This is a genomic window from Pedobacter gandavensis, from assembly GCF_014172405.1.
Lineage (GTDB): Bacteria > Bacteroidota > Bacteroidia > Sphingobacteriales > Sphingobacteriaceae > Pedobacter > Pedobacter gandavensis.
In genome coordinates this window covers 57,672-115,342 of the sequence record NZ_WNXC01000010.1, presented here as the reverse complement: position 1 = coordinate 115,342, position 57,671 = coordinate 57,672, and the positions used below count along the sequence as shown (strand labels likewise).

General features: G+C 40.6%; 54 protein-coding genes (2 of these 54 cut by a window edge). 37 read left to right on the top strand and 17 right to left on the bottom strand.

Going from position 1 to position 57,671, the window contains the following annotated elements; all coding sequences use genetic code 11:
- The 6 genes from GM920_RS21715 to adiC form a co-directional block, all read right to left on the bottom strand.
- Window positions 1–1,536 carry the 5' portion of an LTA synthase family protein gene (locus GM920_RS21715; protein ID WP_182961463.1) on the bottom strand. The gene continues 396 nt to the left of window position 1, outside the view, so the window shows 1,536 of its 1,932 coding nt (coding positions 1–1,536); the start codon lies at window positions 1,534–1,536; the stop codon falls past the left edge of the window.
- Window positions 1,537–1,667: 131 nt separating this feature from the next.
- A complete protein-coding gene (locus tag GM920_RS21710) occupies window positions 1,668–3,191 on the bottom strand; it encodes an FMN-binding glutamate synthase family protein (RefSeq protein ID WP_202986163.1) in 1,524 nt (507 codons plus the stop codon).
- 321 nt (window positions 3,192–3,512) lie between these two features.
- Window positions 3,513–4,205 (bottom strand): CAP domain-containing protein, encoded by a 693-nt coding sequence (locus tag GM920_RS21705; RefSeq protein ID WP_182961461.1) that lies wholly within the window; start codon window positions 4,203–4,205, stop codon window positions 3,513–3,515.
- 244 nt (window positions 4,206–4,449) lie between these two features.
- Complete coding sequence (locus GM920_RS21700; RefSeq protein ID WP_182961459.1) at window positions 4,450–6,846, bottom strand: TonB-dependent receptor; 2,397 nt, start codon at window positions 6,844–6,846, stop codon at window positions 4,450–4,452.
- 296 nt (window positions 6,847–7,142) lie between these two features.
- Complete coding sequence (locus tag GM920_RS21695) at window positions 7,143–9,449, bottom strand: Orn/Lys/Arg family decarboxylase (protein ID WP_182961457.1); 2,307 nt, start codon at window positions 9,447–9,449, stop codon at window positions 7,143–7,145.
- 12 nt (window positions 9,450–9,461) lie between these two features.
- Window positions 9,462–10,781, bottom strand: coding sequence for an arginine/agmatine antiporter (gene adiC / locus GM920_RS21690; protein WP_182961455.1), 1,320 nt, complete (start codon window positions 10,779–10,781; stop codon window positions 9,462–9,464).
- Window positions 10,782–10,939: 158 nt separating this feature from the next.
- On the opposite strand from adiC, the gene GM920_RS21685 reads away from it, so the two are divergent.
- From GM920_RS21685 to GM920_RS21630, 12 genes are all read left to right on the top strand, one after another.
- Entirely contained in the window at window positions 10,940–11,845 is a 906-nt protein-coding gene (locus tag GM920_RS21685; protein ID WP_182961453.1) for a cation diffusion facilitator family transporter, read from the top strand.
- Between the two features lie 31 nt (window positions 11,846–11,876).
- Entirely contained in the window at window positions 11,877–13,145 is a 1,269-nt protein-coding gene (locus GM920_RS21680; protein WP_182961451.1) for a DcaP family trimeric outer membrane transporter, read from the top strand.
- A 378-nt stretch (window positions 13,146–13,523) separates the two neighbouring features.
- Window positions 13,524–14,099, top strand: a complete 576-nt coding sequence (locus tag GM920_RS21675; RefSeq protein WP_182961449.1) for a helix-turn-helix domain-containing protein — start codon at window positions 13,524–13,526, stop codon at window positions 14,097–14,099.
- 4 nt (window positions 14,100–14,103) lie between these two features.
- On the top strand, window positions 14,104–15,219 hold the full coding sequence (locus tag GM920_RS21670) for a porin (protein WP_182961447.1): 1,116 nt from the start codon (window positions 14,104–14,106) through the stop codon (window positions 15,217–15,219).
- A gap of 38 nt (window positions 15,220–15,257) precedes the next feature.
- A complete protein-coding gene (locus GM920_RS21665) occupies window positions 15,258–16,688 on the top strand; it encodes an anion permease (RefSeq protein ID WP_182961445.1) in 1,431 nt (476 codons plus the stop codon).
- Between the two features lie 9 nt (window positions 16,689–16,697).
- Window positions 16,698–17,381: a succinate dehydrogenase cytochrome b subunit gene (locus GM920_RS21660; RefSeq protein WP_182961443.1), complete on the top strand. Its 684-nt coding sequence runs from the start codon at window positions 16,698–16,700 to the stop codon at window positions 17,379–17,381.
- Window positions 17,372–19,288 (top strand): fumarate reductase/succinate dehydrogenase flavoprotein subunit, encoded by a 1,917-nt coding sequence (locus tag GM920_RS21655; protein ID WP_182961441.1) that lies wholly within the window; start codon window positions 17,372–17,374, stop codon window positions 19,286–19,288. Before GM920_RS21660 ends, GM920_RS21655 begins: the two co-directional genes overlap by 10 nt.
- Before the next feature lie 10 nt (window positions 19,289–19,298).
- Window positions 19,299–20,045, top strand: a complete 747-nt coding sequence (locus GM920_RS21650) for a succinate dehydrogenase/fumarate reductase iron-sulfur subunit (protein ID WP_182961440.1) — start codon at window positions 19,299–19,301, stop codon at window positions 20,043–20,045.
- A 1-nt stretch (window position 20,046) separates the two neighbouring features.
- Window positions 20,047–21,504: a TolC family protein gene (locus tag GM920_RS21645; RefSeq protein ID WP_182961438.1), complete on the top strand. Its 1,458-nt coding sequence runs from the start codon at window positions 20,047–20,049 to the stop codon at window positions 21,502–21,504.
- Between the two features lie 40 nt (window positions 21,505–21,544).
- Window positions 21,545–22,534, top strand: a complete 990-nt coding sequence (locus tag GM920_RS21640; protein ID WP_182961436.1) for an HlyD family secretion protein — start codon at window positions 21,545–21,547, stop codon at window positions 22,532–22,534.
- Window positions 22,534–23,718 (top strand): ABC transporter permease, encoded by a 1,185-nt coding sequence (locus GM920_RS21635; RefSeq protein WP_182961434.1) that lies wholly within the window; start codon window positions 22,534–22,536, stop codon window positions 23,716–23,718. Before GM920_RS21640 ends, GM920_RS21635 begins: the two co-directional genes overlap by 1 nt.
- Window positions 23,687–24,850: an ABC transporter permease gene (locus GM920_RS21630; RefSeq protein ID WP_182961432.1), complete on the top strand. Its 1,164-nt coding sequence runs from the start codon at window positions 23,687–23,689 to the stop codon at window positions 24,848–24,850. The genes GM920_RS21635 and GM920_RS21630 overlap by 32 nt, the downstream gene beginning before the upstream one ends.
- A gap of 64 nt (window positions 24,851–24,914) precedes the next feature.
- On the opposite strand, the gene GM920_RS21625 is transcribed toward GM920_RS21630, so the two are convergent.
- Window positions 24,915–26,396 carry a glycine--tRNA ligase gene (locus GM920_RS21625; RefSeq protein WP_182961430.1) on the bottom strand — a complete coding sequence of 494 codons (1,482 nt, stop codon included), beginning with the start codon at window positions 26,394–26,396 and terminating at the stop codon, window positions 24,915–24,917.
- Between the two features lie 60 nt (window positions 26,397–26,456).
- Between GM920_RS21625 and GM920_RS21620 the strand changes: the two genes are divergently transcribed.
- From GM920_RS21620 to GM920_RS21590, 7 genes are all read left to right on the top strand, one after another.
- A complete protein-coding gene (locus GM920_RS21620; protein ID WP_182961428.1) occupies window positions 26,457–27,377 on the top strand; it encodes a glycerophosphodiester phosphodiesterase family protein in 921 nt (306 codons plus the stop codon).
- A gap of 1 nt (window position 27,378) precedes the next feature.
- The gene (locus GM920_RS21615) at window positions 27,379–28,086 is read left to right on the top strand and encodes an ATP-binding cassette domain-containing protein (protein WP_182961426.1); all 708 of its coding nucleotides are present in this window, start codon (window positions 27,379–27,381) and stop codon (window positions 28,084–28,086) included.
- A gap of 91 nt (window positions 28,087–28,177) precedes the next feature.
- Entirely contained in the window at window positions 28,178–28,708 is a 531-nt protein-coding gene (locus tag GM920_RS21610) for an outer membrane protein (protein WP_182961424.1), read from the top strand.
- 376 nt (window positions 28,709–29,084) lie between these two features.
- The gene (gene gldF, locus GM920_RS21605; protein WP_182961422.1) at window positions 29,085–29,813 is read left to right on the top strand and encodes a gliding motility-associated ABC transporter permease subunit GldF; all 729 of its coding nucleotides are present in this window, start codon (window positions 29,085–29,087) and stop codon (window positions 29,811–29,813) included.
- Window positions 29,807–31,483, top strand: a complete 1,677-nt coding sequence (gldG, locus tag GM920_RS21600; protein WP_182961420.1) for a gliding motility-associated ABC transporter substrate-binding protein GldG — start codon at window positions 29,807–29,809, stop codon at window positions 31,481–31,483. The genes gldF and gldG overlap by 7 nt, the downstream gene beginning before the upstream one ends.
- A 34-nt stretch (window positions 31,484–31,517) precedes the next feature.
- Window positions 31,518–32,642 (top strand): DNA polymerase III subunit beta, encoded by a 1,125-nt coding sequence (gene dnaN / locus GM920_RS21595; protein WP_182961418.1) that lies wholly within the window; start codon window positions 31,518–31,520, stop codon window positions 32,640–32,642.
- 175 nt (window positions 32,643–32,817) lie between these two features.
- Window positions 32,818–33,477, top strand: a complete 660-nt coding sequence (locus GM920_RS21590; protein WP_182961416.1) for a VTT domain-containing protein — start codon at window positions 32,818–32,820, stop codon at window positions 33,475–33,477.
- Here the strand turns inward: GM920_RS21590 and GM920_RS21585 are convergent.
- Genes GM920_RS21585 through GM920_RS21565 form a run of 5 tightly spaced genes read right to left on the bottom strand, consistent with a single transcriptional unit; the run spans window position 33,474 to window position 40,733 of the window.
- A complete protein-coding gene (locus GM920_RS21585) occupies window positions 33,474–34,433 on the bottom strand; it encodes a zinc dependent phospholipase C family protein (RefSeq protein ID WP_182961414.1) in 960 nt (319 codons plus the stop codon). The two genes, GM920_RS21590 and GM920_RS21585, sit on opposite strands and share 4 nt — an antisense overlap.
- 35 nt (window positions 34,434–34,468) lie before the next feature.
- Window positions 34,469–36,328 carry a Fe-S protein assembly chaperone HscA gene (gene hscA, locus GM920_RS21580; RefSeq protein ID WP_182961412.1) on the bottom strand — a complete coding sequence of 620 codons (1,860 nt, stop codon included), beginning with the start codon at window positions 36,326–36,328 and terminating at the stop codon, window positions 34,469–34,471.
- A gap of 39 nt (window positions 36,329–36,367) precedes the next feature.
- Window positions 36,368–37,459, bottom strand: coding sequence for a DUF3810 domain-containing protein (locus tag GM920_RS21575; protein WP_235964606.1), 1,092 nt, complete (start codon window positions 37,457–37,459; stop codon window positions 36,368–36,370).
- A gap of 8 nt (window positions 37,460–37,467) precedes the next feature.
- Window positions 37,468–38,802, bottom strand: coding sequence for a dihydroorotase (locus GM920_RS21570; protein WP_182961408.1), 1,335 nt, complete (start codon window positions 38,800–38,802; stop codon window positions 37,468–37,470).
- A gap of 26 nt (window positions 38,803–38,828) precedes the next feature.
- Window positions 38,829–40,733 (bottom strand): M1 family metallopeptidase, encoded by a 1,905-nt coding sequence (locus GM920_RS21565; RefSeq protein WP_182961406.1) that lies wholly within the window; start codon window positions 40,731–40,733, stop codon window positions 38,829–38,831.
- Between the two features lie 111 nt (window positions 40,734–40,844).
- Here GM920_RS21565 and GM920_RS21560 point away from each other — a divergent pair, with 111 nt between their 5' ends.
- Genes GM920_RS21560 through GM920_RS21545 form a run of 4 tightly spaced genes read left to right on the top strand, consistent with a single transcriptional unit; the run spans window position 40,845 to window position 43,228 of the window.
- On the top strand, window positions 40,845–42,176 hold the full coding sequence (locus tag GM920_RS21560) for a DEAD/DEAH box helicase (RefSeq protein WP_182961404.1): 1,332 nt from the start codon (window positions 40,845–40,847) through the stop codon (window positions 42,174–42,176).
- Between the two features lie 10 nt (window positions 42,177–42,186).
- Complete coding sequence (locus tag GM920_RS21555) at window positions 42,187–42,465, top strand: hypothetical protein (RefSeq protein ID WP_235964605.1); 279 nt, start codon at window positions 42,187–42,189, stop codon at window positions 42,463–42,465.
- Window positions 42,466–42,801 (top strand): gliding motility protein GldC, encoded by a 336-nt coding sequence (gene gldC, locus GM920_RS21550; RefSeq protein ID WP_182961402.1) that lies wholly within the window; start codon window positions 42,466–42,468, stop codon window positions 42,799–42,801.
- Window positions 42,802–42,808: 7 nt separating this feature from the next.
- Window positions 42,809–43,228, top strand: coding sequence for a hypothetical protein (locus GM920_RS21545; protein WP_182961400.1), 420 nt, complete (start codon window positions 42,809–42,811; stop codon window positions 43,226–43,228).
- Between the two features lie 72 nt (window positions 43,229–43,300).
- Here GM920_RS21545 and GM920_RS21540 read toward each other — a convergent pair whose 3' ends face one another.
- Window positions 43,301–43,816 (bottom strand): DUF421 domain-containing protein, encoded by a 516-nt coding sequence (locus GM920_RS21540; RefSeq protein ID WP_182961398.1) that lies wholly within the window; start codon window positions 43,814–43,816, stop codon window positions 43,301–43,303.
- 4 nt (window positions 43,817–43,820) lie between these two features.
- A complete protein-coding gene (locus GM920_RS21535; protein ID WP_182961396.1) occupies window positions 43,821–44,312 on the bottom strand; it encodes a methylated-DNA--[protein]-cysteine S-methyltransferase in 492 nt (163 codons plus the stop codon).
- Window positions 44,313–44,398: 86 nt separating this feature from the next.
- On the opposite strand from GM920_RS21535, the gene GM920_RS21530 reads away from it, so the two are divergent.
- From GM920_RS21530 to GM920_RS21465, 14 genes are all read left to right on the top strand, one after another.
- Window positions 44,399–44,743: a hypothetical protein gene (locus GM920_RS21530; protein WP_182961394.1), complete on the top strand. Its 345-nt coding sequence runs from the start codon at window positions 44,399–44,401 to the stop codon at window positions 44,741–44,743.
- Between the two features lie 101 nt (window positions 44,744–44,844).
- Window positions 44,845–45,504: a heme exporter protein CcmB gene (locus GM920_RS21525; protein WP_182961392.1), complete on the top strand. Its 660-nt coding sequence runs from the start codon at window positions 44,845–44,847 to the stop codon at window positions 45,502–45,504.
- 139 nt (window positions 45,505–45,643) lie between these two features.
- Window positions 45,644–46,306: a cytochrome c biogenesis protein CcsA gene (ccsA, locus tag GM920_RS21520; RefSeq protein WP_182961390.1), complete on the top strand. Its 663-nt coding sequence runs from the start codon at window positions 45,644–45,646 to the stop codon at window positions 46,304–46,306.
- A 48-nt stretch (window positions 46,307–46,354) separates the two neighbouring features.
- Window positions 46,355–46,558 (top strand): CcmD family protein, encoded by a 204-nt coding sequence (locus GM920_RS21515; RefSeq protein ID WP_182961382.1) that lies wholly within the window; start codon window positions 46,355–46,357, stop codon window positions 46,556–46,558.
- A 167-nt stretch (window positions 46,559–46,725) separates the two neighbouring features.
- Complete coding sequence (locus GM920_RS21510; protein ID WP_182961380.1) at window positions 46,726–48,147, top strand: Glu/Leu/Phe/Val family dehydrogenase; 1,422 nt, start codon at window positions 46,726–46,728, stop codon at window positions 48,145–48,147.
- 155 nt (window positions 48,148–48,302) lie between these two features.
- Window positions 48,303–48,971 (top strand): peptide-methionine (S)-S-oxide reductase MsrA, encoded by a 669-nt coding sequence (msrA, locus tag GM920_RS21505; protein WP_182961378.1) that lies wholly within the window; start codon window positions 48,303–48,305, stop codon window positions 48,969–48,971.
- 157 nt (window positions 48,972–49,128) lie between these two features.
- Window positions 49,129–49,539, top strand: coding sequence for a cytochrome c maturation protein CcmE domain-containing protein (locus tag GM920_RS21500; RefSeq protein ID WP_182961376.1), 411 nt, complete (start codon window positions 49,129–49,131; stop codon window positions 49,537–49,539).
- A gap of 5 nt (window positions 49,540–49,544) precedes the next feature.
- Entirely contained in the window at window positions 49,545–52,010 is a 2,466-nt protein-coding gene (locus GM920_RS21495) for a heme lyase CcmF/NrfE family subunit (protein WP_182961374.1), read from the top strand.
- 71 nt (window positions 52,011–52,081) lie between these two features.
- Complete coding sequence (locus GM920_RS21490; RefSeq protein WP_182961365.1) at window positions 52,082–52,843, top strand: Rossmann-like and DUF2520 domain-containing protein; 762 nt, start codon at window positions 52,082–52,084, stop codon at window positions 52,841–52,843.
- Window positions 52,844–52,887: 44 nt separating this feature from the next.
- A complete protein-coding gene (locus GM920_RS21485) occupies window positions 52,888–53,220 on the top strand; it encodes a 2Fe-2S iron-sulfur cluster-binding protein (protein WP_182961363.1) in 333 nt (110 codons plus the stop codon).
- 19 nt (window positions 53,221–53,239) lie between these two features.
- Window positions 53,240–53,482 (top strand): Fe-S cluster assembly protein IscX, encoded by a 243-nt coding sequence (gene iscX / locus GM920_RS21480; protein ID WP_182961361.1) that lies wholly within the window; start codon window positions 53,240–53,242, stop codon window positions 53,480–53,482.
- A 5-nt stretch (window positions 53,483–53,487) separates the two neighbouring features.
- Window positions 53,488–54,015 (top strand): KdsC family phosphatase, encoded by a 528-nt coding sequence (locus GM920_RS21475; protein ID WP_182961359.1) that lies wholly within the window; start codon window positions 53,488–53,490, stop codon window positions 54,013–54,015.
- A 177-nt stretch (window positions 54,016–54,192) separates the two neighbouring features.
- Complete coding sequence (locus GM920_RS21470; RefSeq protein ID WP_182961357.1) at window positions 54,193–54,579, top strand: hypothetical protein; 387 nt, start codon at window positions 54,193–54,195, stop codon at window positions 54,577–54,579.
- 81 nt (window positions 54,580–54,660) lie between these two features.
- The gene (locus GM920_RS21465) at window positions 54,661–55,242 is read left to right on the top strand and encodes a Maf family nucleotide pyrophosphatase (protein WP_182961355.1); all 582 of its coding nucleotides are present in this window, start codon (window positions 54,661–54,663) and stop codon (window positions 55,240–55,242) included.
- Here the strand turns inward: GM920_RS21465 and GM920_RS21460 are convergent.
- The 3 genes in view from GM920_RS21460 to GM920_RS21450 are tightly spaced (at most 5 nt apart) and all read right to left on the bottom strand, a layout consistent with a single transcriptional unit that may run on beyond the window.
- Entirely contained in the window at window positions 55,206–56,144 is a 939-nt protein-coding gene (locus GM920_RS21460; RefSeq protein WP_182961353.1) for a Ppx/GppA phosphatase family protein, read from the bottom strand. The genes GM920_RS21465 and GM920_RS21460 overlap by 37 nt on opposite strands.
- A gap of 5 nt (window positions 56,145–56,149) precedes the next feature.
- Window positions 56,150–57,487 carry an ABC transporter permease gene (locus GM920_RS21455; RefSeq protein ID WP_182961351.1) on the bottom strand — a complete coding sequence of 446 codons (1,338 nt, stop codon included), beginning with the start codon at window positions 57,485–57,487 and terminating at the stop codon, window positions 56,150–56,152.
- Window positions 57,488–57,491: 4 nt separating this feature from the next.
- A protein-coding gene (locus GM920_RS21450) for an ABC transporter ATP-binding protein (protein ID WP_182961349.1) crosses the window boundary here: on the bottom strand, window positions 57,492–57,671 show its 3' end. It continues 726 nt past the right edge of the window; only the last 180 of its 906 coding nucleotides appear in the window; its start codon lies off the right edge, out of view; it ends in the stop codon at window positions 57,492–57,494.

Genomic DNA, 57,671 nt, shown 5'->3' with positions numbered 1-57,671 from the left:
AAAATATCCTGGTGTATTTTGGTATTCCGGATGATAAGATACGGTAGCATGATCAGCACAAAGTACAAACAAGGTGTTTTTGAACCATGGCATGCTGGATGCTGTTTTAAAGAAATTGCGCAAGGCCATGTCTGTATAGCCCAATGGCTCTTGTACTGGCAGCGGTCCTTTAGGGAATTTACCAACATACTCCTCAGGAATCCGGAAAGGGTGGTGAGAAGATAAAGTGAACACACTGGCAAAGAAAGGCTGCTTTAAAGTATTGATCGTTTGTGCCGTGTATTGTAAAAATGGATCGTCCCAGATACCCCAGGTGCCGTCTGAATCACCTGTCTTTTGGTATTCATTTTGGCCAAAATATTTTTTTACGCCTGCAAGGTTTGTATAAGAAGAGAAGCCCATAGAGCCATTTGGCGCACCATGGAAAAAGGCAGTTTCGTAACCTTCATCGCCTAGAATTTTAGCAATACTGGTGGTTTTATTGCTCGAATAAATCGACAATACAAAAGGTTCATTGATAGAAGGGATTCCGGTAATGACCGAAGGTAAGGCATCGATAGATTTTCTGCCATTGGCAAAGCTCCTTTTAAAAGTATAGCTTTCGCCTACTAAAGAGTCTAGAAAAGGCGTGTAGCCCTTATATTTACCACCATCAAGGTCTTTGTTCAAGCTGCCAATATGTTCTTTCCCTAAACTTTCTACGATGATCACCATCACATTTAACTTGTTAAATTTTCCGGTGTCTTTAGGAAGGTGGATCGGATTGTAAATGGAGTTTAACGTCTGCTCATCATAGTAATTAAGCGGCTTTAATTTGGAGGCTTTTAAGGTTCTGATGATGGCGAAAGGTGTATTTAAGACCAAACTCATTTGATCGGGCGTATCTACAAATTCACCAGCATTACTTAAAGTGATTGGCCTGGTACCAAATCCCCATCCGCCACGCACACCAGTGATGCACATTAAAGCGATTACTAGCATCAATACGGTATGTAAAAGATATATCGGCCAGGTAAAGCGGACTGTCTTTTTAACCTGGATCAGTTGATACAATTTGATGAACAGCCAAATGAATACCGCTAGCAATACCAATAAATACCAATAGTCTTTCAAGAAGTCGCCAAAGAGTTTTAGCTTGTTTTGTTCATTACTAAATTGGCTGAAAACCGTTGCTGTTGTTCGTTTAAGCGTAAATTTATAGTAAACAAAATCAATCAGGTTGGCTACAATTCCTAAGCTGTTGCTAATGATGAACCACCATTTGAAAAACCTTTGATACCCTTCATTATAACGGAAAGGGAAAGGAATGACATGGGCAAGGATGTAAATGGAATTGATGTAGATTAAAGCGGAAACATCAAATTTTAGTCCACCCCAAAGGATATACAAGTACTTGGGAAATGTAATGTTTTGGAATAGATCCTGATTGAAAAGGTAGAATCCGATTCTACATAAGGTATATAGTAATAATAATATCAGAAGGCGATAGGCCAGAACCAGATAAAGGTTAAGACCTGTAGTGTCTTTTATTTTCAATTCTTGAATATTTGCTCCAAAGCTAAGTATTGATAATGATTTATTAATGGTAAATTAATCAAAAGGGCTATCTCCTTATCGAAGACAGCCCTTTTTGATCATTGTTAGCTATTTCTCTATAATATCATGCTCTAGGAAAAATAGATGTCTTTAAAGTTCAACGTTTTCGTAGTGTCAATTCTTCTATTGAAACGTTCTGGTTTAATCTCATTTAAGGTGTCAAAACCACAAGCTTCCATCAGCTCTATTGTGGCATGAACGGTGTTTTTATGGAAGTTGGCTACGCGATGTTTTTTATCGGTCACGTCAATTCCCTTGAATAAACTTTTGTCTTGTGTAGCGATACCTACAGGGCATTTACCACTGTCGCATTTTAGCGCTTGAATACAACCTAAAGCCATCATCATACCCCTGGCACTATAGCAGGCATCTGCACCTAAAGCAACCACACGCATAATGTCAAAACCAGTAATGATTTTTCCTGAAGCCAGGATTTTAATGTCTTTTCTTAGTCCGTACTTTTTCAACGTGATGTTTACAAAAGCAAGGGCGTCTAATAAAGGCATCCCTACATAATCTGTATATTCTAGTGGCGCCGCACCCGTTCCACCTTCCGCACCATCAATGGTAATGAAATCCGGAGATATTTTAGTGGATACCATGGCTTCACAGATGTCAATAAACTCCTCTTTACTTCCGATACAAAGTTTAAAGCCGATTGGTTTACCACCGGAAAGCTCACGTAATTGTTTGATAAAGTGCATTAATCCTGTTGCATCAGAGAACGTGCTGTGTGCAGGTGGCGAAAGGATGGTTGTTCCAGCCACTACATTTCTGATTTCGGCAATCTCTGGTGTATTTTTGGCTGCTGGTAGAATACCGCCATGACCAGGTTTAGCACCTTGAGATAACTTCAGCTCAATCATTTTCACGTATTCTCTTTTTGAGTTCTTTTGGAATAAGGCACCATCGAATTTACCTTCTGCATCTCTACAACCAAAATAACCGGTACCTACTTGCCAGATCAGGTCGCCACCACCTTTAACGTGGTAAGGACTGATTCCACCTTCGCCGGTGTTGTGTGCAAATTTATTCAGATTGGCACCGTTACTCAGCGACTGAATCGCCGTTTTACTCAATGCTCCAAAACTCATCGCACCAATATTCAGAATACTCAAGTCGTAGGGTTGTAAGCAGACTGAACCACCAACTTTAACCCTTAAGTCCATATTGGCAATACGTTTCGGGTAAATACTGTGTGATACCCATTCATAACCTTCCTGGTAAGGGTCTACCTGCATCCCGAAGGCTACAGTTTCTCTTTCATTTTTTGCTCTTTGGTAAACAATAGAGCGCTGGCGACGGTTGAAAGGCTTACCATCTAATTCTGATTCAAAGAAGTACTGGCGCATTTCCGGTCTGATGGATTCAAAGAAATAACGTAAGCGGCCAATTACTGGATAATTTCGGAGCACGGCGTGCTTAGACTGAAAACGGTCGTAAGCCAATGCCGTAACCAGGATAATGGGTAATGCAATTAATAAATGGAAAGCGGATTTTTGATAAAACGCGTTCACGATTAAAGCGATAATGCCAAGTAAGGCGATCCAAAGAAATACTGTTCCAAGTATGGAACGAAATCCTTTTTGTTTCATAAGGTGGTAAATAAATTAGAATGAACATCCTGAAAGGGATATGATTTTTGAATCTAATCCTTCAAAATGAATTTTAAATAATGATTTTTCGAATAGAATAGGCCCCTGAATCGAGAATCTTAAGGTGAAGGACTCGGGGCTAAGAGAATAAAATCTCTGCAGGTACTCTGGAAAGCGAAGCCGAAAGCGTAGTTCTCCCGCTCATATCGCGCGAAGCGCCTATATGCGGTGTTGTACTTATCCTCAGTCGTTTTCATTGGCGCAAAGCTCGGCACCTTTTTCCTCAATTCAAAGTAATTCGACGTTATTTAATTGTAAATATTAATCTGGGAGGGATACAAAGTCGATAACGGCACAATAACGGTACCTTGGATGAGGTTGTATACTCAAGCCCACGGTGTTGAGTTCTGCGGATTTGTTTAAGATCAATTTGCGGTGCCCAAGGTCTGGAACACCTCTGTCCAACAGTAACATACAGACGTTTTCTAATCCTGTATTGAAACCGAAAGCAATACATTCTCCATTGGATTTCTTCGGGTATGCAGTGCTAATCCGTTGGTTTAGTGTACGTCCGTCTTTGGAGGTATGACCTGCATAATTATTTCTGTTTAAGTCTTTTGCATGGCCTTTTGCAATGTTTGTGAGCGCCTGGTCTGGCCAAAATACCGGAAAATTCGCCACTTGTTCCAGATCTCGTCTTAAACTGCGGTAATAACTGTCATTTCTGCTCAGCTTTAATTCATTGTAATTTCCATATTGTTTCACCTTCATATTGTAGGCGTCTAAAAAATCCTGGAAATAGGTGTCAAAAAATCTGGCACCATCCATTCTGGCCAGATTCATATAAATGACCATATCTTTTTCTTCGGCGGTCAGGTAGTTGGCATTACCCGCTGTATTGGCCATTCTCAGCTCTTCTTTTGTCCAGCTGTCATCTGGAGAAGCAATAGTTAACTTGGGAGCAGGAGTAGTAAAAGGGAGTGCTAGTAAGAGCGCAAGGGCAATGATCTTCATCTTATCTTTCTTTTATTCAAGGATCTTTTGTAATTCTGTTGATCTCTTTTGCTGGCTTTAACGCAAAATACAGGCCATTTGATATGAGATTTCTGTTATTTCTTTTTAGATACCATGGAAAAGATGGTTCATACTAATGCGCTGGAATAGGACTCTAAAGGTAGTCTGCTGGTAATCAGTTCCAAAACAAAAAAAGAGTTGCCTGAAAAGACAACTCTTTTTTTTAAGTATATATGATAGCGACTTAGAATCTGTAGCTAACTGTAGTCATAAATTGTCTTGGTGGAATTGGGTTGATGCTATAGTTCTCATGAACATAGTAGTTTAACGTATTTCCAATATTTGAAACTTTACCTAGGATAGATAGCTTTTTAAAGCTATAACCTGCTGTGAAATCAAATGTAGTGAAACCTTTAACCGGAATCAATCGTGAACCAGTAGCACTAGCTAAGTCTGCTGGTGTATTGTTCCATCCTGCATAACGTTTTCCAGTGTAAAATCCTGAAGCACCTAATTTAAGTCCTTTTATTGCGCCTTCGCTGAAGGTATAGAATAATGTTCCATTTGCAGTGTGTGCGGTATTACCAACTAAACGTTCGCCTACGATATTACCGGTAGGAAGTCCGGATGTTTTGGTATAGCGCATAAAGTTATAACTATAACCGGCAAGGAAATTTAATCCTTCTACAATTGTTCCTGATAAATCTACCTCCACACCATCACTCGTCGTTTGTCCTGCAAATTCTTTAAATACCGTTGATCCTGCTACACTTTGTACAAAGTCATGGTTAATGATTTTATATACGGAAACGTTTGCTGTCATCTTTCCATTAAACAAGTCATTTTTTACACCCACTTCATATTGATCAATGATGGATGCCTTAAGATTTGCTCCATTGATATCTATGCCATTGTTTGGTGCAAAGTTGTTGGAGTAACTTGCAAATAGGGAAGTCGTTTTGTAAGGTTGGTAAACAAGACCAACTCTTGGAGAGAAAGCCTGATCATATCTGGATTTAACTGTAGGAGACTTAACCGTTTCACCTGTAGCTACAGTATATACATCTGGAGCAGCAATAGCTTGGTAAGAATAACGTAAACCGGCAAGTACTTTCACTTTTTCAGACACCGCAATTAAATCCTGGAAATAAGCACCTACGCGATCTGTTGGTGTTTTTGTAGAACCAGTGATGTTGGTTGCCGGCATATCTGTACGTGGCGTAAACTTGCTCGGGTCAAGTGTATTGATTCTATCATAAACCGCTGAGGTATTTAAGTCAAATTGGTTCACTAAGTTCAGGTATCTATCACCGTCAACACCAACTAATAAAGTATGTTTAATGGTACCTGTTTTGAAGAAACCATTTAAGTTAACTTGGCCAGTGTAATAGTCTTCCGCAGTTTTTGAACGGGTTAACTTACGATCCAGATCGCCATTGTCAGCTGCCTGAATTCTTTCTGAAGAAAAGTAGTTTCTGTTAAAAGACTGGTAAGATCCTACTGCGTTTAACTTCCAGTTGTCATTGAACTGGTGATTTAATTCCGCAGAAGCAGTTCCTTGTTTACCTTTATTATAAGCCCATGCAGTATTAAAGAATGCAGAACGAGGAATGTTAGTAGGGATTTTTCCGCCTACAGAGCCAATTCCAAAGTCAGGAGTCAGGTCATAGTCTAAATAATCACCCTGTACTAAAAGGCTTGTTTTTTTGCTGATGTTGTATAGTAAAGATGGGTTTACGTAAACACGGTCAGATTTTACAGAGTTTCTGTAACTTCTCGCATTCTCATAAGTGCCAATTACACGGAAAGCAAGATCTTTTGTGATCGGACCGTAGATGTCACCAGTAGGTTTATATAGGTCATAGCTACCGGCACGCATAGATACTTCACCGCCATATTCAAATTTTGGTTTTTTAGTTACCATATTGACAATTGCACCACTGCTCACATTTCCGTAAAGCAATGCGGCACTACCTTTCAATACTTCTACACTTTCTAATGTACTGGCTTCTGGTAGGGCACCTGAATTTGATCTTGCACCATTCTTAAAGTAATTGTTCGCACCAAGGCTGTAACCACGGGCAAAGAAATTATCTCCTGTAGTTCCTCTGGTAGAACCTAATGCAATACCGTTTACATTTTTTAATACATCACTTAGACGGTTCGCCTGCTGATCTCTGATGACTTCTTTACCAATTACCGTAACACTTTGTGGAAGATCCATCGGTTTAATGGCAATTTTACCTGCACTTACTGGTTTAAGGTTTTCAGATTTATAAGAGGAGATCACCACTTCATCTAAATCAGCAGCGCTTTCTGGAAGCGTAAAGTCTACTGTAGCGGTTTGGCCCTCTATCACCGTAACCTTTTGAGATTGTATTTTTAAACCTACATAAGAACACTTAACTGTATATGTTCCGCCTTTTAGGTTGTTGAATCTGAAAGTACCATCTTCATTTGATAATGATTTTTTACCATTTTCTACGATTTGTAAGTTCACAAAAGCCGCAGGTTTGCCATCACTAGTAGTTACCTTTCCAGTAATTGCGCCTCTTACAGGTGCTGATGCCAGTTGGGCAAATGTAGTATTGGTGAATAAGGTAAGTAGTGTAATACTTAATAAAATGTAAAGTCTCTTCATAGTCTTTATTTAGATTAATTCTAACGAGCCGCAAATGTAAGTGCTGATCCTGACAAGTGCAAGAATTATTTAGATTAATTGTAAATAGCCTGATTTGGAAGAGAAAACAGGCTTGGCGTCATTAAGAATAAGGCTTTCAGCGCAAGTAAATAAGGCCTAAATGGGTTTTAGAGCTGAAATATAAAAATATTTTCAGTCGGATATAATAATCCGGATAGATGAGCGTCTATATATATGAGAGCGTTAATTTAAACGGGGAGGTTTCGGAGGAAACTTCCCCGTTTTACTTTATAAGCTTATTTTAAACACCAAACATGGTAAGTGTTGTCTTTCATTTCGGACCCTTCCACCACCTTTTCAAATCCAGGGAATTTTATTCCCCATTCTTGTAGGCTGCGGATGTAGCTTAACCAAGGCCCATCAGCCGGACCGAAGTTTTCGCCTGGCATAATGATTGGAATCCCAGGAGGATAAGGAATAACCCCAACTGCAGAAGTTCTGCCTGCCAATTTATCCAGTGGCAATAACTCCACCTCACCCGACATTAGTTTTTGGAAACCAACTCTTGGAGTTGTTATCGGTTTTGGCAACTGACTAAATGCTGCAGTTTGCCATTTATCAATGTTACTTTCTCTCATGTTATGGAACATCTCATCAGCAAGGTCTTTTAATCCCATTTTTCCATAACGATCAGGATAGTTCGCAGGAAGGTCAGGAATAGTAGCCGTTAATGGCGCATTCTCATCATAAAATCTTTTGAATTCTAAAAGCGCATTGATCAATGTACCCCATTTTCCCTTGGTATTTCCTACAGAGAACAGGCAAAGTACCATAAAATCAGTGGTTCTGGAAGGGATAATACCTTTAGCATACAAGAAGGATGACAATACCGCTGCAGGAATTCCCCAAGTACTCAATTTACCATCGTCTTCCATTCCAGGGCATAATATCCCTGCTTTTATCGGATCAAGCATACACCAGTTTTCTGTCATATGATCGAAACCGTGCCAGGCATCTCCAGGTTTTAATACCCAACAATTCGGATCATGACTCAGCAATTCTTTTGGCGCATCCGCAAAATCTATTTGCTTTCCAGTGGCCGGATCGGTTACTGTTGGTGCATTCCAGGAACCAAAGAACCAGTCCTTTTTCTTGTGGAAAGCACGTTGGGTACGTGCCAATGCCTGGCGGAAATCTACGGCCTCATCAATTACATCCTGAATCAGGATTTCTCCCTGTGGCCCATCCATCATCGCTGCACCAATTTCATTAGAAGCGATAATTGCATACAAGGGAGAAGTGGTGCACTGTAAAAGGTAAGATTCGTTAAATCGACTATGTTCAATTGGCTTTCTGCCATTCCGCACATGAATGTAAGAAGATTGAGACAGCGCGGCCAGTAATTTATGCGTAGAATGCGTTACAAATATCGTAGGAGCATCTTTTGGATGATCTTCCGCTTTACCACGTAAGCCAAACCGATCTTTGTATAATGGGTTGAAACGTGCATAAGCATACCAGGCCTCATCTAAGTGGATCTGGTCTACAGTAGGGGAGAGTATATGCTCAAGTTCTTTAGAATTGTAACACATCCCGTCGTAAGTGCTGTTCGTAATCACGGCATAAACGGGTCTATCCTGAACCGCTAAATCTTTAAGCGCATGGTTTTCTATTTTTGATTTGATCACTTCCGGAGAAAACTCTTTCGCCGGAATCGGACCAATGATTCCAAATCGGTTACGGGTAGGGATAAAGAAGACTGGAATCGCGCTCGTCATCGTCAGCGATTGTTCTATGGATTTATGACAATTTCGATCACATAACGCATACTGTCCATCTCCAACTGCGGCCACAAATACCGCTCTGTTAGAACCTGATGTTCCATTCAGCATGTTATAACTCAAATGTGAGCCAAATACCTTCGCCACATAAGCTTCTGATTCTTTTACCGGCCCTTCATGGTCTAGTAAGGAGCCAAGTGGTGTTCTTTCAATGCCCGTATCCGTGCGGAAAAGATTCTCTCCAAAATAATCAAAAAACACCCTTCCTACCGGAGATTTTGTAAAGGCAATCCCACCTTGGTGCCCTGGAGCAGCCCAGGAATATTCTGCAGAATTTTCCGTGTAATTGATTAAGGCTTTAGTAAATGGAGGGAGTAAGTTTTCAAAATAATGATGAATCGCAATCTCAATCCTTCCACCAAGGAAAGAAGCGGTGTCTTCCAGCATCCAGATAAATTCACTGGCAAGGCTCATGGATTCTATGGTGAAGGAGTGCTGATCGCCTTTCTCTGCCAATAAAAATACGGGTACACTGGCATTTCTCTTTCTAATTTCGCTCAATAATGCGGTGCCTTGCTGATGCGTAGCTTCGTCATTATCACCTAAAGTCCAGTCTAGCAATACACAGCTGATTGCTGCGTCAGAGATAATCACCGATAAAGCATCGTCATAAGAAATTGCCTCAATGACCTCAAAATTTCGGTCATTCAGTTCATTTACCAATGCGCGTACGGCTCTTCCATTGGCTGTATTTAGAATCAGAAGTTCATCATCGATGATCAGAACTTTTCTTTTGTTGAGTTTATTGATACGTTGAATCATAGGTTTATTTATTTAATTAGAATCAAGTGGATAGGCGCCTTTGTGGGTACGGTTATAATTGAAAGCGTAAAGCGCAGTTGTGATCAGTACAGAAACGAAAGCACCCAATACCGTGGTAGAATCTGAACTTACCACAGACCAGATACAGTATAAGAAGGCAATACCAATTACACCAATGTAAGTGGTCCGCTTATCTCCCAGGTTTCCATGACCGATCAGCATCAATGCCGCACAAGTATATATATAGGGGATTACGGTAAAGATCACCGTGATCGAAGAAACTACACCGAATTGTTTTGCCGCATTTGGTGAAATGGTGGTCAATTGTAAGATGGTCATCAGTACGCCCACAATGATTAAACCGGTAACAGGAATCCCATCCTTATTTACTTTAGCAAATATTTTTGGAAACAATCCGTCATCTGCTGCGGCCTTCGCTGTTTGTCCGGCAACCAATGTCCAGCCGCCAACAGAACCTAAACAGCCCAACATTGCGCAGAATGCCACAACAGCTCCTGCAGTTTTCCCTAAAGCCATCGCTACAGCATCGCCGAAAGGAGAGGAGGAAACTTGCAATTCTGCATTGGGAATCATGCCCATAATGGCTGTGCTCGATAATATATAAGATACCGCCGCAATTAATACTCCGCCAACAGTGGCTATGGGTACATTTTTTTTAGGGTTTTCGACTACGCCCGCAACTACTGAAGCGGTTTCCACCCCAATAAACGCCCATAACGTAATGTTCAGCACACTTTGTACGGCACTTAGCGAGTCTTTTCCACTTACATTCCAGGCTTCCATATAGGTACTGCTTTTAAACCAGAACCAACCAAATACAGCTACACCTATAATGGGAATCAAGGCTAAAACCGTGGTAAATGCTTGTACTTTGGTCATTAACCGAGGTCCAGAGATGTTGATGAGCACAAATGCCCATAAAATAGCAATAGAGCAAATTGTCGCAGGAATCGGTTCTTTTAAGAAAGGAAAGAAGAAGCTGAGATAGCCTACACCAACCACCACAATCGCAATATTACCTACCCATGCAGCTACCCAGTACAACATATTGGTCTGGTAACCTAGAAAAGGACCAAAAGCCCTTCTTGCATAGGCATAAGAACCACCCGGACTACGGTCTATCGAAGAGATCTTCGCATATACTATAGATAGTGCAATCGCACCAACAATGGTGACCAGCCAACCGTAAATGGCAATACCACCGGTAGCGGCCAGATTTGCAGGCAACAGGAATACTCCAGAGCCCATGATGTTTCCCGCAACCATCAGCATTACAGGGATTAAACCAACTTTCTTATTGTTTTCTGCCATAATATTTAAGGATTTAGATAGACCTCAATAACAAAGCTATAGTTCCCCTTCAACAAATAGGAGTAAGCTGAACTGCAATGCGTTCCACTTTAGAATGTGGAACAGAGTAGCGCAGGTAGGGCTGGCGTTTTTGTGTAATTTGAGGAATTAAATCTATTATGGCCCTGACTGAGAATCGACTGATTAAGCTATCTATTTATCTAACAGCTGTTTTTGCTTTTTTTAGCATTTGTTTTGGCTTGTTCACGGATGCCAAGGCCATTATCTTTGATGGCCTTTTCAGCCTGATTGGGATGGTCTTATCCATTGCCTCCATATTTGCGCTGCGCTTTATCAGAAAACCCGAAGATCAGGTACTTCCCTATGGTAGGGCACATTTTGAACCTTTTATCATTCTAATCCAGTGCCTCGTCATCATTTTTCTCTGTCTCTATTCCTTAATTACAGCAACGCTGGATTTTATGCATGGCGGTAGAATCGTGGATTTGAATGTGGCCATTGTCTTTTTAATCTTTTCTACACTCGGATCTCTAGTCATCTGGTTGTATTTCAGGAAACAAGCTGTTCGGGTGTCTTCTGAATTTGTGCGTATAGAAGCGTTGGAATGGCAAATGGGCACTTTTTTAAGCATCGCTATTTTAGTAGGCATGCTGATTGCTTTTGTCCTTGATTGGCTGGGTTTCCATGCTGTTGTTCCTTTTGTGGATCCTACACTGGTGATTCTGGCCTCTTTAATTTTTCTGGTAGAGCCAATTAAAACAGGAATCAGGAACCTGAAAGAGCTGCTCTTGTTTGCCCCTGAAGATGATGTAGAAATCACCACCAAAGCACTGGTTCAGGAGATTGTGGTCAATAAGAACTTTTTAGAGGTCAAAAGTCATATCGCCAAAACAGGGAAATACCACCTGATAGAAATTGACTTTCTTTTACCGGAAGGTTATCCACTCCGTTCAGTAGACGAGCTTGATTTAATTCGGGCAGAGGTATACGATGGGATTAAAAATAAAAACAATAACCTATGGCTCACCATTTCTTTTACCGCACAAAGAAAATGGATGCTTTAATGAACTATATAATACTATCAAAACTGATCAAATGATGCGACTTCTCCCGAAACTGACACTTGCTTTTTTACTTCTTCAAATGCTGGCGATTACTGCTTTTGCACAAAAGGATTCCATCACCCGCAAACGCCTCGATAGTTTGGAAGCCAAATTAAATTACATCGATATCCGGTTAAAGAAAAATGCCTCCCCACCAAGAACACAAACCAGGAGTGCGGTAGAATCCGGCAGATACACCGGAGTCGTGATGGCCGATGATGAGAGTGTAGCCTTACAGATTGGCGGCTTCATCCAGACAGATGCCATCCATGATTTTCACAATAACAATAGCCCTTTAGGCTTTTTATCCTCAGGAATCACGATTCCAAATGATAAAAAAAGCAATACCACCTATAGTGTTGCGGCCAGTCGTTTTAACCTCAGCGGACAGATTCCCATCGAAGGGAAGGCTTTGAGGACGGTGTTGGAGTTTGATCTTTTCAACAGCTCTTTTAGTCCGAACTTAAGAATGGCCTATGCCGAATATGGAAAAGTACTGGTAGGTATGTATTGGTCCAACTTTATGGACGTAGATGCTTATCCGAATACCCTGGATTATAATGGTCCCAATTCCATGACCTCCGGGCGTCAGGTGCAATTCCGTTTAACTTTACCGGTTAGCAAAACCACAGATGTGGTATTGGCATTGGAAGATCCAGTGAGCTTTCTTACCCTGCCAGATGAATCTGGATTTCAGGCACTAAAGCAAGTACCTGATATTACCGGCAGTATTCAGTACAGTAAGAACGGAAGTCACTTGCGTTTTTCTTCGGTTTTGCACCCTATTGTCTATGAAAATACAGCCCAGAAAAGGAAAAGCAAGATCGGATATGGCATCAGTGCCAGTGGTGTTTTGCAGCAACCTGGAAATAAGGATAATTTCGTGTTTCAGGCTACTTATGGGAAGGGAATCAGTAAATACATTAACGATATTGGTCCGGATAATTATGATGGGGTCTATAATCCGGTTACTGATAACCTGGAAGTATTGGCTGTTTGGGGGCTTTCCGCTTCCTACGATCATTGGTGGGCTGATAAATTTAGTTCTACTGCTGGATGGGGGTATTTGAATCTGGAAAATAAAGGAGTGTCTGTAAATCAGAACTTTAAATCTTCTAATTATGGAATATTCAATTTGATTTATTATCCAAATAGTTTTATAAAAGGAGGTGTTGAATATTTATATGGCACCAGAAAGAACCTAAACGGCGATTCTGCCAATAATAGTCGCATTCAGCTGACCATGCAATTCCGATTTTAGTGATTCATTAGCTTAGTAATTTGTTAAGAAATTAAATGTCTCCCATCTTTTGTCTTCATCAAAGATGGGAGACTTTACATAGAATTAATTTGATAATAATCCTCTAAATAGGTAATTATTTATTTTAAAATAAATAAAACCTTTTCCCCCCAAGACTGTACTATATTAAACCTGTATCTCTAAAATATAGAATTTTTGGATACAGTTGTAGAGATATAAGTTGTGAAATTATTAATTGCTTAGCGGAAAAAACTTACAAAATCCATTACCTATGGAAAAACATACTCCTCATGCTAACAGGTATCTCCGTCCGGGATAATTTTCCTGTTACTCCAAAAAACATCCTATCTATCTATTGAAATACTAAATGCTCATTACATGGTACATTTTTCCCCGCAAATCGATGATAACGCGTTTGTAAGCGCCGCTTATCTGCTCTTTTTCGTTCCACATGTCGTAAAACACCCCATTTTCCGATTTATAAATACCTTAAAGAAGAAACTTTCTATTGAACCTCAGTTGGAGGAATCTCCGTTGGAGCAGTCTCATGAGGAGTTGATAAAAAAAGACCCTTGTCAGGGGCAATTGCTGTATACTAAAGATAAGCGTACAGCCTATCTTAAAACCTTAGAAACGATCCTTGCCGATCAACAACCTTACCTGACAAAAGGCTATTCTATCAAAGACCTTGCAGAAGATACAGGTATCCCTGCACATCATCTTTCTTGCTTGATTAACAAGGAGTACCAGTTAAATTTCCAGAATTTTATTAACTTTCAGAGAGTGGAATATGTGAAGTCACAGATCCACCAGGAAGAATGGAAACAGCTGTCTTTAGAAGGCATGGCTTGGCAGGCAGGATTTACCTCCAGAACCACTTTTTTCAGGGCCTTTATTAAAAACACCGGTAAAGCGCCTTCGTATTATTTAGGTGATGCTCATCATAAGGTCTAATTTAATGAAGTTTAAAATTCTAACGTTTTTATCAATGCTGTGTACGCCGGTTTTATTAAAGGCGCAAGGTGTGGAAATTCCCGTGTCTTCGAAGACCAAGTTAACCTTGTCAGGAATGTTGCAAAGTCAGTTTAATTACTCGCTGGACGATGATGTAGACATTAAAGGTTTACACCATTCCGGGGATGAGCATTTTGCGCACAATTCCTTTTCCGTAAAAAGAGCAAGGGTACAACTCAATGCAGCAATCAATGACCGCATCAATGCGGTGATTCTGGTCAACTTCGGTGATTTTACCGGGAACCCGCAAAATAAGGTATTAGAAAACGCATACATTAAATATAGCGTCAATGATTATGTGAACTTCCAATTCGGACAGTTCCGACCGCAATTTGGGCAAGAAGATAATTATCCGGTAGACTTTGTCAAATCGATTGATTTTTCTAATCAGTACTATTTGTTTGGAGCGAATAGCTGGCAAAGTTTCCAGATCGGTGCCAGTTTCTCCGGGCAGATTAAAGACATCGCCATTCCCATTCAATATTCAGTAGGTGTTTTCAACGGAAATAATAGAAATCAAGTCAGTGATAATGACGATGGTAAGATTTTCCCTGCCAGGGTGGTCCTTGGTTTAAGCAAAAACACCCATCTGGGCGCTAGTGGCGGAGTTGGAAAAAACTTAGGGCAGAAAATTTGGGCTTATGGCGTAGATATAGATTATACCAAAAAGCTGAACGAAAGGTGGGGTATGAGTTTTGTTTCTGAATACAAACAAGGGATCAACAGTCAGGAGTTTTTTGGTCAGGAGACACCCGCAATTCCCATCAGTAAATATGCCATGAGGGGGATTTATGTATTGCCAAATGTATGCTATAGTTTTAAAAACACCCGGCTAAAAGATCTCGAATTTGCTTTTCGCTATGAATATCTGGACGCTGATTTCAGACTAGCTGGAAATTCCAGAGAGACCTACATTCCAATGCTCAGCGCTTCTTTTGCCGAGGCTTATGCGATTCGCGTACAAGTTGGACTACAAATGGATCGCTACGAAAGAAATATACCGAACACCACACAATACAATACCAACCGGGTGATCTGTCAGGTGCAAGCCCGTTTTTAAGCATGACAAGCGTATTTTAATATAGTATAAACCAAACTATGCAAGAAATAAACTATAAAATGTTACTGATTACCCTGGCATTTGGGCTAATCATTTGGTTCATCCCGGAACCAGCAGGGGTAAAGGCAGAAGCCTGGCATTTATTGGCCATTTTTCTGGCCACCATCCTTGGGATTATTCTCAAAGCCGCTTCTATGGGTACCATGTCTATGGTAGCCATAGCATTGGTAGCCGTAACTGGTGTACTCGCCCCAGGTGATCCTGGAAAATCAATTTCACTGGCTTTAAGTAGTTTCGGGGATAAGGTAATCTGGTTAATCGGGATTTCTTTTTTTATTGCCCGGGGATTTATCAAAACTGGATTGGGGAGCAGGATTGCCTACCTTTTTATTCGTGTATTTGGTCGGAGCTCTTTGGGATTAGGTTACGGATTAGGTCTGGCAGACTTAGTTCTGGCGCCTGCAATCCCCAGTAATACCGCCCGTGGAGGAGGAATTATTTATCCAATCATGAAAGCAATGGCCATCAATTTTGGCTCCTTTCCTGATAAAGAAGAAACACACCGTAAGTTGGGGGCCTACCTGAGTCTGAATAGTTACAATGTCAACCTCATCACCTCTTCCATGTTCCTTACCGGTACCGCCAGTAATCCAATGTGCCAGAAGTTTGCTGCGGATTTGGGCATTCACATTACCTGGATGTCATGGATGTGGGCAGCTATCGTTCCCGGCATCATTTCGCTACTGGTGATCCCATATGTATTGTATAAAATATATCCCCCGGAAATTAAAGCAACACAGGGCGCAACGAAGATGGCCACAGATAAGCTAAAGGAAATGGGAGCCGTTTCTACCAATGAATGGCTCATGCTGACCGCCTTTGTATTGCTGCTCATTTTATGGGTTAGCGGCGATTTTTTCAAGATTGATGCCACCACTACCGCCTTTATTGGACTGGTATTCCTACTGCTCTCCAGAGTGTTGACCTGGGAGGATGTGAAAAGTGAAAAAGGGGCATGGGATACCATTGTCTGGTTCTCTGCCTTGGTCATGATGGGTAGTGCATTAAATACCCTCGGTTTAATTCCATGGTTAAGTAACCTGGTGAAAAATGAAATTGGTGGCTTGAGCTGGACCCTGGCTTTCCCCATTATCATACTGGTCTACTTTTACAGTCACTATCTGTTTGCCAGCGCAACAGCACACGTGGCCTCCATGTATGCGGCATTGCTAGGCGTAGGGGTGATTATCGGGATTCCACCGATGTTGCTCGCCTTATCACTCGGCTTTTGCGGTGGTATTTTTGGCACCTTAACCCATTATGGTCATGGACCAGCTCCGGTGTTTTTTGGAAGTACTTATGTAGATGTGAAAGATTGGTGGTCCAGAGGATTTGTGCTCAGCATCATTTTCCTAATCATCTGGATAGGAATCGGTGGCCTTTGGTGGAAAGTAATTGGCGTATTTTAATTTAAAGCTATGGATAGAAAAACAAATACCTCTACGCTAATGCGTAAAACATTAATGGCTTTAACAGGTTTGTTCCTCTGTTTTTTTCTGGTGATTCACTTACTGGGAAACCTGCAGTTGCTACTTCCTGCAGAACAGGCAAAGGAAAGTTTTAATGGTTATTCCCAATTACTTTCAGGAAATATATTCATCAAAATTATTTCCTATGTGCTGTATGCCTCGATTATTATCCATGGTGTTGATGCTTTAGTCATCACCCTGAAAAATAAAAAAACTGCGGGTAAATATGCCATGGATGGAAGAGCAGCAACCAGCAAATGGTATTCCCGTAACATGGGGATCCTAGGAACGCTGATCCTGATCTTTCTGGTGTTCCATTTTAAAGATTTCTGGTACCAGTATAAGTTTGGTACCCTACCAATGGACGAATTTGGACATAAGGATTTATATACGATCGTGATCGCTGCTTACCAGGATTGGTGGTATGTATTGTTCTATGTGCTGTCCATGTTTGCACTAGGTTACCACCTCTTGCATGGTTTTTTTAGTGCCGCTCGTTCGCTCGGACTTTATCATCCTAAATACGTTTCCTGGGTAAGGAATTTTGGAAAGATATACAGTTATGTGATAACGTTCGGCTTCGCAATTATCCCAATTTATGTTTACTTAACTCAGCATGTGGTATGGAATTAAATGCTAAAATCCCGCCGGGTCCATTAAAAGATAAATGGAGCTTTTATAAAGATCATGCCCGACTGGTGAATCCCGCCAATAGAAAGAAATTGGATGTGATTGTGGTTGGAACCGGGCTTTCTGGTAGCGCTGCTGCCGCATCTTTAGGGGAAATGGGCTATAATGTAAAGTCATTTTGCTTTCAGGACTCTGCAAGAAGAGCACATTCCGTTGCCGCACAAGGTGGTGTGAATGCCATGAAAAACTATAAAAATGATGGCGATAGCGTGTATCGCATGTTTTATGATACGATTAAAGGAGGTGATTTCCGCTCCAGAGAAGCCAATGTCTACCGGTTGGCAGAATGTTCGGCTCAACTGATTGATCAGGCTGTTGCTCAAGGGGTGCCTTTTGGTCGCGAATACGGTGGATACCTGAACAACCGCTCTTTCGGAGGAGTGCAGGTTAGCCGGACTTTCTATGCCAGAGGACAAACCGGACAACAATTGTTATTGGGATCCTATCAGGCTCTGATGAGGCAGGTGGCTGCCAAAACCGTAACCTTATATACCAGACATGAAATGCTGGATCTGGTGATTGTAGATGGGAAGGCGAGAGGGGTAATCGTGAGAAATCTCGATACCGGTGAAATCGAAAGACATAGTGCCCATACCGTAATTCTGGCAACAGGTGGCTTTGGTAAGATTTACTACTTGTCTACCCTTGCCATGGGCTGCAATGCTTCTGCTATCTGGCGCGCCCACAAAAAAGGAGCGTTTATGGCCTGCCCAAGCTGGACACAGGTACATCCTACTTCCCTACCACAATCTGGAAGCTACCAAAGTAAGCTCACCCTGATGTCCGAATCTTTAAGAAATGATGGCCGTATCTGGGTGCCTTTGCATAGCCCGGAAAATAGAAAACCCAATGATATTCCAGAAGAAGAAAGAGATTATTACCTGGAACGCCGCTATCCGGCTTTTGGAAACCTTGCGCCAAGAGATATTTCTTCAAGGGCAGCAAAGGAACGCATCGATGCTGGTTTTGGGGTAGGGCCACAGCTCAATGCAGTCTATCTGGATTTCTCAAAAGCAATCAAAGAACAGGGGCAGGGAAAGATTCAGGAGAAATATGGAAACCTGTTTGATATGTACCGTAAAATCACGGACATCGATGCTTATCAAGAGCCCATGATGATCTCGCCGGCAGCACACTTTTCAATGGGCGGTTTATGGGTGGATTATGAACTGATGACCACCATTCCAGGATTGTTTGCGCTGGGAGAAGCCAATTTTGCAGATCACGGAGCCAACCGATTGGGTGCAAATTCTCTTTTACAAGCTTGTGTGGATGGCTATTTTATTGCGCCTTATACCATATCCAATTACCTGGCTGGAGAGATTAAAACTCCTCGGCTTAGCACAGACGACCAGGCTTTTGTAGCCGCAGAAGTTCAGGTTAGGGCTCAGTTAGGTAAACTACTCGAGATTAACGGTACAAAAACCGCGGATCAATACCATAAAATATTGGGAAAACTTCTTTATGATTATTGCGGTTTATCAAGAAGTAGCGCAGGATTGACGAAAGCGATAGCGGAGATCAAAAAGTTGCGTGCAGATTTCTACAAAAATTTAAAAGTACCCGGTTCAGAGGATGAAATGAATGGGGAACTGGAAAAAGCAGGCCGCATCGCTGATTACCTGGAGATTGCGGAACTGATGTGTCAGGACGCCTTAACCAGAGAGGAATCTTGTGGTGCCCATTTCAGAGAAGAATACCAGACTCCAGAAGGGGAGGCGCTGCGAAATGACGAAAAATATTGTTTCGTTTCCGCCTGGCAGTATCAGGGGGAGGATCAGGAGGAGATTCTGGTTCCCGAACCATTGCATTTTGAAAACGTAGAATTAACTGTGAGGAGTTACAAATAATATACCGGCTATGAAGATCTATTTAAAAATATGGCGACAAACTGATGCCGGTACTCCGGGGAAATTGGTCGATTATGAATTGGATAATGTGATTCCACACATGTCTTTTCTGGAAATGATGGACACGCTGAATGAACAACTCATTTTAAGTGGAGATCGTCCGGTGGAGTTCGATCACGATTGCAGGGAAGGAATTTGCGGACAATGTGGAATGATGATTAATGGTCGTGCACATGGCCCTGTCCAACATTTAACCACTTGTCAGCTACATATGCGTGAATTTAAAGATGGCGATACCATTTACATAGAACCATTCAGAGGCGCCGCATTTCCTGTGAAAAGAGATTTGAGGGTAGACCGTTCCGCATTCGATCGTATCATTCAGGCCGGAGGATTCGTATCGGTCAATACCGGTCAGGCACCAGAAGCCAATGGTATTCCAATCACGCATGAACAAGCAGAATCTGCTTTCGATAGTGCTGCATGTATCGGCTGCGGAGCCTGTGTGGCCACCTGCAAAAATTCCAGTGCAGCTTTGTTTACTTCTGCGAAAATAGCACACCTTGTCAAGTTGCCTCAAGGAAAGATGGAATCAGAAAAACGAGTTTTATCCATGGTCGCGCAAATGGACCTGGAAGATTTTGGCCATTGTACCAATACAGAAGCTTGTGAAGTGGAATGCCCACAAAGCATCTCCGTCCTAAATATCGCCAGAATGAATTGGGAATATACCCTGAGTAAAGTTTTAAAAAAGTAATATGTTTAAAGAAATACATACCTATAAAAGCTATGTCCTCCTTTGTGGTCTGGTGGTTTGTGGTCTAGCTGCCAACGCCCAGAATACCTCTTTGGAAGATTGTTTTAACCTCGCCCAGCAAAACAACCTAAGCCTGAGACAAGCTAAATCTTCGCTGGCTTCCGGAGAAGCAAACCTGAAAGCAGAGAAGAAAAGCTATTTGCCAAAGGTGGATTTGTTATCCAGTTATACTTATATGAGCAGCCCTTTAACCATTAATTTGCAACAAGCAAGGGATGGTGTAGTGAACGGTTCTTCCCAGCAAAGCGTCAATACGGCAAATGAAGTATTCAAAGAAATCACTGGAACGCCACTTCCGCAATCGGTACAGGATCGTATTTACAATACTTCCAAAAATGTAATCGGCGCCATTTATCCGGATTATAACCCCAGTCTGAGCAGACAGTCGTATTTTGTAGCAGGCGTAGGCTTCCGACAACCGATTTTTCTCGGCTATAAACTGGATGCTGCGGGAAATCTTGCGGAATCATTGGTGAAATCGGCAGATATTAATGTGGACTTGGTGGGAAAGGAAATCGAGTTTTTGATTTCTTTACAGTATTTGAGGATTTTATACTTGAATACTTTGCTGCAAGAACAACAAACGATGGTCAATGCCCTGACTAAAAATAAAGCCTATGCGCAGGAGCTGGTGAAAAATCAAATCCTTGCTCCTTATCAGAAAAGCTGGACTAATGTCGTCTTGATTCAGGCAGAAAGTCAGTTCAATAACATTAAACTGGAGCAGGAAAACGCAAAGGTAGAGTTGAATAAACTTTTGGGGATTCCCTTGGATTCCAATATCGTGATTGCGGATACGCTAAAATATCGCCAAATCACGCCGGCAGCACCAAAAGAAGATTTCTGGGTATCAAACCCGATTTATAGACTCGCAGGAAGTAAAATCAATTATGCGAAAACCGCTGAAAAGATCAGCAAATCTTTCTCCTTGCCTAATATTTTTGCCATCGGTAATTACAACCTTTACCAGAAAGACCTTCCGGTAACCATGCCAGATTGGTTTATCGGTGTAGAAATGCAATGGAGTTTATTTAATGGGCAAACGCGTAAACGCACCCAAGCCGCTAAAAAATTGGTTGATGAGGCCAAACTTGGTGAGCAAAGCGCAGGATTAGCCCTGCAAGTGCAATCTACTGTGGCCAGAAATAAAATGAAGTCGCTGCAAAATGATGTGTATGCTTTGGACAATGCCCGAAAGGAAGCACATACCACCAGCACCCTCATCGGCGAAAGGATGAAAAACCAACTTTCTTCTCCTAAAGATGTGAACGATGCTTTACTCGTTGAGACTGAAATCGACAAAGGCTACCACACTGCTGTTTTCGGTTATTACTTGGCCGTTGCCGCTTACTTCAATAGCATTGGAACGCCAAAAGAATTGGCACAATACCTGAAATAAATTATACAAACATAAAACTCAAGATATAAAACACTTATACATGAAAGATATCATCAAAAATTACTGGGCCCTACTGATCCCTATTATAGTGGTCATCGCTGCTTTGTTCTTCTTTCTGGCAGGGAATAAAAAACAAGACAATAATTTCATTGGTATGGTAGATGCTTCCAGCGTAGATGTGGCAGCGGAGTTTCCAGGCCGTCTCGATTCCTTATTGGTAGAATTGGGAGATACGGTAAAAGAAGGTCAAATTGTAGCCATTCTTCGTTCTAACGAGATTGATGCAATAAAAGCGCAAGCCCTCGCTGCAATTGATGCTGCAAAAGGACAGCAGGAGTTATTGTTGAAAGGAGCAAGACCAGAATTGATCGATGCCACTTCCAAACTTTACCAGATTAGTGAAGATCAATACAAACTATTCAGCGCCACCAATGATAGGATGCAACGCCTATACAATGCGGACGTGATCTCCGGTCAGGAAAGAGATATCTTTTATTTCCGCTATGAAGCGGCAAAAAAAGAAATGGAAATGGCAAAGCTGAACTTGAAAATGCTGAAAGATGGTACGCGTCCGGAAATTATGAAAACGGCCAATGCGATTGTAAAACAAGCAGAACAAGCTTATGAGTTGACGAAGTCATTGGGCGACAATACCAGGGTGCATGCACCAGCTGATGGTGTGATTTCTAGTTTAGTGACCCATCAGGGAGAGATCATTTCTATTGGTTATCCAATGATGACCATTGAAAAGAAAAACTCCAAATTGTTAAGGTTCAATATTCGTCAGGATGAATCCAATCTTTTGAAAGTAGGTTCTAAAGCTTCAGTAAAAGTCCCTGGCTGTGATCCGGAAACCTTTGAGGTAAAAGTGACTTCCATCGCGCCAACTTTAGAGTTTGCGAACTGGGTGCCTACAAAAGACAAAGGACAGTTTGAACTGAGAACATTTACCATAGAGCTGAAACCAGAAAATCCTGCCGGAATTAAAGGCCTTCGTGCTGGAATGACCGCTTCTTTAATCTTGCCATAATGCGTTCGACTTGTCAAATCATCATTCGGGAATGGAATAGGATTCTCCATCTAAAGGTTTTTTACCTGGTAATGTTGGTGGTTCCTGCCCTGTTGTTTTCTTTTTATGCGTATATCTATCAGGAGAAAGAAGCAAAACATCTTCCTTTTGCCATTTGGGATGACGATCAAAGCCCGGTAAGCAGACAGTTGATTTTTCTGCTGGAGCAACGGGATGCTTTAAAGATCAGCAAAAGATTGTATAGTGAAGCAGAAGTCAAGCGCGCAATTCAAACCGGGGAGATCATGGGAGCCGTACATTTTCCCACAGGTATGCAGAATGATATTTATAGCCGTCACCCAACCACAGTGACTTTATATACCAATGCGGCGGCTTTAGTCCCCGCAAAAATGGTGTATAAGGCTGCGGCGCAGGTGATCATTACCGGAAGTACCGGGATTGTCCTGAAGAAATTGGTCAAGACTGGGATGGAACCAGATCGGGCCATGGCTTTGGCTAACCCCATCAAGTTAGATACTTATCAGCTGTACAATGCGACCTACAATTATCAGGAATACCTTGTCCCAGGACTGATTACCGTAGGAATGCAAATGATTTTGATTATCAGCAGCATGCTCGCGCTCAATTATGAATACAAAACGAATACGATGTCGCAGTTGTATGAATTGGCAAAAGGTTCTGCATTTCGCGTGATTGCCGGTAAAACGATTGCCCATCTGGTGGTCAGTTGGTTCAATTTTATCCTCATTGCCTTTATCCTTTTTCCGTTTTTTGATATCGGTGTGACGGCGGCAACAGGCAAGTTTTTTGCCCTGTATACCTTGTTGTCTATCGCATGTATCGGGATCGGAATGTTCATTTCCGCTTTGTTTAAAGACGTGATGCTTTCCGGTGATGTGGCCTTGTTTTATACTTCACCCGCATTCGTGTTCAGCGGTTTTACTTTTCCAAGGTGGGCAATGCCCTGGTATGACCAGTATTATGCGACCATCATGCCCTACACACCTTTTCTGGATACTTTCTTTAAGATATACTATATGAATCTGCCTTTTTATTATGCACAGGCCGATTTGTACAAGCTATTGTTGTTTCCATTCGTCATGTTCCCGACAGCCCTAATTCTTTTCCAACGTCAATTTAATAACAGCAAAAATGAAGCAGCAGCCGAACCCGTCCTTAATTAATCTTTTACTGAGAGAAGCAGGGCTAGTGGTGAAGGACCATAGTTTGCTACTTACCCTGCTGATCGCACCTTTGCTATACGCTTTTTTTTACGGTAGTATTTATATCAATAAAGAAGAAGAAAATGTGAAACTGGCCATCGTAGATGATGATCAGACACGATTGTCTCGTTTACTACAACAAAATATCGACAATTCTCCGATGGTGGAGCTGATTCATTTCTCTAACCTGGAAGATGCAAAGGAACAGATGTACGAAGGAAATTGTCAAGGCTATATGTATATCCCCAGAGGGACACAGACCAATTTGTTAAGTCTCAAACAAAGTAATGTGGTATTGGCGGTGAATGCAGCACGTTTTTTGCCTTCCAGTGATATCCTGGCCAGTGTACAGGCCATCTGCCTCACCGTTGGTGCAGGAGTCCGGCTGCAGTTTTTCGAAAAGAGTGAGGGGATGACTTCTGCCATTGCCATGCAGAATGTGATGCCCGTCAGTCTGGATTACCGACCGCTATTTAATGAACGTTCCAGTTATGGAGCATTCTTATTGCCAGGCCTGTTGGCGCTGATTTTACAGCAGACTTTGCTGATCGGACTTTCCGAAAGTGTCGCGTCAGAAAGACAGCATGCTACCATTGCTGGCTGGTTAAAGGGGGGAGCTTCGATGGCGATTTGGGGTAAAGGTTTATTTTACCTGATCCTTTTTTCCGCCTATGCGTTTTTCTTTCTAAATGTCAATTACAGTCTGCTCAATCTGCCCATGAGGGGTAATGGTTTTGAGCTGAGCTTATTACTCCTGTTGTTCCTGCTTACTTTGATTCCAATGGGACAGTTTATCGGTTCTTTGTTTAAATCGCAATTGCTCTGTTTACAGATGATGGCATTTTCAACCTATCCGATTTTCCTGATTACCGGGTATTCCTGGCCATTTGAGTCTTTACCATTGCCAATGCAATGGTTATCGATGTTATTGCCAACAACTCCTTTTATTCAGCTGTATACGGCTGTAGTGCAATCCGGGGCAAGTATATGGGAAAACCCAAAACTATTGCTACACCTAATCTTGCTATGGGCTTTCTACAGTAGCATTTGTTATGCACGCTTATATAGCTTGAGGAAACGGACACTGGCTTAGTTTATTAAAAAAGAAAAAGCCCTGCAAGTATCATTGCAGGGCTTTCTTATCTATTTTGATCTTCTTATCTTAAAAGGTTTTTCCAGCTAACTCTACTAGAGATTAGTTCTTCCAGGTCTTTAATGTCAATCCTTTGCTGCTCCATCGAATCACGGTGACGGATAGTTACGGTATTGTCTTCTAAAGTCTGGTGATCTACAGTTAAGCAGAATGGAGTACCAATCGCATCTTGTCTGCGGTAGCGTTTACCAATTGCATCTTTTTCTTCATAAACGCAGTTGAAATCAAGTTTCAGACTGTTCATGATTTCTCTTGCTTTTTCTGGCAAACCGTCTTTCTTCGTCAATGGGAAGATCGCCACTTTAACCGGTGCTAAGCAAGGGTGTAAGCGTAGTAAAGTTCTGCTGTCTTGTTTTTCTTCCGTACTCAAATCCTGCTCTTCGAAAGCATTGATCATTGTTAACAAGAACATACGGTCTAAACCAATTGAAGTTTCGATTACGTAAGGAACATAATTTCCGTAAGGTTTACCTTCTTCGTTTAGTTCAGCATCGAAATATTGCATTTTCTTACCAGAGAAAGTCTGGTGTTGTGTTAAATCGAAATCTGTACGACTGTGGATACCTTCTACTTCTTTAAATCCGAATGGGAATTCAAATTCAATGTCTGTAGCAGCATTTGCATAATGTGCTAATTTCACATGGTCATGGAAACGGTATTTTTCAGGAGCTGTACCTAAAGCCTGGTGCCATTTTAGACGTGCTTCTTTCCAGTAAGCAAACCATTTTGCATCTTCACCCGGACGAACAAAGAATTGCATCTCCATTTGTTCGAATTCACGCATTCTCATGATGAACTGACGTGCAATTACCTCATTTCTGAATGCTTTACCAATTTGTGCGATCCCGAAAGGAATTTTCATTCTTCCTGATTTTTGCACATTTAAAAAGTTTACAAAAATACCTTGTGCGGTTTCCGGACGTAAATATACTTCTTCAGCTCCTTCTGCCATTGCACCAAACTGCGTGCTGAACATCAGGTTAAACTGACGTACATCAGTCCAATTTTTTGTACCACTCACCGGACAAGCAATTTCATGCTCCTCGATCAGTAGTTTTAAGCGTGGAAGATCATCAGCTGTTAATGCATCATCCATATCAGCTTGCAATTTTGCAGCTTTATCAGTTTTACCGTCTTTTTCGTAACGGGCAATTTTATCTTCTAACAACTGGTCAGCACGGTAGCGTTTTTTCGAGTCTTTATTGTCGATCATAGGATCGCTAAAGCCGTCAACGTGTCCGCTGGCTTTCCATACTTTCGGGTGCATAAAGATTGCAGAATCGATTCCTACAATGTTCTCATGCATCTGAACCATGGATTTCCACCAATAAGTTTTAATGTTATTCTTTAATTCCGAGCCTAATTGTCCGTAGTCATAAACCGCACTTAGTCCGTCATAAATCTCGCTACTTTGAAATACGAATCCGTATTCCTTGGCATGTGATATTACATTTTTAAATTGTTCGTCGTTAGTGTTCTTTGCCATAATGATGCAAATATAGAAGATTAACAAATATATATAGGGCCTAAATTCCTACTTTTGAACATGAAACAATTTAATCTGCTTCTGGTAAGCTTCCTAATGCTTGCCGTATCTTGCACAGGACAAACGAAAAACTATATTTCTTTTAGCAATGGCGAAGAATTAAGGTCATTTTTAAATAGAAAAACACCAGGTTACCCGCTGATCTCAGCACATAGAGGAGGGCCAATGGCAGGATTTCCTGAAAACTGTATCGCTACCTTTCAAAATGCAACTAAATACCAACCGGTAGTGATCGAGTTTGATGTTGCCTTGAGTAAAGATTCTGTATTGGTGATTATGCACGATGATCGCTTAGACAGGACCAGTAATGGTACAGGAATGATTGGAAATTATACTTATGCAGAATTGCAAAAACTGCAGTTGAAAGATGATTTCGGAACTTTAACACCATATAAAATCCCTACTTTAAACGAAGTGCTGACCTGGGGGAAAGGAAAGGTACTGTTTACCATCGATGTCAAGAAGGGCGTTCCTTTTGCGAAAATCATCGACGAAGTACGTAAAACGAAATCGGAGTCCAATTCCATTGTAATCACTTACAACGACAATCAAGCGGTAGAAGTACACCGTCTTGCACCTGATCTGATGATTTCTGCTTCTGTAAAGTATGATACAGATTTAGCAAGGTTAAATGGCAAAGGGGTACCAAACAACAGGATTGTGGCTTTTGTTGGAACTTCCCTTCCGGAACAAAAAGTTTTTAAGAACTTACATGAAAACGGGATTACTTGTATCATGGGCACCATGGGCAACTTAGACAAACGCTCTTTAGCCAGGCCAAATGGTAAATATTATTATGGATATCTGGAAGCTGGTGCGGATATGATCTCTACCGATAATTTAGCATTGGCAGGAAAAGAATTTGATCAGTATAGAAAAGATAAAAAGATTCGTTCTTCACACGTAAAAAAGGTAAAATAAATTGAGCATCCACGTAAATTCACTCAGCAAGCACTTCTACAAACAAAAGGCAGTAGATGGAATTAGTTTTGAAGCTAAACCAGGCAGGATTTTAGGTTTTCTTGGCCCTAACGGAGCAGGAAAATCAACCACGATGCGGATGTTGACGAGCTATCTGAAACCAAGTTCAGGTACTGCCAGTATATGTGGCTTTGATGTAGAGACACAGTCGATCGAACTCAGAAAGGTGATGGGCTATCTGCCAGAAAATACACCGCTATATACCGATATGTATGTGCAGGAGTTTTTATTGTTTGTGGCCAATACTTATCAACTGAAAGATGCAAAACAGCGGGTAAAGGATACCATTGAAAAGGTCGGTCTGGCGGCGGAACAACATAAGAAGATTGCCATGCTCTCCAAGGGGTATAAACAAAGGGTAGGTCTAGCACAAGCAATCATTCATGATCCGAAGGTCCTGATTTTAGACGAACCTACTTCTGGACTAGACCCAAACCAGTTGGTCGAAATTAGAGAGCTGATCAAACAATTGGGTAAAAACAAGACCGTGATCATTTCTACGCACATTATGCAGGAAGTTGAAGCGCTTTGTGAGGAAGTGATTATCATCGATAAAGGCCGTATTGTAGCAAATTCGCCTATTATTGAACTCAAAAAAGAACACCAACTGACTTCTTTAGAGGATATTTTTAGAAAATTGACATCATGATTTAGTTTTTTTTAAGTGTTTATAGCCATTGGCCAAGTTTTTGTATTTATCTGTTGATTTTATATCACAAATAAGAATTAAACTTAAACACATGAAAAAAGTATTTTTACTAACAGCGATCGCAGGTATTTTTGCATTCTCAAACGTGAATGCTCAAAAGAAAGATCCTGCTATGAATGGCCCTAAGTTAGGTATAGGTGCAGAATTTGCATTTCCAGTTGGAAATTTTGGTGACTTCCAGAACTTCGGTTATGGTGGATCATTAAATTATCAGCATCCAGTTGCCCCAAATTTGAATTTAACAGGAAGTGCTGGTTATATTAATTTTCAATCTAAAGATTTACCTTTTGTTGGAAAAGTGAATTCTGGATTTATTCCTGTTAAAGCGGGTGCCAGATATTTCCTTGCCGAGAATTTTTATGTAAACGGTGAGCTAGGTGCTTCATTTGCAACAGGTAGCAATAATAGCGGAACTGCATTCGTGTATTCTCCAGGTATAGGTGTTGAATTCCCAGTATCGGATAAAGCATCTGTTGATTTAGGTGGACGTTATGAGGGATGGTCTAACAATGGTACCGCTTCTTTCTTTGGTATCAGAGCTGCATTTAACTTCGGTTTGTAATTTTTAAAATTTTATTCCCTGCTAACATAAGCAAAGCAAAGCCTTCCAATTTATTGGAAGGCTTTGCTGTTTTTTTATACCTATATGTTTCTGCTCAAATGAAATATGTTCAGCGTTTAAGATGAATTAGATAGGTGTTCGGGTTGAGGTTACATCTTCTTCGGTATCAATAGGGCTGATCTAGGGCGTTGATAGGTCCCTGATAGGACCAAAAGCCCTATTAAGAACCCGGTAAAGCCGATGTAAGTATGGATCAATGCGGAACACAATTGCGAGACATCTGGACATCAGCCCGAACTCCATACTAAGCTACCATTAGAAAAATAACATGGGTTATCTTTAAATTTTCTAACTTCGGCATCGTTAATCCAAATGAATGTACGCGGTATTTAAAAGAGAGTTATTTAGTTTATTGAATTCATTGATGGCCTATATCACCATCGGTGTATTTTTGCTGGCTTCCGGCTTATTATTATGGTTTTTTCCAGATACTTCGATCCTGGATTATGGGTATGCAGAGCTCAGCGGGTTCTTCGGACTTGCGCCTTTTTTGTTCCTTTTTCTTATACCCGCGATAACCATGCGTTCCTTTGCAGAAGAAAGGAGGGAAGGTACTTATATTTTACTAGCTACGCGACCACTGAGTGATTGGCAGATTATTTTTGCTAAATACCTCGCCTGTTTTGTGCTGGTTGTTTTTGCATTGATACCTACGCTAATCTATTCTTATTCAATCTCCGCATTGGCCTTGCCAACAGGGAATATTGATACAGGAGCTATTATTGGCTCTTATATAGGTTTAATGTTATTAGGCGCAGCTTTTGTCTCTATTGGCATTTTTGCCTCTTCGCTGACCAAAAATCAGGTGGTGGCTTTTGCGTTGTCTGTATTCCTTTGTTTCTTCGCTTATAGCGGATTCGAGGCAATGAGTCAGATCTTCAGCTTTCGTTCGATCGAAAATATATTACTCAATCTAAGCGTCAACGAACATTATCAATCCTTGAGCAGAGGGGTATTGGATACTCGTGACCTTGTTTATTTCCTGACTTTTATTGCTGCCTTTCTAGGGCTAACTAAACTGGTGATCGGGGGTAGAAAATGGTAATTAAGCAACATAAAATACGGAATATCGCTGTTTTCATTATTGGGTTGGTTTTAGTCAACATTCTTGCTCAGTATTTTTATACCAGAATTGATTTTACCAAAGAAAAACGATATACCCTAAGCGCAAAATCAAAGGAGATCCTCAAAGGTATTAAACAGCCCATCACCATTACGGTATTTTTAGATGGGGATCTGCCTGCTCCTTTTAAAAGGTTAAGAAATGCCACAAAAGACTTGCTTGCAGATTATAAAGCGGAATCCGGACAGGAAATTAAAGTGATTTTTAAAGACCCGATTTCCGGACTTTCCATTGCAGATCAGGATACCGTAATCAATCATTTATACGAGGCAGGAATTGAACCAACCACCATCAACATTAAAAATGATGCTGGATTTGCTCAGAAAATGGTCTTTCCTATGGCCATGCTCGAAAGCTCCGATAGACAATTACCGGTCAAGTTATTACAGAATCTGGGCGCTACTGGTGGTTATGAAGAGAACATCAATAACTCGATTCAGAATCTGGAATACCTGTTTACTTCCGCAATTCAACAAGTGCTTTCTGCGGATCACCCAAGGATTGGTTTTACGGAAGGCAATGGAGAACTTTCTGATCTGATGTTAAATGATGCGATTACCAGTTTGTCTGATAGCTATGAAGTGGGAAGGGTAAACCTGAATACCATCGATGCTGCGGGATTGGATAAATTGAAAACCTTGATCATTGCCAAGCCCCAACAAGAATTTACAGAGGCTGAAAAATATAAGATTAATTACTTTGTGATGAAAGGTGGCAGGGTAGTCTGGGCAATTGATCAGGTAAGTGCCGATCTGGATAGTTTAAAGGGTTCCGGAGAACAACTGGCTTTCAATAAAAAGCTAAACCTGGACGACATGTTATTCATGTACGGAGCAAGGATAAATTACAACCTGATTGCCGATGCCAATTGTGCGGAAATTCCATTAAGCATGGGCGGAAATGGACAAATAGAAATGGCACCATGGGTTTATTATCCTTTAATGCAGCCCGATACTTCACACAATCTCGTTAAAAATATTGATGTGGTCAGGGGAGAGTTTGTAAGTACTGTAGATACGATCGCCGTAAAAGGTTTGAAGAAAACGGTTATTCTGCACTCTTCTCCATTTAATAAAATTTTCAACGCCCCTAAATTATTGTCGCTACAAATGGTAGCAGAACAACCCGATCCTCGCGCTTATGCAAGCGTACCTCAGGCTTTGGGCGTGTTGATTGAAGGAACTTTTCCTTCGGTATTTTTGAACCGCTCTGTCCCGGCAGGGATCACTGGAAGCTATTCGCTACCGGCTGTTAGCATACCGACAAAAATGATCGTGATCGGGGACGGAGATGTCTTCAAAAATCAAATCAGCAGTAAGGACGGTTCGGCATTTCCATTGGGCTTTGACAGATACACACAAAAAAATTATGGAAATAAAGCTTTGCTCTTAAATATCGCAGATTACCTGTCAAATGACAATCATTTAATCGCTTTGAGGAATAAAGAGGTTAAGATCAGACTGTTGGATAAGGCTAAGCTGCGCACAGAAAAACTACAATGGCAATTGATCAATATGGTCTTGCCCTTATTATTGTTAATATCGTTCGCAATTTTTCAACATTATTACCGCAAGCATAAGTATGCGAGGTAATTTTTATATTTTTGAGAACTGACAAGATCATACTATGAGATTTATTGTATCCACATCAACGTTATTAAAACATTTGCAAACAGTAAACGGTGCCTCAAGCAGCAGTACTGTATTGCCGATATTGGAGAATTTCCTTTTTGAAATTAAAGATGGAAGTTTAACCATCTCTGCTACTGATTTACAAACCAGCATGACCACCTCTTTACCGGTTGAGTCTAAGGAAGGCGGAAAAGTAGCTGTGCCAGCAAAAATACTTTTAGACACTTTAAAAACATTACCAGATCAGCCGATCTCTTTCAATATTGATGACAACACGTTCTCTATTGAAATCAGCGCAGGCGACGGTAAATATAAACTAAGCGGAGAAAATGGGGACGATTTCCCTAAAATTCCGGTAGTAGAAAATGCTTCATCGGTAAACCTCCCTGCTTCCGTATTGACTGAAGCAATTACCAAAACCATTTTTGCAGTGAGCAGCGATGAGTTGCGTCCGGCAATGACAGGGGTTTATTGCCAATTATCTGAGCAACACATCACTTTCGTAGCTACTGATGCTCATAAATTGGTAAGATATAGAAGAATGGACAGCAAAGGTGAAAAAGCATCTTCGTTCATCCTTCCTAAAAAAGCATTGACTTTATTAAAAGCAGCACTTCCTTCAACAGATGTGAATGTGTCTGTGGATTATAACGCAACCAGCGCTTTCTTTAAATTTGAAAACATCAATTTGGTTTGTCGCCTGATCGATGAGCGTTACCCAGATTATGAAGCGGTAATTCCTGCGAATAACCCTAATAAACTGATTATTGACCGTGCTTTGTTTTTGAATACCTTACGTAGGGTGGTAATTTTTGCCAACAAAACTACACACCAGGTACGTTTAAAAATCAATGGTTCTGAGTTGAATATCTCTTCTGAAGATTTAGATTTCGCCAATGAAGCGCATGAGCGTTTGAGCTGCCAGTATGAAGGTGAAGATTTAGAAATTGGTTTCAATGCCCGTTTCCTAATCGAGATGCTGAGCAACCTGAGCGGTGAAGAAGTGACATTAGAACTTTCTACACCAAACCGTGCTGGATTATTGATCCCACACACAAATGACGAGAATGAAGATGTTCTGATGTTGGTGATGCCAGTAATGCTGAACAACTACAACTAGAATTATCTTAAAGTATAATGAGAGGCCTGGTATTTTATCAGGCCTTCTTTTTGTCAAATTCCCAAAAGAACCACGGAATTTATTCTGTCACAGCTAACTAATTATTGACTACTAAAATTGAAAATAGCAGGTTTATTAACATGTTATTCTTAATTTTGGGCTTAAACTATACGATTTGGAACTTTTATCACAACTAGTAGATTTTATATTGCATACCGATAAAGCTTTAGTGCAGTTGGTAAGCGATTATAAAACATGGACTTATCTTATTTTATTCTTGATCATTTTCGCGGAAACCGGATTTGTCGTGACGCCATTTTTACCAGGTGACTCGATGCTGTTTGCCGTTGGTGCATTGATCGCAAAAGGCGGAACCGGCCTTGACATTTGGATCATGTTCTTACTCCTCACTATCGCCGCAATTGCAGGTAATAGTTTGAATTACCGATTGGGTAGCTTTTTTGGCATTAAAGTATTTAAAGAAGGAAATAAAATCCTTAAACTGGAATACTACAATAAATCTCATGAGTTTTTTGAGAAACACGGTGGTAAAGCGATCATTTTTAGCCGTTTCCTGCCAATTTTCAGAACCATCGCACCATTCGTTGCAGGGGTAGCAAAAATGCCTTTCGGCAGATTTACCTATTATAATGTAGTGGGTGGTATTGGCTGGATTTTCAGTTTATTATTTGCTGGCTTCTTGCTTGGACAAATTCCAATCATCAGAGATAACTTTTCAATTGTGATCATTACAATTGCTGTCGTAACCTTTGGTCCGGTAATTTATGCTGCGATTAAAAGCAGAATCAAACCTAAAGATATTTTGAAGGATTAATTCGGTTCTCTACCAATAATAAGCCCTTGATCTTTGGGCAGTGGCGCAGCTTCAAGCTCTTTAACCAGACTTGAAGCTGCGTTTTTTTTAGGCATATTTTTTAAGGTCGGTTGTCCGGCGTCAATCCAGGCAGAATACCAGAAACTCCCGGTGGCATGGATGGCTGCCCGCATTTGTCGCTCCACCATTTGGTTCATTTCCAGATGATAGGCCGTTGAATAAAGTAGGGAATACTGCCGGATCAACAATTGCTGTCGCTTTGAAAAGCTGTATTTCTTCCTTCCTGGTGTACTTAAACTTACTTTCATTTCCATAGCCAGTACGCTGTCTAATAACCGGTGACTATTACTAACCATCTTCCAGGCTGCTTTCAAAGGATCCTCCATATAAATGGCCTTCCCAACCTGGAAATTATACCGGGATGCAAACAATTCCGGTAAGCGACTTTCCCAAAAAGCATGGATGCCATGCTGGTTGGTCAGTTGGCCGTTGTGGTTTTGCGTGGTGTGGAGCGGGACATGCGCATCGGAAATGTAGTGTCCGAGGTAGGCAGAATAAATCAGTATTTTCAGGGAATCCTGTTCTGTAAAGGCCCGGACGAGTTTAAAATAAGATTTCTGAATTTGCCAGGGTAAGGTCCCATTGGTCTGTAGTTTTTTAGCACCATACTTTTTAAGCGCATCATTCCACTTTCTGGGGATGCTGTCGATATTGGTTTCATAACACTCTACATCGAGGTAATGTCTGGGGGCTTCTGCTGTGTCGGCATAACGGCGTTTGTCTGCGTCTACTGCATGTTCACTGAGGTAATTGATGTTTGCCTTGTAAAAAGTATTGAGGCCGTTATGGAGCGTAAAAACAGCCAGGTAATTGATGCGTTGATGCGCATAAAATCCCCAGGAGGAACACAATATCAACAGGCTGAAAAGCAAAACAGGGATAAATACACGATTCATCCCTGTCAAGTTCTGTATAATAACCGATTATGTGGTTATTCTTCGATGCTTTTTCCTTTCATGGCAGAAGAAACGGCCATGTCCATCACCCTTTCGGCAAATGGTCGGGTAAATTCATTGAGCTCATCCGCTTTTTTCAAAATGGTATCTTTTTCAGCGGTAGCCAATGCGCTTTTCAGCGATTCAATATAAGTTTTGGTGTCTGTAATTTCTTGTGTGGTTAAGAAGTTTCCATGTTTTTCAAGGAAACGTTCTGCAGTATAAACCAATTGCTCGCCTTCACTTCTCGCTTCAATCAACATGCGTTGCTCTACATCACTTTTTGCATGGGTAATGCTATCAATCAGCATTTTTTCTACAGTATCATCAGTAAGACCATAACTAGGGGTAATGTCGATTTCCTGTTTTACACCAGAACGAAGTTCTATGGCTTGAACAGTTAGAATTCCATCGGCATTCAACATAAAGTTGATGTCTACTTTTGGTAATCCTGCTGGCATGGCTGGGATTCCTCTCAAGTCAAACTCGGCCAGTTTCCTGTTTTCTTTTACCAGGTCACGTTCTCCCTGAAAAACAGAAATTTTCATGTTTACCTGTCCGTCAATAGAAGTCGTGTATTGTCTGCCTGCTTTAGTAGGTACTTTTGCGTTTCTAGGGATAATCACGTCCATCAGTCCGCCCATGGTTTCAATACCAAGAGACAAGGGTGTTACATCTAGTAAAAGGATGTCTGAGCGGTTTCCTGCAAGGATGTCTGCTTGAATTGCAGCGCCCAATGCAACTACTTCGTCCGGATTAATCTGGTCATGTGGGGTAGAGTTGAAGAACTCAGCCACTTTTGCCTTGACATAAGGCGTACGTGTAGAACCACCAACCAGTACCACTTCGTCAATTTCTTTTACCGTCAGATTCGCATCGCTCAGGGCTTGTTTACAAGCATCTAAAGTCTCTGCAACTTTAGAAGAAATCAATTCTTCAAAGGTTTGTTTATCTAAAGTACACCAGATTTCTCCGATCTTTTCATTGAAAAGATTCTGAGTACTTAAGGCTTTTTTAGCTTCTTCTGCTTTTAGTCTTAAAGATTGCATCAAGCCTTGATCTGCTGATAAAGCAGCGGAATCAAGTTTGTTTTTTTCTATCCAATGGTGAACAATGGCACGGTCAAAATCATCACCTCCTAAAAAGGTATTCCCGTTGGTTGCCAATACCTCGAAGATTCCGTTTTGAATCGATAAGATGGAAACGTCAAACGTTCCCCCACCAAGATCATATACGGCAATGGTTTTTTGTTGAGTAGGATCTAAACCGATACCATAAGCCAGACTGGCTGCGGTAGGTTCGTTCACAATCCTCAACACGTCCAGACCTGCCAATCTACCCGCATCACGGGTTGCTTGTCTTTGACTATCATTAAAGTAAGCTGGAACGGTAATTACCGCGCGGTTTACCGGTGTTTTTAAGGCATGTTCAGCTCTTGCTTTTAGTTCTTTCAGGATCTCTGCAGAAAGCTCTATTGGTGTGTAGAATTTATCACCAGCTTTGATCTTTACCAAAGCATCATTTTCGTCATCTATGATTTTATAAGAGAAAGTATCCTGATGAGCGGCAACATCTTTATATGATCTACCTAATAGTCTTTTAACCGAAAATATGGTGTTTGAGGGATCGCTGATTAAAAATTCTTTGGCTTCATTTCCTACAACTGCATCGCCATTTGCATTAAAATGCACGATTGATGGTACCAATACACCTTTTCCGGTGTCATTAATGACCATCGGGTTTTTGTCGGGGTTGATAAAGGCCACCAGACTGTTGGTTGTACCAAGGTCAATGCCGACGATGATTTCTTCTTTCTGTAAGGAACCTGTTGCGAGGTTAATGGATATCTTTGCCATAGTGAGGCAAATTTAGGAATGTTTTGTTCTTTTTTTGTTTTAAGGTTGTAATGTTTTATCCTTCTGACGTAGAATCAGCTCCTTTTTATGGATATTATACAACCATAGTACGATATCCTGGTAGCTGTCAGTCCCTTTTTTCTGGTTATTGAGCTTTAAAAAGCTGTCTAGAGCCACATCCATATAGCCATACATATCGCTGTTATATTTTTTCCAGAAAGCCCTTTCTATATTGAAATCGTTTAAAGTAACCGGATTTATGGTCTCATATAAGCGCTGATAGTCGTCGGGAGACTTAATTTTGATCTCAAAAAGAATACTTCGCAGCATATTATAGGCCGCGGAATACTGGAAATTTTTATCGGTACTGTGGATGGCCACGAGGTATCCGATCAAGTTGGCTTCATCCTCTCTACCAATACCCAATTGATGGGCAATCTCATGGCAGGTGACAAATGGGAGCGATGTTGTTGGGAGACGCATATTCACATTGGCTTCGCCAGATACCGGGTTGTAATAGCCTTCAATACCTATTTTGGTGACTACCCAGCTGTTCAATACCGACTTTACCGAAACTACAGGGTACTGGAAAAAAGCATTGGTTTTCCGGAGACTATCATAGGAAGTTTTTGCTGTTGCTTTCAGTTGATTGAGGTCATAACGCTCTTTTTTAATCGACTGTAAACCATTGAGCTGATCTATAAAATATTCGCCCAATAAGACCAGTTCCTCGGTATTGTACTTTTCATTGGATATTCCTAGTTGCTTGGTGATGGAAGGGCGGGAGTAGTTTAATCCCCATAAAATTTTAAAGACCAGGTATAAGATCAAGCCAAAATTAACCAGTTGTAATGGAATATTGAACCAGTCTGCTTTGGTTAGTTTCTTTTGAAAGAGCTTTTTGAAAAACAAATACAGGCTCCTTAAACAGTATAAAACAAGCAGAAGGTAGAGGAAATCCCCAACTGCAAAAGGGAATAATGAACTGATCCAGCGTTGGATCACAGAGCTGACCTGATAAAGGCCATTGGAATAGTATTTTTCTATAAAATTGCTGCTCAGTCCGGCAAGAAATACAATTCCCGACAGACTGAACAGCAGGACAAACTGTTTAAATCTAGGTTTGTCCATTAATCTCATTACCTGTTAAAGGCTAGTCTTTTTCCTTTTTCATTGGTCATAAAGCTACCTTTTTGATAAGCCAGGTTTCCAGAGATGAAGGTATGTGTAATTTCAGACTGGAAGGTTTGGCCTTCAAAAGGTGACCAACCGCATTTGTACCAAAGGTTTGCTCGGGTCACTTTAACCGGATCATTCAGGTTTACCAATACTAAATCTGCCCAGTAACCTTCTCTAATGAAACCTCTTCTGTCTACCTGGAAACAAGTAGCCACATTGTGTGCTGTTTTTTCTGCAATCTGTTCCAGAGTGATTTTCTTTTGATGGTACATTTCCAATAAGGCAGAAAGTGCATGTTGTACCAATGGGCCACCAGAAGGGGCTTGTAAGTAAGGTTGCTCTTTTTCTGCAATGGTATGTGGGGCATGATCCGTAGCAATGATGTCGATATGGCCATCTAATACACCTTTTAGGATCGCATCTTTATCCTGCTCTGTTTTTACTGCTGGATTCCATTTGATCCAGTTGCCTTTTGTGGCATAATCTCTATCGTCGAACCAAAGGTGATGTATGCAGGCCTCTGCAGTGATTTTTTTATCTTTTAGTGGCGTAATGTTGTCAAAAAGTGCCACTTCCTTAGCTGTAGAAATGTGTAGGATGTGTAAGCGTGTCTGGTGTTTTTTAGCCAGTTCAACTGCCATGGAAGAAGAAATATAACAAGCTTCAGCACTTCTGATAAGTGGGTGCATGTCTATGGTGATGTTATCGCCATATTGTGCTTTGTAGCGCGCCATGTTCTCTCTGATGGTTTTTTCATCTTCACAATGGGTGGCCACCAACATAGGAGCATCTTTGAAAATGTTCTCCAAAACCGTGGCATTGTCTACCAACATATTCCCGGTAGAAGAACCCATGAATACCTTAATCCCGCAAACGTTTTTAGGATCAGTTTTCAATACTTCATCCAGGTTATCATTGGAAGCACCCATGAAAAAGGAGTAATTCGCTAGAGAAACTTCCGAGGCAATTTTATATTTATCAGCCAATAATTGCTGACTTAATGTATTTGGAACGGTATTGGGCATTTCCATGAAGGAAGTGATCCCTCCGGCAACGGCAGCCATACTTTCAGAAAATATATCCGCTTTATCCGTTAGTCCGGGTTCTCTAAAATGTACCTGATCATCGATCATTCCTGGGAAGAGGTGCAAGCCCTCTGCATTGATTTCTTTTGCGCCTTCCGCTTGGATATTCGGTGCAATTTTTACAATAAATCCCTCTTTAATGAGTACGTCAGCAACAAAGATTTGGCCTTCGTTTACCACTGAGGCCGCTTTTATCAGAATGGTGTTCATGCCTTCAAACTTAAATAAAAAAAACGTTATTTGCCCTTCCAGATGTTGTCTGCGGGGGTAGCATCCATAAATATTCCACCGTCAACCAGAATTTCGGCTAAACCTTGCTTTGCATTTAGTGTAACGACTGCCGATTTTTGATTGGCTTTCCAGATGGCAGAAGTTTGGTGAATCACCTTGGTAGTCCCATCTTTATATTTCAATTTTACATCAAATGGAATGGCAAATCCACCAACATTATCTAGTTTAATCTGGTACACGAGTCCTTTATTGGAAACTTGTTTAATCACCAGGTCAATGTAGTTGTTGCTAAAAAACCAGTTGTTCCAGTACCAGTTCAGGTTTTGCCCGGATACATTGTTGAAAGTGTAAAAGAAGTCCCATGGGATAGGATGTTTACCATTCCAGCGCTCCATATAGGCGTGTAGGTACTTTTTGAAATTTACATCGCCAAGCATGTCTTTTAAAGCAAGGTAGGCTAGGGATGGTTTTACATAGGCATTATTGCCGTAACCGGGACCGGATACTTGTGTAGAAAGGGTGATGATGGGCTGATCTTCTTCGGTTGAAGGATCATTAATCCAGTTATTCACGCGGAATCTTTTAAAGTTTGCATCTGCTTTTTCTTTTCCAAGTTGTGCGGTGGAGATCAGGTATTCGAGTGTGGTGGCCCAACCTTCATCCATATGCGCATACCTGGTTTCATTGGTCCCCATGTAAAAAGGGAAATAAGTATGTGCCACTTCATGGTTCAATACGAATTGCGAGAATTCCATGTCTGGGGTGGTCGAGTCGTTGATCATCATCGGGTATTCCATGTCCGCAAAGCCCTGTACCGCGGTCATTTTTGAAAATGGATAAGCTACACCAGGCCAGTTGTTCGAAAACCAGGATAAGGATTGTTTGGTCCAGTCTACTGCTTTGGGGAAATCAGGTGCTTTGGCATCATAAGCGGCCTGGGCACTGGCTCTTCTACCTGTTTTAGCATCTACCACTACACTGCCGGCATCCCATAAATAATGGTTGCTCAAGGCAAAAGTCACATCTGTGATGTGATCAGCAGTAAATATCCAACTGTTCCAGTCATTTTGTTGGGTAACCAAGCCTTTCGCCATTTCTTCTGCATTGGCAATCGGAGCTACAGCATCACTGGTATAAGACTTTTTCAATCTTTCGGCAAAGACAGGTTGTAGTACTGCATCTGGATTTTGTAGGTCGCCGGTAGCCCATACGACGAAATTTTTCGGTGCTTTTACAGTCAATCGGTAATCGTTGAAATCATTGTAAAACTCGGCTCTATCGGTATGTGGGATATAATCCCAGCCATTGTAGTCGTCATAAACGGAAACTCTCGGGAAAGCGTAAGCTACAAAAAAAGTGCTGCTGTCGAGCTGACCTTCTCTGCCGCTTTCTTTTGATAGTGGGTAGGACCAGTTGATGTTCAGCTCGGCTGTCTGTCCAGGGTTTAATGGTTTTTTTAGTTTAACACCTGCTACCGTTTCCCAATTTTCAGTCTTGACATTATACTTTTCTTGATCAATTTGGAAAGAACTGATGGTCAGGCCTTCGCTTAAAAAGTCTTTGCTGACTTGATTGGCACGTGGAGAAGTGGGTTTATGGAGGTTATTGACAAACCTAATCGCAATTCGTCGCAAGGTATCCGGACTATGATTGGTATATTTTATGGTTTCTGAACCACTGACGATTTTACTGGCAGGATCTACACTGATGGTCATGTCATATTTGCCTTTATTTTGCCAGTAGTTTTTTCCTGGCTTTCCGTCTTTAGACCGGCTTCCTTTTTCATAAGCCATTTTAATATTTCTAGGTAGGTATAAATCCTGGGCATTTACGCAAGTTGTTCCGCCGATTAATAATGCCAGAGCAGCAGGAAATATTGCGCTAAACAGCTTTTTTTGTTGTTTTTGCATGTGGTTCGTTAGTTATATAGATAAAAGTACATTATTTAAGATTTTTTAAAACAATCGCTATCATAAATAATACGTTGAGCTTGATCCTATAAATAATAGTATCTTTGCAAAATGCCCAAAACATTTGAAGAGTTTAACCTTAATCGACAGATTTTAAATGCTGTAGCTGATGCAGGGTTTACTGTTGCCACACCTATACAAGAAAAAGCAATTGCACCTGTTTTATCAGGACAGGATATATTCGGTATTGCCGAGACTGGAACCGGAAAAACAGCGGCTTATGTTTTACCGATCCTGATGCAATTAAAATATGCTCAGGGCGTTGCGCCAAGAGCCTTGATCCTTGCACCAACCAGAGAGTTGGCGATGCAGATCACAGAACATGTCAAAATTTTCTCTAAATATACAGACTTACGTACCGTTGTCGTTTTCGGCGGTATCGGTCCAAAAACACAAATCGAACAGATTAAAGCGGGTGTAGACATTATTGTGGCTACTCCGGGAAGATTTTTAGATATTTATTTAGCCAATCACATCAATACGCAATACCTTAAGTTTTTGGTGTTGGATGAAGCGGATAAAATGATGGATATGGGCTTTATTGGCTCTATTCACCGTATTCTAGAAGTGGTACCTCGCCGTCGTCAGAATTTATTATTCTCTGCAACGATGAGCGATCTGGTACAGAAAATTGCGGGCGACTTTCTGAAGCACCCAACTGTTATTGAGATCGGTATGCAAGCTACGCCTGCGCAAACGGTTACGCAGAAGCTGTATGAGGTTCCCAATTTCAAAACAAAGATCAATTTATTACAGCACCTGCTCAAAAATGATGAGGAGTTTAAAAGACTAATCATTTTCTGTAAAACCAAGACGGTTGCGGACAATATCTTTAGCTTTATCGTACGTAGATTTGGCGAGGAAGCAGTAAGGGTTATTCACGCCAATAAAGGTCAAAATACCAGGATCAACTCGATCAACAGCTTTAAAGAAGGAAATATCAGGGTATTGGTGGCTACAGATGTGGCTTCCAGAGGAATTGACGTTTCTGAGGTGAGTCATGTGATCAATTTCGATGTACCAATCATTATTGAAGATTATGTACACCGTATTGGCCGTACTGGTAGGGCTTATGCCAAGGGTGATGCCTTGACTTTCGCTACGCCTGCAGAAAAATATTACATTGAGAAAATAGAGAAGTTGATCAGACAACAGATTCCTGTGTTACCTTTGCCTGCGGATGTTTTTGTGGAAGAGACACCATATGAAGAACGTCAGGCAATTGCCAGATCAATTGACGACCAGAAACGTAAGGAAGATCCTGACTTTAAAGGAGCTTTCCATGAGAAGAAACACGCCGCGGCGATTGCAGCTTCAGAAAGAGAGAAAATGAAAAATAAAACTCCTGCCTGGAAGTCAAAGAAATTCAAAAACAAAAAGTAAAACAAGGGAATTGAAAGTAAAACTGACCCCACTTAATATCATTTCTGCCATCTTTATAACGATAGCAGTGGTGTTGTTATTCGAGAAAAGACCGCCTGTTCATGCGCATGTGATCGATCTACAGCCAATTCTGATTGGTTTTAGTCTGGCTATTGCCGTGGTGGCTTTCGTATCCGATCAGATTTTCAGGAAGTTTATTCCTGAATTGAAAAAGATCTGGATTATTGAATGTACAGTGATCCTTTTTACCATTCTCTTATTTATTATTATAAAAGTCAGCATAAATTAAATGAAACAAGCAGAAATTAAAATTACCGTTGAATTAGACGACAATAATGTACCAGACAATATCCTTTGGGAATCTACAGATGCGGCTACTAAAGAGCAGGTACCTGTAAAATCGATGATGTTAGCACTTTGGGATCATAATTATAAGAATTCTATGCGCATCGATCTATGGACTAAGGATATGCCTGTAGATGAGATGAAAAGATTCTTTTATGAAACTTTACAAACCATGGGTGATAGTTTCCTTAAAGCTACGGGTGAGAAATTAATTGTGGAAGATCTACGCGATTATTGCGCGCATTTTGCCGATAAAATGGGTATTAACACGCAGCAATAAGATCAGAATGAAAATTCAGGGAGTTATAGGTGCAGCAGTTATGGCTGCGGGTGGATTATGTCCGTTGATGCGCTTACCGATTATTGGAAACTGGAACTATTTTGATATTGATCCCCGTTTGGCCACCGCTTTTTATGTCTTGGTAGTGCTTGCTTTATTGGGTTCTTTTACGAATAAGGTAGGATTAATCAAGTTTTCAGGTTGGGCAGTAATGGCATTGGTTGCAATTTCGCTGGCTGGTATTTATTTCAAAGTCCACGATTCTTTTGGTTTTCTTCACTTCAAAAAGATGGTGAATCTTGCAGCAGGAATGGTGAAATTGAAATGGGGCTGGTTTGTGATTGTAGTCGGAGCCGGGATTTTAATTACAGTAAGAAGACCTAAAGTGGTATTGGTCCCATCTGCTACACCAGAAGTAGGGGTATAACCTTTTAAAAGGCTTTTCTATATAAATGAGTTGGTTTTCATAGACCAGCTCATTTTTTTTTATACCTCAATTTCAATTCAATCCACCCAGTGCTTTTTGTTTTCTTTTCCGCTTGTATTGGGTGTGTTTTAGTGTATCAGAGCCGGTAATGATGCTAATATTGCCATCTACTTCAAAGATCGCGAGCTTCACTTCTTTGAACTTTTCTACCCCATGCTCTCTCATGGCTTCTCTCAATTCATCGTCGGTAATGTCTAGCCGGGCGAGTTTCTCAAAATCCAACTTGCCATTGTGGATCAGAATTTCCGGTTTCTCGGAAAGCATATCCCGGAATTTCTTGTTTTTATACATCAATTTCTTCAGTGCGAAGTTCAGTGCAAAAAGAACTGCAGCAGCCACTAAACCACCGGCTAAACTCGTGTTATTGCCAACCATCGCATTTTGAACTGCATTACTGATCAGTAAAATCAAGACGACATCGGTGGTATTCAGTTGGGAAAGTTCCTTTTTGCCTGTTAAACGAATGGCGACCAACATAAAAGTATAAACAGCGAGACTTCTCAGTATAATATCAAGGTATGGGTTCATAGGTTTAAAAATTAAGCGTCATTTGTCCTTTTTTGCTGATGGCTCTTTCATGGTCGAGCAGCCATTTCTTCCGCCATACTTCTTCCGCATAACCAACCAGTTTGCCATTGCTTCCAATCACCCTGTGGCAAGGTATAACGATGGCCAGCTTATTTTTTCCGTTCGCAGCGGCGATGGCACGTATGGCCAATACGTTGTTTTGTTGTTTTGAAAACTCCAGATAAGAACAGGTATTGCCATAGGCTATGGTTTGCAATGCGGTCCATACTCCTTGCTGGAATTCCGTTCCCTGTTGTTTTAGTGGCAAGTTGAAGGCGGTTAAATTTCCTTCAAAATAGTCATTTAGCTGTGTTGCTGCAAGCTGACTGATTTTGTTTTCTGAAAGACCTTGGCTACCGCTTTCCTTAAAGGTAATCCGGTTGACTGCTGCTTCATCAGTAAAGATATAAATCGCGCCAATTGGACTTTGTAGAATACTGCAATAGGAACTGGTCATAAGCATGCTGAGGTAAAGATTTGCAATTCAAATGTATAAAATTTTAACGCTTTAGTTTTTTTTGTTAGTATTGCCCTGATTATAAAATGGAAGCGCAAGAGTTTGTTGATATTGATGAGCTAGACTTCAATAGGAGTATGGCGAGGTGGGTGAAGAAGAACCCACATATTATGCGTGCAATGAATGGACATCATTTGTTGATCTTATTGGCTAATGGCAATCTGCGCATCAACCTGAACCAGTTTAGTCCAGCCTACCAGTTTAAATTTATTGACCATAATTTTGAGCATTATTGTCTAAAATTTATAGACCGTCTGGATGAACCAATTGCCAGTTACCTCAGTACCTGGGGGATTCCGCAATGTGGATTGCATTTTATCTTCCTCCTGAAAGGAAGGAGTTTTCAAAAGTATATTACTTATCAGGTATAAAATCAGGATTGCTGCGCTAAGGTTTCTGTTTTTCCCGGTTATGAACTTAATTATCCTGCTCATTAGTAAATCGGATGATTAACAATTATCTTTGCGACCGAATGAATTTAGCAGAACAGATCAAACATTTAATAAAAAAGGAATTGTTGTTAGAATGGCGTTCCAAATACGCTTTAAACGGTGTGCTTTTATATGTCGTTTCTACCGTGTTTGTCTGTTTTTTATCTTTTGTGAGTACAGATAAGGTCACTTTAAACGCTTTGTTCTGGATCATTATGCTTTTTGCTTCTATCAATGCGGTCTCTAAAAGTTTTCTACAAGAGAGTAGGGGGAGACAGGTTTATATCTATACCATAGCGAGCCCTTTAGCACTGATTATTTCTAAAACGATCTATAATGCCTTGTTGATGATGGTGCTTACGGTGATTGCACTCGGTTTTTATATCCTGGTTTTCGACTTTGGTCCACAGGATCTGGGTTTATACCTTCTGGCTGCAATACTTGGAAGTCTTAGTTTTTCTACGATTTTCACCATGGTTTCTGCGATTGCTTCTAAAGCCGGGAACGGGGGGATGTTAATGGCGATTTTGAGTTTTCCAATCATCATTCCGGTATTGGTGGTGTTGATTAAACTGACAAAAAATGCAATGGATGGTTTAGATCGAAGTGTGAGTCTGGATGAAATCGGCCTATTGCTCATCATTAATGCCTTGGTGATGTCGGTGTCAGTCTTGTTGTTTCCCTACCTTTGGAGAGATTAATATTCCGTAAGCCTCAAGTCATTTAACCTGCTTTAAACCGAAGTAACCGCTGTTCATCGGCTGGTTTATAACAGAAGTAGAGAAATTTCTCGCTACATTTACCGATTAATAGAGTTAAAGAGATCAAAATTTAATGTCAATGTATAAGAACTGGTGGAAAGTATTAGGCGCAATATTGGTGATTTATTCGACCGTTGCAGGTTTTCTAATGAAAACTCCTGAATTACCAATTATTCGGGAGAGCATCCGAAACCTTTATTTTCATGTGCCCATGTGGTTTAGCATGATTGTATTGTTTAGTATTTCAGTCTTTTACAGCATCAAATCATTGAGAAGTAATGATCCTGCCGATGATATTAAAGCGGTAGAAAGTGTAAATGCCGGGGTGATCTTTGGCCTTCTAGGAATTGTAACCGGTGCAATCTGGGCCAAATTTACCTGGGGACAAGCCTGGAGTTTCGATGTAAAACAAAACTTTGCTGCGATTGCCATCTTACTTTATTTCGCTTATCTGGTGCTTCGTAATGCAATTGATGAAGAACAAAAGAGAGCGAAAATTTCTGCCATTTACAATATTTTTGCTTTCCCGATTATGGTGGTCTTGCTATTTGTATTGCCACGTTTATCAGATTCACTGCACCCGGGGAATGGTGGTAATCCAGGTTTTAACGCTTACGATCTGGACAGCCGCATGAGAATGGTTTTCTACCCGGCTTGTTTGGGTTGGATTCTGATCGGTTGCTGGATTTACAACCTCCTTTACAGGCTCCGTGATTTAGAGCGTAATAAATTATCGAAATAATTAGGAAATGGTCATTTCATGGCCTTTTAATACTCAAATGATATACTAATGAAAAAATTTACAGCAACCTTTTTAATGTTCTTATTGTCACTGCAATTGTTCGCGCAGGGAAGTGGTTCTACCATTAGCGACAGCCTTTATGCTTCTGATAAAATATATGTTGTAGTGACTTGTGTACTCGTAATTTTACTGGGCTTGCTTTTCTTTCTGTTTACAATAGAAAAAAGATTAAAAAAGTTAGAAAAGAAATAATCGGCTAAAAACTTATTTTAAATCGTTTGAGCACTGTTTTGGCGCTTGTTTTGATGTAGTGTTTGCCTTACACTAAGTGATTTACCATTTGCATAAATGGTTTTTTTTACTGCAATTTTGCAGGTAATTAGTATAAGAACTTATATTCAATTCATAAAAAACAAAGAATGGCTAATACAGCAAACGAGACAAATTTTTTTGCAGACGTATGCAAAAACTTTGACAGTGCCGCACAATTTACTTCTCATCCAGAAGGTCTGTTAACCCAAATTAAAGCTTGTAACAGTGTGTATCGTTTTCAATTCCCAATCCGTAGAGGAAATGGCTTTGAAGTTATTGATGCATGGCGTGTAGAACATTCTCATCACATGAGCCCTACCAAAGGGGGGATTCGTTATAGTGAGATGGTGAATGAAGATGAGGTGATGGCTCTAGCTGCCCTGATGACGTACAAATGTGCGATTGTAAATGTTCCTTTCGGTGGAGCTAAAGGCGGTATCAAAATCACGCCTAAAAACTATACCGTTGGTGAGCTGGAAAACATCACCCGCCGTTATACCACAGAATTAATCAAAAAGAACTTTATCGGTCCTGGTATTGACGTTCCTGCTCCGGATTATGGATCGGGTGAACGTGAAATGAGTTGGATCGCAGATACTTATATGACCATGAATCCAGGTCAGCTAGATGCTTTGGGTTGCGTTACCGGTAAGCCAATTGCTTTACATGGTATCCGTGGACGAAAAGAAGCGACTGGTCGTGGGGTAGCTTATGCCATCAGAGAATGTGTAACTGTAGCAGAAGATATGGCTAAAATTGGCTTTAAAGCTGGTTTAGGTGATAAAAGAGTGATCGTTCAAGGTTTAGGAAACGTAGGTTACCACTCCGCTAAGTTTTTAGCTGAATTTGGTGCTACGATCGTTGGTCTTTGCGAGTTCGAAGGCGCAATCTACAATGAGAATGGATTGAACATTGATGAAGTTTTTGCACACCGTAAATTAACCGGATCTATCTTAGGTTTCCCAGGTGCTAAAGAGTTTAAAAATTCAATGGAAGGCTTAGAGCAACCATGTGATATCCTGGTTCCTGCTGCGTTAGAAAATGTGATCACTTCAGATAACATCAGAAATATCCAGGCGAAAATCATCGCTGAAGGTGCGAATGGACCTTGTACTCCTGAAGCAGAAGAGATATTCACTGAAATGGGGGGTATCATCATTCCTGATATGTATTGTAATGCTGGTGGGGTAACTGTATCTTATTTCGAGTGGTTGAAAAACCTTTCTCACGTAGCCTTTGGCCGTATGGAAAATCGTTATGCAGAAAACTCTAATAGGAATCTGATCAATACTTTAGAAAGTTTAACCGGTAAAAGCATTCCTGCAGAACACCGTTTAATGATTGTTAAAGGTGCTTCAGAATTGGAATTGGTGAACTCTGGATTAGAGGATACCATGATCCATTCTTACCATGAAATCAGAGAAACTTTAATGAGTAAACCAGGCATCCAGACCTTAAGAACTGCTGCTTTTGTAGGCTCGATAGATAAAATTGCAATTTCTTATATGAACCTTGGTATCTGGCCATAATCTATTTGATATTGTTTTAGCAAAAAATAGGTAGGGGTAATCCTTACCTATTTTTTTTTGAGCTTTAATTTGTCATTTTTTGGTAGCACTTTCTAATCTGCAACATCTTTTTTTGTTCTATTCCCGTATCTTGTTTGTACGGAAAGGGATAGATCATGAAAATTTGGAGTTTCATCAGTTTTATGGCATTTGTTTTATTAACAGGTTGTTATGGTGATCAAAAGCTGCAGCACCTGGAAAGTAAAAATGGATTTGCAGTCTTGGTTGCGCCAGCTCCAAATGAACAGCTAGCTACATTTGCCGGTGGTTGCTTTTGGGCTACTCAAGAAGCAATGATGGAATTAAAAGGCGTTCATAAAGTGATCAGCGGTTATGCTGGTGGAACGACTGTAAACCCAAGTTACCAGGATTTACAATCGCAAACTACCGGTCATGCTGAAGCTGTAGAGGTTTATTATGATCCTTCCATCATTTCTTTTGAAACGCTATGCAGGGCTTTCTTTAATGCTCATAATCCGACTGAAGTAGATAGGCAAGGTCCGGATGTTGGTGAGGAATATCGTTCGATTGCCTTTTTTCGTTCGCCAGCAGAATACAGAATCATCTCCGGACTGATTCATCAATTAGAGAAGACGGATGAGAAGGGACAAACCATTGCCACAGAAATTCTTCCTTTCAAAGTATTTTACCCTGCAGAAATGGAGCATCAGGATTACTATCAACGAAATCAGGGAGATTCCTATATCAGAAATATTTCCAGACCGAAAGTCATGAAACTGAGGGCTAAAATGCCAGAAATGATCAAACCTGAGTACCTGAAATAGCCGAAATATTTTCTTTTTCGATCATTGTTGCTTGATTTACATTGTTTTTGTCAGAGAACTATCAATAAATCGTCATCAAAGTGAATTGCAGGGCTCTAAAAGATTTTAGGTAAGTATATTTTTTATCTTTGTCTCAATCTAAAATTTTATTAGCATCATGAGAAAAAGTGCAATTATTGGTTTGATCACAATAGCGATCTGCGTAGGCTTCTTAATCAGTTTAAACGCCGGTACCAGTAACTATTCGACCTTTACTGAGGCTGCCAAAGATTCCAGAGAATTCCATGTGATGGGGTACTGGGAAAAAGAAAAAGGCATGTACTATGATGCTCAAAAAGATGCCAATCATTTTGCTTTCTTTATGAAAGATGAAAAAGGGATGGTGAATAAAGTGGTGTACAATGGCACCAAGCCACAAGATTTCGAACGTTCAGAAAAATTAGTTTTAATTGGTAAAATGAAAGATGGTACCTTTTATGCTTCAAAAATATTAATGAAATGTCCTTCTAAATACAACAACGACCTTGTTGAGATCAAAGCGGACGGTCAGGTAATAAAATACAACTAATCTTAATGGATATACAATTTATTGGAGAGCACCTCCTGCCCGGTAAAATCGGCCAATTCTTTATTGTTTTAGCATTTGCTGCTTCCTTACTTTCTACGATAGCATACTTTTTTGCTACTAAGAATAAAGACCTTGGAGATCGATCATGGACACGTCTAGGTCGGATTTCATTTCTAATCAACTGGGTAAGTGTCCTGGGAATTGGGGTTACTTTATTTTATCTGATTTTAAATCATAATAACGAATATTTCTACGTTTATTCGCACTCATCCAAAGAACTTCCGGTTTATTACATCGTTTCTGCATTTTGGGAAGGACAGGAAGGAAGTTTCTGGTTATGGGCTTTCTGGCAGTCTTTATTAGGTGGAATCCTAATTTGGAGAGCTAAATCATGGGAAAATGGCGTGATGACCATTGTTGCTTTTTCACAGGTATTCTTAACCTCTATGTTATTAGGGGTAGAGATTTTCGGAGAAAGAATTGGTAGCTCCCCATTTATCCTGTTAAGGGAAGTGAAAGATTTGAAAGCGATGGCTCCGGTTGTATTTGCAGATCCTGAAAACTTTAAAAATTATTTGAAATTTATTACAGATGGTTTAGGATTAAACCCATTATTACAGAACTATTGGATGGTAATTCACCCGCCAACATTATTCCTGGGTTTTGCCAGTATGGTGGTTCCTTTCGCTTATGCAGTAACTGGTTTATGGCAAAAGAAATATAAAGAATGGGTTAAACCTGCAATGCCATGGGCTTTATTTGCCGTAATGGTCTTAGGAACGGGTATTATCATGGGCTCTTTCTGGGCGTACGAAGCCTTAAACTTTGGAGGATTCTGGGCTTGGGATCCAGTAGAAAATGCTTCCATCATTCCATGGTTAACCCTGATTGCAGGGGTACACGTCATGATTGCGTTTAAAAACACGGGTCACTCGTTCTTTACTGCAATTATTTTAGTGATCATCAGTTTTGTATTGGTATTATATGCTTCCTTCTTAACCAGAAGTGGTATCCTTGGTGAAACATCAGTTCACTCGTTTACAGATTTGGGGATGTTCGGTCACCTGATCTTGTATAACGTTGTTTTCCTGACGATTCCTGTGGTCCTATTGATTGTAAGATGGAAGGAATTGCCGATCACGAATAAAGATGAAGAAACTTATTCCAGAGAATTCTGGATGTTTATCGGTGCGTTAGTGATTACAGTTGCCTGTATTCAGGTCATCTTCTCTACTTCCGTTCCGGTATTCAACGCGGCATTTGGGACTAAATTTGCCCCTCCGATTGATGCCATCAAATATTACAACCAATGGCAGGCACCTTTTGCCATCCTGGTGACTGTGATCTCTGGTTTCTCACAGTTTATGAAATACAAGAGAACAGACATTCGCAAATTCTATAGCAGCTTAGTGGCTTCGATTGTTTTTGCAGTGGTGATTACTGCAGGTTTTGTATACCTGACTAATATCTATACCAACTTAATGTACATCTTGCTTACCTTTAGCTGTGTGTTTGCCATTCTTGCAAATGCAAGGGTACTGGCACAAGGGCTTGGTGGAAAGCGTAAATTGGTAGGTGCTGCTGTGGCACACATGGGATTTGCTTTATTATTGATTGGCGCTTTAGTGGCTGCTGCAACCAATAAGCCAATCTCTATCAATACCACAAACTTTATTCCGGTAAAGGATTTTGAGAAAGCAGAAAAGCCTGGTGAAAATATTGTACTGTATAAGAACGAGCCTAAGAAAATGGGTAAGTATACCGTAACCTATACCAGAGATACAACCATTGCACCAAACACCATTTATACCTTGAACTTTAAGGTTTACGATGAAACAGGTAAACTGAAAGAAGATTTTGAATTGAATCCACATGTTCAGGCGAATGAAAAGATGGGATTGATTGCTTCTCCGGATACGAAACATTACCTGACTTATGATGTGTATACACACATTACCAGTGCGCCGGATAAAAGAGAGACACACGAGGATCACGAAGATCATAATCCTGAAGAAAACTATAAGGCACCTAGAATAGCGAATGTAAAAGTAGGAGATACCTTACATACCAGTAGCGGCATCATCACCGTGAAAGCGTTGAATAATAAACCAGCAGCAAAAAGTCTGGTATTAGGAGAAAACGATCTTGCAGTAGGTTTACCACTGGAAGTTGAAGTAAATGGTAAAGTATACAAAACAGAACCCATCTTCCTGGTTAAAGGAAATAATACCTTTGATTTCGCCCGTAACATTGATGAGCTTGGATTGAGATTCAGATTTACCAAAATACTTCCTGACCAAGGAAAAGCGGAGTTACAGGTATTCGAAAAGCCTCAGATGGCGAAGGACTGGGTGGTATTTAAATCTATTGAGTTCCCTTACATCAATTTATATTGGGCGGGTACCATAGTGATGGTGATCGGATTTTTATTATCGATCCTGAGAAGACAAAAAGAAGCTAAAGTAGTTTAATAATATATTGCCTGAGCTTTCCTGATGATCAATTCATTTGGAAAGCTCAGGCATTTAATTTGACCCTGAAAATGAAAGTAGTTTGTATCGGTTCTGGGAATGTGGCCACACATTTTTCTACTGCATTTGTTGCAGCAGGATATGAATTGATACAGGTATGGAGCAAAAATCAGGACCATGCAATTTTATTAGCAGATCAGGTTGGAGCTCAGGCGATTTCCGTTGAAGCGGATATTGACCTTCATGCCGATTTGTATCTGATCGCGGTAAAAGATGATGCGATTCCGGAAATGGTACAAGTATTGGCTGAGGTTGATGGGTTGGTGGTACATACTTCCGGTGCAACGGACCTTGTGATATTTCCTGCCTCGATGAAGAACTGCGGGGTACTTTATCCTTTACAAACGTTTTCGAAGACTAAAGCACTCGATTTTTCGAAGGTGCCGCTTTGTCTGGAGGCAAAAAATGAAAGGGTATTGGCGGTTTTGAAAAAGATTGCCCTGAGCTTGAGCCCATTGGTTTATGAGGTGAATTCTGCGCAAAGAAGGATCTTACATTTAGCGGCAGTTTTTGCCTGTAATTTCAGCAATTACCTGTATGCAATTGGTCAGGATATTCTGGAAAAGAACCAGCTTGATTTTGAGATTTTACGGCCATTAATTATGGAAACCGCAGAAAAAGTGCAACATGCTTTTCCCCGCGATGTACAAACCGGACCGGCCATCCGTAATGATGAACAAACATTATCCAAACATAAAGAATTGTTAACAGGGATGCCTGAGCTTCAGGATCTCTATGAAACTTTAAGTAAAAGCATTAAAAAAACAGTTTAATAGTTTAATTACCGTTTTTGGTGCTTATTTTTGACACATAAATTATGAGTATTTTTAAATTAAAGATAAATTTTGAAGAGCAGGGTAAAGAACCAATTGAACTTCCTATCGCTGGAGGCGAATCAGTTCTTGATGTATGCCATGATCACGGAATAGAGTTACAACACAACTGCGGTGGTGTTTGTGGATGTAGTACTTGTCATGTTTACGTGACCAAGGGTATGGACAATATTCAGGAAATTTCCGATAAGGAAGAAGACTTTATTGACCGTGCTGTCCGTCCTAGAATTACTTCCCGATTAGGCTGCCAATGTGTAGTGATCAGCGGAGATATTGAAGTGACTATCCCAGATCAATCCGAATTTTTAGGCCATTAATTAACAAACAAACAGCATTATGCAAGATAAATTTGCTTTACCAATTTATTGGAACGACCACGAAGATATTGCTCAGGAATTATATGAGAAATTTGGGGACGAATTCAATGAAGCCAAAATATACCGTATCAGGTTTACTGAATTATTAGAATGGGTACTTTCTCTACCTAATTTTAAAGGAACCAAAGAAGAAAGTTCTGAAGGTCACCTGGAGCAAATCCAGTCGGCTTGGGTTTATGAATGGAGAGATAACCAAAATTAAACCTGATGTTTCTGCAAAAACTCAAAGAGATTACCACCTTCATTTTTGATGTAGATGGTGTATTGACAAACGGGGATATCCTGGCCTCAGATTCGGGGGAGTTTTTGCGGACATTTAATATTAAGGATGGGTATGCCTTACAACTCGCTGTAAAAAAAGGTTATCAGGTATGTATCATTTCCGGTGGAAAAGGTTTGGCCATGCAGAAGCGCTTTGAAGGCTTAGGCATTACAGCTGTTTTCCTGGGCGTATCTGATAAGGTGCAGGTGTTGAATAATTATCTGGATAAACGTCAGCTCAATCTGGCTGAGGTAACTTATATGGGAGATGACATCCCAGACTTAAAGGTCATGAAACTGGTAGGGCTCCCTACTTGTCCGGCAGATGCCGTTCCTGAAATCAAAGCCATTTCTCAATATATTTCTCCCTATACCGGTGGTAAAACTGCCGTGAGAGATCTGATTGAAAAAGTAATGCGTGTACAAGGTACTTGGTTTGACGAAAATCCTGCTGCTGCCGATTCTGGTAAATAAATCAAATATTTCTTTTTGTTTCTTGCTTTCTTTTGTAATAGATATGTTACATTAGAGGTCTTAAACCATGTGCTTTTTTTTTTCTCTAATCCTACAAAAAATAAGCGCTATATACTGAACGTAATTTAGCGGATCGGTGTGTTGAACTTAGAACTTTAGAAAATTAAAATGAACCACATGAAGAAATTACTAATGATCTGCGGACTGTTATTCAGTGTAATTACATTCGCACACGCACAAGACGGTGGTCGTCAAAAAATGACCCCAGAGCAAAGAGCACAAAGGAGTGCTGAAGGTTTATCTAAAAAATTAAACCTGAATGAGGATCAAAAAACTAAAGCTACGGCGATATTTTTAGATCAAGCGAATGCCATGGATAAGTTGCGTGCAACTGATAACAGTGATAAAGAGGCAAGAAGAGCAGAGATGATGAAATTATCAGAGGATACAGATGCGAAGATCGGTGCTATTTTAACCGCTGATCAGAAAAAGGATTACGAAACGTATAAAGCGGAGCGCAAGGAACGCATGAAAGGTAATAGGATGGGTCAAGGATCCAAGTAGGGGGGGAGCAATAAATTATTTTATTGCAAATAATAAAGGCGGCCATTGGCCGCTTTTGTTATTTTTGCACAAATATTATTTATGTATCAGCAAAAACTTCCCATTATCCTAGCCTCAAAATCTCCACGCAGACAAGAGCTAATGAAAGCAATGAACCTTGATTTTAAGGTCGTATTGAAAGAGGTGGATGAGACTTATCCGGAAGACTTGCTTCCAGCAGAAATCGCGGTTTACATCGCAGAGAAAAAAGCGAAAGCATTTGATGAAGACAGCAAAGGAAGTATAATCATTACTGCGGATACCATCGTTGCGTATAATGGCGAAATTCTTGGGAAACCAGAAGATGCACACCATGCTACCGAAATGTTAACGAAATTGTCAGGTACCAATCATCAGGTATATACCGGGGTAAGTTTAACTTGTAATGGTGAAATACGCTCTTTCTACGATACGACAGAAGTATTTTTCAATACTTTGACACCAGTACAAATTGAATATTATATCAAAAACTATCAACCCATGGATAAAGCAGGATCTTATGGTATTCAAGATTGGATTGGTTTAATCGCTGTAGCGAAAATTATCGGTTCTTATACCAATGTGATGGGCTTGCCAACAGAAAGACTTTACAAGGCTTTAGCTGAAGGTAACTGGTCTGTCTGATCTTTTAAACTTGCCAAGACCCCCATTTTTAGGTCGTAGGTAGATAAACTCATTTGTTGAAGGTTGCCCAGCTCCAGGATATAATCTGTGAGCAGGGCTGCCATCACAATCATATCGACTCTTAATTTAATCAGACCTGGCATGTTTTCTCTTTCCGCATGACTGGAATTGATAAACCTTGCCGATAACTTTTGATAATCGTCCATTGGGATTGTATGGGATTTAATCGTCTTTAAATCCAGCTCCGGATAAATCATCCCCGTAAAAGTCTCAAATGCGCCCGCAGAACCAATCAAATGATTTGGCAGGTACTTATCTAATTTTTCCTTTAAGTCGGCTAATTCAGTAGTTAAATGCGCTGTAATCGCAGATTTATCCCTGGTATTGATGGGGTCCGAATGAAAGTAGGCTTGCATCAGCCTTGCTGCGCCGATATTGTAACTCTTCTTCCAGAAGACTTGCTTAGGATCACAAATGATAAATTCCGTGCTTCCACCTCCAATGTCCATGATTAAAGAACGATCCTTTACGAGTCCTGTGGCTTTTACAGCCTGGTAAATAAAAGCAGCTTCTTCTTCCCCACTGATCACGGTAATCTCAATTCCTGCAAATTTTTTTGCCGCTTTGACAAAGTCAGCACCATTGGCAGCGCTCCTGATCGCAGAGGTCGCTGTGGCTTTTACCAGGCTAACCCCATGTTCTTTAATGCGTAAGTTAAATTGTTGCAGAGCCAGGAGTCCTCTTTCAAAGGCCTCCTGGATGATGATGTTGTCATTAATTTTTCCTTCGCCAAGTCTGACAGGCAGATTGGTTTTATAGATAATATTAGGCTCAGTCCCATCAAGATCAGCGATGATCAAGTGAAAAGTATTGGTCCCTAAGTCTATAACTGCAACCCTCATTGTGATTAGTTTTTATAAGCAAACCATTTGATCATTTCTTTCAAACTGGTTTTCTTGCCATACATTAAAATTCCTACCTGGTAGATTCTGGAGGCCAGCCAAACGGTGCCCACAAAACCGACCACTAAAATAAGCATTGACAATGCCAATTGCCAATCTGGTACACCATAAGGTAAACGAACCACCATGGCGATAGGAGAGGTAAAAGGGATCATGGATAGCCAAAAAGCAACTGGTCCATAAGGATCGTTGGTTACCACGCTTAATGACAGTGCATAACCAACCAGTAAAGGCATCATGACGGGCATCATAAATTGCTGGGTTTCCGTTTCACTATCTACCGCGGACCCGATCGCTGCATATAGCGCACTATAGAATAAATATCCGCCAATAAAGAAAAATATAAATACAAGAATGATTTTAGTCAGTGGTAGACTGGCCAGGCTTTTCTGCATCGATAACACCGGACTGTCTACGGCGGAAGTCATAGGTGTGTTGATGGTGCTGCCGTCTTTTGCTTTTATATTCATGCTGCTAGTACGCTGCTTCAGCTCGTCTTTTCCTACCAAAGTTGTGACGGCAATTGTAGAAATGGAAGCAGTCAGTACGATCCATAAGATAAATTGTGTCAATCCTACAAGGGCAATACCGACGATTTTTCCCATCATCAATTGGAAGGGTTTCACGGAAGAGATCATGATCTCTATGATCCTGCTGGTTTTTTCTTCAATGACGCCACGCATCACCTGGATGCCATACAACATGATAAACATGAACATGAGGATACCGGCAACGGTACCGATAATGGTACTGGCACCTGCGCTGGAATCTTCCTCTTTGCCACTTTCTCCGATCTTTTTGTTGTCAATATCAACATTGGTTTTTAAGCCATCAAGGTCTGATTGTGCAATACCGGAAGCTTTCAACTTCTGGTTACGAATCATGTTTTCTACATCTCCGGAGATCCGTCCATTGAGGGATAGGCCAGCTTGTTTGGTACCCAAGAGTTGAATTCCCTTTGGTTCGCTCAGCTCAAAAGGAGGGAGGTATAAGATATAATCGTAGTCTGTCTTTTTAAAAGAAGCTTTCATGTCCTCCAAAGATTGGTTGACATACGTATAGCTGATGTTTTTAGTGGAGGCAAGTTGCTCAGTTAAGGTCTTGTTGTTATTTACAACCGCTACTTTACTATGCGTTCCTTTGACACCTTCAATTGAAAAGTAAATGATCAATCCGTAAAAAGAGGCGATGATAATTGGGGTTAGCAAAGTCATTACAATAAAGGACTTTTTCTTTACCCTTGATAAGTATTCTCTTTGTATAATGAGTAAGATTTTGTTCATGATGTTAGCTTTGTTGGGTTACTTTTTCAATGAAAATATCGTTCATGGTTGGGATGACTTCATCCAGTCTGTTAATGGAAACATAAGGAAGTAGTGCCGACAATACCTGGTTTGCATTTCGGTGTTCCCTGATTTTGATTTTAAGCCGGGTTTTATGGGCTGTAGTTGTGTTTTCCAGCACTTC

Excerpts from the sequence above, each read along its gene's own strand:
- GM920_RS21650 (WP_182961440.1), top strand. The coding sequence starts at position 19,299 with ATGAAGATCTATTTAAAAATATGGCGACAAACTGATGCCGGTACTCCG.
- GM920_RS21640 (WP_182961436.1), top strand. The coding sequence starts at position 21,545 with ATGAAAGATATCATCAAAAATTACTGGGCCCTACTGATCCCTATTATA.
- GM920_RS21540 (WP_182961398.1), bottom strand. The coding sequence starts at position 43,816 with ATGAACCCATACCTTGATATTATACTGAGAAGTCTCGCTGTTTATACT.
- GM920_RS21545 (WP_182961400.1), top strand. The coding sequence starts at position 42,809 with ATGAAAATTCAGGGAGTTATAGGTGCAGCAGTTATGGCTGCGGGTGGA.
- gldF (WP_182961422.1), top strand. The coding sequence starts at position 29,085 with ATGTACGCGGTATTTAAAAGAGAGTTATTTAGTTTATTGAATTCATTG.
- GM920_RS21530 (WP_182961394.1), top strand. The coding sequence starts at position 44,399 with ATGGAAGCGCAAGAGTTTGTTGATATTGATGAGCTAGACTTCAATAGG.
- GM920_RS21455 (WP_182961351.1), bottom strand. The coding sequence starts at position 57,487 with ATGAACAAAATCTTACTCATTATACAAAGAGAATACTTATCAAGGGTA.
- GM920_RS21660 (WP_182961443.1), top strand. The coding sequence starts at position 16,698 with ATGGATAGAAAAACAAATACCTCTACGCTAATGCGTAAAACATTAATG.
- dnaN (WP_182961418.1), top strand. The coding sequence starts at position 31,518 with ATGAGATTTATTGTATCCACATCAACGTTATTAAAACATTTGCAAACA.
- GM920_RS21630 (WP_182961432.1), top strand. The coding sequence starts at position 23,687 with ATGAAGCAGCAGCCGAACCCGTCCTTAATTAATCTTTTACTGAGAGAA.
- gldC (WP_182961402.1), top strand. The coding sequence starts at position 42,466 with ATGAAACAAGCAGAAATTAAAATTACCGTTGAATTAGACGACAATAAT.
- GM920_RS21695 (WP_182961457.1), bottom strand. The coding sequence starts at position 9,449 with ATGATTCAACGTATCAATAAACTCAACAAAAGAAAAGTTCTGATCATC.
- GM920_RS21510 (WP_182961380.1), top strand. The coding sequence starts at position 46,726 with ATGGCTAATACAGCAAACGAGACAAATTTTTTTGCAGACGTATGCAAA.
- GM920_RS21645 (WP_182961438.1), top strand. The coding sequence starts at position 20,047 with ATGTTTAAAGAAATACATACCTATAAAAGCTATGTCCTCCTTTGTGGT.
- GM920_RS21675 (WP_182961449.1), top strand. The coding sequence starts at position 13,524 with ATGGTACATTTTTCCCCGCAAATCGATGATAACGCGTTTGTAAGCGCC.
- GM920_RS21655 (WP_182961441.1), top strand. The coding sequence starts at position 17,372 with ATGGAATTAAATGCTAAAATCCCGCCGGGTCCATTAAAAGATAAATGG.
- gldG (WP_182961420.1), top strand. The coding sequence starts at position 29,807 with ATGGTAATTAAGCAACATAAAATACGGAATATCGCTGTTTTCATTATT.
- GM920_RS21560 (WP_182961404.1), top strand. The coding sequence starts at position 40,845 with ATGCCCAAAACATTTGAAGAGTTTAACCTTAATCGACAGATTTTAAAT.
- GM920_RS21670 (WP_182961447.1), top strand. The coding sequence starts at position 14,104 with ATGAAGTTTAAAATTCTAACGTTTTTATCAATGCTGTGTACGCCGGTT.
- adiC (WP_182961455.1), bottom strand. The coding sequence starts at position 10,781 with ATGGCAGAAAACAATAAGAAAGTTGGTTTAATCCCTGTAATGCTGATG.
- ccsA (WP_182961390.1), top strand. The coding sequence starts at position 45,644 with ATGTATAAGAACTGGTGGAAAGTATTAGGCGCAATATTGGTGATTTAT.
- GM920_RS21625 (WP_182961430.1), bottom strand. The coding sequence starts at position 26,396 with ATGGCAAAGAACACTAACGACGAACAATTTAAAAATGTAATATCACAT.
- GM920_RS21710 (WP_202986163.1), bottom strand. The coding sequence starts at position 3,191 with ATGAAACAAAAAGGATTTCGTTCCATACTTGGAACAGTATTTCTTTGG.
- hscA (WP_182961412.1), bottom strand. The coding sequence starts at position 36,328 with ATGGCAAAGATATCCATTAACCTCGCAACAGGTTCCTTACAGAAAGAA.
- GM920_RS21680 (WP_182961451.1), top strand. The coding sequence starts at position 11,877 with ATGATGCGACTTCTCCCGAAACTGACACTTGCTTTTTTACTTCTTCAA.
- GM920_RS21515 (WP_182961382.1), top strand. The coding sequence starts at position 46,355 with ATGAAAAAATTTACAGCAACCTTTTTAATGTTCTTATTGTCACTGCAA.
- GM920_RS21620 (WP_182961428.1), top strand. The coding sequence starts at position 26,457 with ATGAAACAATTTAATCTGCTTCTGGTAAGCTTCCTAATGCTTGCCGTA.
- GM920_RS21635 (WP_182961434.1), top strand. The coding sequence starts at position 22,534 with ATGCGTTCGACTTGTCAAATCATCATTCGGGAATGGAATAGGATTCTC.
- GM920_RS21470 (WP_182961357.1), top strand. The coding sequence starts at position 54,193 with ATGAAGAAATTACTAATGATCTGCGGACTGTTATTCAGTGTAATTACA.
- GM920_RS21475 (WP_182961359.1), top strand. The coding sequence starts at position 53,488 with ATGTTTCTGCAAAAACTCAAAGAGATTACCACCTTCATTTTTGATGTA.
- GM920_RS21610 (WP_182961424.1), top strand. The coding sequence starts at position 28,178 with ATGAAAAAAGTATTTTTACTAACAGCGATCGCAGGTATTTTTGCATTC.
- GM920_RS21465 (WP_182961355.1), top strand. The coding sequence starts at position 54,661 with ATGTATCAGCAAAAACTTCCCATTATCCTAGCCTCAAAATCTCCACGC.
- iscX (WP_182961361.1), top strand. The coding sequence starts at position 53,240 with ATGCAAGATAAATTTGCTTTACCAATTTATTGGAACGACCACGAAGAT.
- GM920_RS21500 (WP_182961376.1), top strand. The coding sequence starts at position 49,129 with ATGAGAAAAAGTGCAATTATTGGTTTGATCACAATAGCGATCTGCGTA.
- GM920_RS21575 (WP_235964606.1), bottom strand. The coding sequence starts at position 37,459 with ATGGACAAACCTAGATTTAAACAGTTTGTCCTGCTGTTCAGTCTGTCG.
- GM920_RS21525 (WP_182961392.1), top strand. The coding sequence starts at position 44,845 with ATGAATTTAGCAGAACAGATCAAACATTTAATAAAAAAGGAATTGTTG.
- GM920_RS21685 (WP_182961453.1), top strand. The coding sequence starts at position 10,940 with ATGGCCCTGACTGAGAATCGACTGATTAAGCTATCTATTTATCTAACA.
- GM920_RS21495 (WP_182961374.1), top strand. The coding sequence starts at position 49,545 with ATGGATATACAATTTATTGGAGAGCACCTCCTGCCCGGTAAAATCGGC.
- GM920_RS21565 (WP_182961406.1), bottom strand. The coding sequence starts at position 40,733 with ATGCAAAAACAACAAAAAAAGCTGTTTAGCGCAATATTTCCTGCTGCT.
- msrA (WP_182961378.1), top strand. The coding sequence starts at position 48,303 with ATGAAAATTTGGAGTTTCATCAGTTTTATGGCATTTGTTTTATTAACA.
- GM920_RS21490 (WP_182961365.1), top strand. The coding sequence starts at position 52,082 with ATGAAAGTAGTTTGTATCGGTTCTGGGAATGTGGCCACACATTTTTCT.
- GM920_RS21570 (WP_182961408.1), bottom strand. The coding sequence starts at position 38,802 with ATGAACACCATTCTGATAAAAGCGGCCTCAGTGGTAAACGAAGGCCAA.
- GM920_RS21700 (WP_182961459.1), bottom strand. The coding sequence starts at position 6,846 with ATGAAGAGACTTTACATTTTATTAAGTATTACACTACTTACCTTATTC.
- GM920_RS21485 (WP_182961363.1), top strand. The coding sequence starts at position 52,888 with ATGAGTATTTTTAAATTAAAGATAAATTTTGAAGAGCAGGGTAAAGAA.
- GM920_RS21535 (WP_182961396.1), bottom strand. The coding sequence starts at position 44,312 with ATGACCAGTTCCTATTGCAGTATTCTACAAAGTCCAATTGGCGCGATT.
- GM920_RS21460 (WP_182961353.1), bottom strand. The coding sequence starts at position 56,144 with ATGAGGGTTGCAGTTATAGACTTAGGGACCAATACTTTTCACTTGATC.
- GM920_RS21705 (WP_182961461.1), bottom strand. The coding sequence starts at position 4,205 with ATGAAGATCATTGCCCTTGCGCTCTTACTAGCACTCCCTTTTACTACT.
- GM920_RS21665 (WP_182961445.1), top strand. The coding sequence starts at position 15,258 with ATGCAAGAAATAAACTATAAAATGTTACTGATTACCCTGGCATTTGGG.
- GM920_RS21585 (WP_182961414.1), bottom strand. The coding sequence starts at position 34,433 with ATGAATCGTGTATTTATCCCTGTTTTGCTTTTCAGCCTGTTGATATTG.